The sequence below is a fragment of the Thermococcus sp. 4557 genome, assembly GCF_000221185.1.
Taxonomy (GTDB): Archaea; Methanobacteriota_B; Thermococci; order Thermococcales; family Thermococcaceae; genus Thermococcus.
The window spans coordinates 1776947-1830803 of record NC_015865.1; the positions used below are offsets into that span (position 1 = coordinate 1776947).

Below are 53857 nucleotides of genomic sequence, written 5' to 3' on the forward strand. Positions count from 1 at the left end.
AAAACGGGAACTGGCTGACGGTTTCTGCGAACGTTCCGATAGTTGATTACTTTGGAAACACTCCCCTGGACAAACAGGAGCTCAACACGAACTGGGCTTACATAGAGGTGGGCTCAATCGTCAACATGAGCAGCGCCGTCCTTCACTTCAATGGCCAGGATTACACCATGGACATGGACAACACATACCACTTCTACTATAACGTTTCAGGGCTTGACGATGGAACCTACACTTACAGCGTCACGGTTACCCTCCAGAATGGCAACTCGATAAACCTTCCACAGCGCACGGTCTACATAAGCACCTCTTCCCTTAACCAGCAGGTCATCGCGGACTCGGCCCAGTGGGCTGATGATAGCACTATCGCCCCCGGTGAAACGGGGTACGTGGATGGAACTTTCGTCTGGAAGGATGTGGTGGATAACGGTGTATCCCCGTTCACCGGCAGGACATACGACCTTACATCACTCCAGCTTAGGTACGACTCCGCCAATGGGCTGCTGTACCTCAAGATAGGGGTTACACCAATGGATAACCTGGGAACAACTCCGGCGTCCCTACTTAAGGTGTACTTCGACGTGGACAGCGACGGTTCGTGGGATTACACAGCCGTTGTTGATCTGGCTAAAGCAGGGGCTAGGGATGGGGTTGCGTCAATACTGGATCTGTACAACACAGATGGTGCCCAAATAACCACCCGGGATGCAGTGTTTGTTCCTTCCACGACCAGTTCCTCGGTATTCCTTCAGATGCCCGCCGACCTAATATCTCTATCCAGCGATGCGTCACTGAAGGTTAAAGTCGAACTCTACGAGCATGATGAGGTCTATGGTCCTCTGGATGTTCTTGGAACAAGCACTGGATCGGATTCTGCAGACGTGGATCTCCAGCAGGTTCCAGTATTCAGCAACATCGAGTATATGGCGGTTCTGGTGCTCCTTGGGGTGCTTCTCTTCAGGCGGAAGTGATTTTTCGCTTTTTGTTTTTTATTGAATTTTTTAGAATCCTCTCTGTTCAGTATTTAGTGACCCTATCAGGGTTGCGTAGAATTAATGGAGGAGAAATTTGACAAAAAAGAGGCGTCAGAGCCATCTCGGCTCCAGGCCGGCCCACATCCTCATCTTCTCGTGGGCGATGATGCGCGGTATGTTGCCCTTCTCCTTCGGTCCCGGGTTCTTCATGTAGAATGCGTTGACCTCGTAAACGGCACCGAAGGCCTTCTTCTCGATCGCTATCTTTCCGAGCCTCGCGAGGTCGACGAGGAGACCGGCGAGTGCCGGGCTGTCGTTTATCCTGCCGGTGATAACGAGCTCGTCGTGGGCGCCGTTGAAGCTGACGTACTCGATGTGCATGGCTATGAACTTCTTGTCGCCGAGGGGCTCGAGGAAGCCGGTGGGCTTGATGTAGTGCGGTGCGTCGTAGCCGAGGAGCTCCTTGACGACCGAGCTCTTGGTGAACTCCTTGCTCTTGTTCCTCTCCTTGTCGGTGAGGGCAAGGAAGTCGTTGTTTCCGCCGATGTTGAACTGGGCTATATCGAGGACGTAGCGGTTCCTCTGGGCGAGGTGGCTGAGAACGTCCGCGGTGAGCGGGGTGGCTCCGGTGGCTCCGTCGTCGCCGAAGATGACCATGTTGCTCTCCTTGGCGAGCTCGACGAAAGCCGGGTCGTTGGCTATGAGGGTCGGGATGGCGTTGACGAACGCGGCACCGCCAACCTCCTTGGCGTACTGGGCTATGGCATAGGCATAGACCTGCGTGGCGGTGAGCCTGTCCCTGTTGTCCTCCTCGATGGCCTTCTCAAGCTCCTCCCTGCTTCCGAAGGGCTGGAACGCTTCGGTGGTGCAGACGTTTATGAAGACCTCTGCGCCGAGCTCCTTCCACTCGTTCACGAGGTGCTCGACGGCCTCCTTGAGGGTCATCTCGTCTTCGAGGCCGGTGGCCTCGAGCGGAAGGTTCCTGAGGCTCCTCAGGTGGATTCCCTTCCTGACGGTGATACCCTTGAGGCTCTCCGGCGCCTCTGGATCGTAGGCCCTGACGACCTCGTAGAGGTCCTTTCCGACCTTGTTTGCATCGACGTCGTAGGAACCGACTATCTCAACATCCTTAATCTTGATTGGAAGCTCATCGGCAAGGGGAACGCCGTAGGGCTCCATCTTTCCGGCCTTTATCTTCTCAAGGCCGCTCGCGAAGATGCTGGCAACGTAGCCCTGTCCGAGTATGACAACCTTAACCATTTTTCTCCACCTCCTCAGTTGCTCTAAGATATTTTACAACAGTTAAATAGTTTTCGGCTGCAAAACTTTTCTGGAAATTAAATACGCCGTTATTGCCACCCGCAGGTTCGTCAGAACTGCCAGCAGAAGGAAGAGCGCTTTAACCGAAGCCCCGACCGGATACAGGAGGAAGAGCATCGTCAGGAAGATTCTCTCGTCCCTCTTGCCGGGGAGCTTTCTGAGAGTCGGAATCGAGCTGTAGGCGTCCTCACCGTAGGCAGCCTTGAACCTCTCGGTCGAGTAGCTCACCATCACCGAGCCGAGGAGTGCAAGGAGGGCGATTAGATACCAGAGGGGCTCGGTGAGAGTTGAGTAAGTAAGGAGGGCCAGAAATGCGCCATCAACGTAGCGGTCGAGGAGGGAGTCGATGTAGCCCCCGAACCTGCTCGTCCTCATCTGGGCCCTCGCCAGCTCGCCATCAACGCCGTCGAGGATTGAGCTAATCTGATACAGTATTCCGGCTAAGGGAAGGCTGAAGAGCGTCAAAAAGGCCGAGATCATTCCGAGGATAAATGTAACGACAGTCATTTGGTTCGGGGTGGCCTTCTCGGCGAGGAGGTAACTTATCTCGGTTGAAACCTTCCTGTTGAGATGCCTGCTGACGAACCCGTCGCCCGTTCCCTTCACAGAAGTCTTGATGAGCATTCTTCTGGCCATCTTAAGGTCAGAGGGCGTGTCAACGTCGGTCCAGGGAAGACCGTCGATGAAGGTAACCTCAAGCCTGGCCATCTTCACGACCTCGCTCACGGGGTAGTCCCCTTCTCTCTCCCTCTCCAGTGCCTCAGTTATCTCGAAGATGCTCTCATCGAGGACGAAGAAGCCCGTATCAACGGCGTCCCAGTCCTTAAGGTCTTTCCCGATTCGCTCAACCCTGCCGTTTCTGGCCTTTACCTTAGTCGCCTCGCCAACATCTGCCCATCTCGGTTTCCTGTCCGCTATAAGGCCGCTCCCCCTCAGGGCCTCCCGGATGAATTCCTCGCCGTAAACGTGGTCGCTCATCACCAAAACAAACCTTCCCGAGATGTGACCTTTCGCCAGGTGGAGTGAATGGCCGTTGCCCTTTTCCGGCTCGGGGTTGACTACCAGCTCGGCGTTGAGGCCGTGCTCCTCAATGAATTTGCGGTAAAACCCTGCATAGCGTTCGTTAGTGACTATTATGAACATCTCAACGCCGTTTTGCCTGAGAAGGGTGAGCGTTCGGTACAGAATCTCCCTTCCGGCCACCTTCAGGAGCCCCTTGGGTCTCTCCCCCATCCTCTTTCCGAGGCCTGCCGCCAGAATCACCGCCGTTTTTGGCACCATTGGCATCACCTTTTTAAAGCCCCCGCCGAGCCACTCTCCAGTGAAGGTTATCCGACCAATGATTTGAAGCTTTCGGGTGAGAGGGATGCGTGTTGCCGTGCTGTATTCGGGCGGGAAGGACTCGAACTACGCCCTCTACTGGGCGCTGGAGCAGGGGTTCGAGGTCAAATACCTCGTCTCGATGGTGAGCGAGAGGGAAGACAGTTACATGTACCACGTGCCGAACATCCACCTCACCGAGCTCCAGGCGAAGGCGGTGGGAATTCCCCTCGTGAAGGGCTTCACGAGCGGCGAGAAGGAGAAAGAGGTAGAGGACATGAAGGCCGTCCTCGAGGGGCTGAGGATAGACGGAGTGGTTGCCGGTGCCTTGGCCAGCGAGTACCAGAAGAAGCGCGTTGAGGGGGTGGCAAAAGAGCTCGGCATAGAGAGTTTCGCCCCGGCCTGGCACCGCAACCCAATAGAGTATATGCGGGAGCTTATTGGAATCTTCGACATCGTAATGGTGGGGGTTTCAGCCTACGGGTTAGACGAGAGATGGCTCGGAAGGAGGATTGACGAGAAGGCCATGGGGGAGCTGGTGAGGCTCCACGAAAGGTATAAAATCCACGTTGCAGGAGAAGGCGGTGAGTTCGAGACCTTCGTCAGGGATGCACCCTTCTTCAAGGCGCGCATAGTTTTCGATGAAGTCGAGAAGAAGTGGAACGAGTGGGACTATTCCGGAGTGCTGGAGGTCAAGAGGGCGCACCTTGAGAAAAAATAAAGTCAGGGCTTCACCCTGACCCAGAACCACGCCTTTGAGCAGCCGCCCGAGACGCCGCAGCTCGGGAACTCGGGGCTCCACTCCTTGGTTGGAATCGCGGAGTTCGGCTCCCAGTCAAAGTAGTCGTCATCGAGGAGGAGCGTTATCGCCACCTGTCCCATCGGGTCGTCGTCGTTGCCCCATTTTCCAGCGTCCTCTTCCCAGCCGTCGTATTCGAGGTAGAGGAACGGCACGTCCGCCCTTGTGTGCCCTATAATCAGCATCTGGGGCCTTGAGGTAAACCTGTTGCCAGGGAGAACCCCCGCCTTGGGATAGCGGTTAACCGGCTGAACCGGGACCATCGCGGTGGTTTGCTCGGCCGTTATGTCGGGCACATCGGCCGCTTCCTCCGGCTTGAAGGAGATGAACCCGCTCGCGTAGAGGTAGTACTCCTCGTCGCCGAGTTCGGTGTCCTTCGTGAACTGGACGGTGTCAAGGTAAGCCTGGAGCGTGTTGTAGCGGAGCGTCCTCGGGACCTCAACTTCCTGAACGAGGTAGGTCACCCTCATGTTGCCGTCGGCGGACCATACCTCAACGAGAACACCGTCGCGGTAGTTGCCGTTCGCGTCTATCGCGTAGCCGTTGTAGCCAACCGGATCGGGGTCTCCGCCGAGGTCCCTGACTATCGTTGAGCCCCACCACTCGGCCGCACCCTGGCCGGTGACGAGCTGGTTGATGAACATAACCCCGTTGTAGCCGTACTTCATGGCCGTTCCTATTTCTCCGGTGGCGAGGCCCAGGGCGGCGTCAACCAGAAAGCCGGCCCCGAGTGTGATGTATTCGCCGGGGTCGTCCAAGTCCCAGCCGGCCGTGTGGACGTAAACCTTCCTGTATTTTTTGACCTCGTCGAGGGGCATGGCAAATATCGGATAGCCGTTGACGAAGGGGTAGCTCACGCTTATCGCCCTCTCGTCGTGGTATAAAAGCCGGCTGTGGTCATTGGCCTCTACCCAGCGCTTTGCTGGATAGCCAACGGCGTAAATCGGCCCGTACTTCCAGTCAAGGTCGTTCTCGTGCTCCCAGTAAACCGGGAAGGCCCACGAGACGAGCTGAATCTCGCCCTCCGCGCTGTCCTTGTTGCCCTTTATGTAAACGTCCTCGACGACGATGACGAGGTAACGCTCGACGTCCTTGTCCATGCTGAGCCCGTTGGTGGCGTTCACCCAGATGTTGCTGTGGGCAGGGAAACGGGGCTTTAGTGAGGGGGCCTGAACCTGGCCCGCGAACCAGAGGCGGAAGTAGCGCCAGGGGACGAGGGAGAAGAAGTTCTCGATGGTGAACTCGACGACGTGCCGGTCGTTTTCGATGTATGTACTCACCTTTCCCTCGCGGTAGACGCTCCCGTACGCGTCCCTAAGCTTGAAGGAGTCCTCGTCTATGTATGCTATCCAGTCGGCCTCGCCGTTGTCACTGCTGTCAAAAAAGACCTTCATCGGCATCATGTCGCGGTACTTGCGGTCGTCGAGGTACAGCTTAATCATCAGGTCGTAGCCCCTCGCCTCCATGTATAACTTGCCCTCCGGCGTGAAGAAGCTGGCCGGCGAGTAGTAGTCAATCCATCCCTTCCCGGCCTCGATTACGAAGCTACCGGTGTAGGGGTAGGTGAGACTGGGGCTTTTATCGGTCATCGTGCTCCCGTAGATTCTGAGATAAACTCTCTCAGGGAATATCTCCGAGAAGCTCTCGATGGTGAAGCTCACCCGCCTTCCGTCGAGCTGAACGCTTCCATTCTGAAGTTCAACGGAGCCGTTCCCGGTCAGCTCGTAGAGGGTGAAGCCCGTGGAGTAAAGGTGAAGCTCCCATATTCTCCCGAACTCCTCGCCCTCATCGAAGCGCAGAACCGTCGGCTCGTAGAAATACTTTTTGCCGCTAAACATGTCTATGAAGACGGGGATGTGGACGTAGGCGTTGGCTAAACTCTCGTTCTCGAAGGTTATCGTGAACTTGACGTTCTTGCCCGGGTCTGTGGAGGCAGTAATGATCGAGACCTTCTCTATCTTCTCCCCGTTCGGCTCGAAGGCGTCGCTTCCAATCGGTCCGGCGTATGTGAAGTTTGCCGTGAGCCTGTAAACGGGTATTATGACGGGCTCAAGGGTGACGTTTATCAGGGTATCCGGCAGGGAGAAACCTGGCCCCGTTCCGTCCTCGTTGGTTTCCCCGGCTTCGCAGCCGAGATCCGGGTCGGCGTCGCCCTCACATACCACATTGCCGTCCTCATCGTATTGAAGATCCTCGTTTGATGGAGGGGTCTCGGTGGACGTTGATGTCCCGGTTGAGGTCCCGGTTTGAGTTTCGGTCTGCGTTACGGTCTCAGTGGTTGTGTGGCTTCCGGTCTCACTTCCAGTTTCCGTTGGAGAACTCCCCGCCGTGGATGTCGTTTCACCCGTGCCGCTTGTCGTTGGATTCTCGCTCGTTGTTGGGCTCGTGCCCGTGGATGAGGGGGTGTTGCCAATGCACCCGCTGAGGATGACTAACGTGCTCACCAGCAAGAAAATCAAAATTCGTGAGGCTTTTTTCATACAGGCACCTCCAAGCTAAACCCAGGGCAAGAAAAGAAATTGGAGCCCATGCAGGGTCTGTATTTTATTCAATTATGTCCTTCATTTTATTTAAGAGTTTCTTCAATGAAGAGTTATTCAGGGGACAAAATTTATTAAGCGCGAATTATTATCACATCTGGTGGTAGAATGATCGAGGTCGAGAACCTCACCAAGAGCTTCGGCTCTACGAGGGCGGTCAAAGGGATAACGTTCACCGTGGGTGATGGCGAGATATACGGCCTCCTCGGGCCGAACGGGAGCGGAAAGAGCACGACGATGAAGATTCTGGCGGGAATACTGAAACCCACCTCGGGGCGCGTTGTTGTTGGCGGAGTTGACGTCGTCGAGGATTCTCTGGGGGTCAGGAGGATAGTTGGCTACGTGCCTGAAACGCCGGTTCTCTACGAGAGCCTAACGCCGGTTGAGTTCTTCAACTTCGTGGGGAGCGTGAGGGGGATTCCAAAGGAAGAACTTCAGGAGAGGGTTGAGACCTTGGTCAGGGCGTTTGGGATAGGGAGTTACCTTGGCGAGATGATAGGTTCGCTCAGCTTTGGAACGAGGCAGAAGGTGTCGCTCATAGCGGCGATGCTCCACGACCCGAAGGTTCTCATACTGGACGAGGCGATGAACGGCCTCGACCCCAAGAGCGCCCGCATTCTCAGGGAACTCCTCCTCCAGTTCAAGGAAGAAGGCAGGAGCATAGTCTTCTCCACCCACGTTCTGGCGCTGGCAGAGACGATATGCGACCGCGTTGGTGTCATCTACAACGGAGAGATAATCGCGGAGGGAACCGTGGAGCAGCTCAAGGAGTTCGCCCATGAGGAGAGCCTTGAAGACGTCTTCCTCAAGCTCACCGAGAGCCAGGATGAGGTGGCTGGAATAGTCAGGGCGCTTAAAGATGCCCTTTAGGTGGGGGAGCATGTTCGAGATAGTCAGAATCCTCTACAAGGAGCTCCACTATCGGCGTTTGAAGAGCAACCCCCAGATAGCGGCTGATCCTGAGAAGTTCAGGAAGCAGCTCAGGAACGCGGGCGATATAAAGAGGGGGATGGCCCTTCAGTCGGTTGCCTTCCTGTTCTTTGGTGTCATGATGGCGGGGGCGATTGCAGGGGCCGAGGACGAAACCAGGGCGGCGGTGATATTCGCCACCTACGCCCTTCTCCCCTTCATAATGGCGCTCTACACTACAACGGTCAACGCCTCCTATGCGACCTCTATGGGAATCTTCGAGCCGCTCAAGCCCCTACCCATAAGAACTGGCTCAAAGTACCTCAGCGTTCTCCTCGCGATAGACAACGTTCCCGCTGTCATCGCGCTCCTACCTGCGGCCGTCCTGATGATGGTGAAGTACGGAACCCCCGGCCTGCTCGGCCTTCTTTGGGTTCTCACCGGAGCTTTCCTCGGCCACGTCCTCGGGCTGGTCGTCTTCACGTTCTTCGGCTCGGCGAGTGTTGGCGGCAGGTTCTCGAAGCTCAGGACGCTGGCAAGGACCCTGGGTGTTATCCTCTTCATCGGCATCTTCTACGCCCTCAACTACCTCCAGCAGTACGTCAACGAGCACTACGAGGACCTTCTGCCCTTCTTCTCGAAGTACTCCCTGGCCTATCCGTTCTCCGTCGCCTCGATAACGGATCCATTCCACTCCTCCATCATTCTCCTCGGCTATCTCGTCGTTCTCGTTCCTCTCTACCTGTTCATCCTTGAGAGGCTCTGGGGCAGACTCGAAGAGGGGGCGAAGGTTTCCCGCTCCAGAACCGTTCGCTTCAAGGCAGAAACCCACCATCCGATTGTGGCGATCGCTCTGAAGGACCTGAGGATAGTCTTCAGAAAGAGCGCCCTTCTCGTCGGCTTCATCTTTCCGCTCTTCATCATCCTGCCGAGTGCTGTGAACATCCTCGTTTCTGGCTCCATTAGGGAGTGGAGCGTGGTTTCGGTGCTGTTCATGATCGGATGGGTGGCCTCCGTGGGCGTCGACACAGTCCTTAAGATAGATGGTCGGGAGTTCGAGTTCCTCAGGAGTCTCCCCATAACTGTCGGCCAGTTCCTTCGGGCGAAGCTTCTCGTCATGAACGCCGTTCCGGTCACCGCCGGCGTCGGCCTCGTCCTGGCGGTTTCGTACCTCAACGCTAGAACCCTCGCCCTGCTTCCCGCCGCGGTTATCCTTCCGCTCCTGACGTCCTCAGTGGCGCTGGCCTTCTTCTACCACGGCGAAAGCGAGCTATCCGTGCCGGAGACGAACTTCGGCCACGTTCTGGTGCTCATGATAATCAACGGTGCCACTCTCGGAGCAATCGCTGGCCTCTGGTACTTCCTCGGCTATCCCTACGCTCTGGCTCTGGCTACCGTTGGTTTCGTAGCGGTTCAAGCCCTCATCAACAGGTGATGTGAAATATCGCGAGGACTTTCCTCTTTCCCCAGAGTCCGTTGAAGAGCTCCACGGCATCTCCTGTCGGCCTCTCGATGACCTCTTTGTTCGCCACCAGCTCCCTGCTTTCCGGCAGGAGGGAGAGCCTTCCCCAGGCGCCGGTGCCGACAAGCAGAACGTCGAAGTCCTCGCTCAGGTACTCCCTCAGCTCATCCGGGTCGAGCTTGTGGCTCGTGCCGTGCTTGTTCTTGCTGAGCCATTTCTTGCGCTCCCCGATTTTTCCGCTCGGGTAGATAACGATGTCATGGTCGTAAACTTTACCATCCACGACTATCCTCCCGAACTCGGGGAACTCGACCCTCATGGCATCACCTCAGGCTCAGGGCGTCCCTCAGAATCTTCGCGTGGTCGAACGCCAGCGGCAGCTTCAGCGCTTCCTCAACGGGCACAACGTGCACCTCCTCGGCGTCGTCCCCGGCCTTCAGTTTTCCAGTTCCAATCGCTAAAAATGCCGTCGTCACGGTGTGCCCCCTTGGGTCGCGGTTCGGGTCGGAGTAAACTCCAACGAGCCTGATGAGTCTAACGTCGAGACCGGTTTCCTCCTTTGCCTCGCGCAGGGCTGCCTCCTCGACGGTTTCGCCGTACTCGACGAAGCCCCCCGGTAGGGCGTAGTGGTCTTTGAACGGTTCGTGCTTCCGCTTTATGAGGACGATGCCTCCATTGTAAAGGATGACTACGTCGGCGGTGAGGCCTATGCACCTGTGCGCCTCGACCCTGAGCTCCGGGTGGGTTCTGGAGAGAAACTCTCTGAGCTCCTCCCGTACGGGGGTTATATCGTAGCCCCTCGGGGCCTTAACGAGCAGAACGTATCGGTCCATACCATCACCTCAGGGAAGTCTCTCATCATTTCTCAGTATGCTGACGTTTCATCATTGGTGGACAATTGGTGGACATAGTTATTCATGAAGATTTATATCGTTAATCCTCTCGACCGTGACTCTCCTCGCCAGCTCGTTCACTTCATCCATAGTGAAGTCGAAGCTTCTGCGCTGGAGGAAAAGGGCCGTGAAGGCGCTGGCCCTCTTGAGTGCTTGAATGAATGGGCAGTCGTGGTAGAACATGGCAAACGATGCCAGGAAAACGTCGCCCGCGCCGGTGGATTCCTCCACCGCAACCCTGGCCGGGGTGTAGGCGTATTTCCGTCCCCGGAGGTATGCCTGACCCACATCGGCACCCCGGGAGATTAGAAGCACTTCTATTCTGTCGGGGTCGATGTTTCTTACGAGCTGGGCCTCGGAGACGTCGGCGTGAAGAACCTTCAGCCCGTTGAAGATGCCGCCGTCTATCCCCGTCAGCTTAAGTCTTCCCGGATTGGGCGACCTGATGAACCCCTGGACGTCCGCGACAACGAAGTTGCTCCTCCTTTTGGCGAGTGCAACGGTTTCGGGTGGAATCTCGCCTGCAACTGGGTTGAGGATGATTATATCGTAGTTCCCGCGTGGCATGTCGGTTATTCTCTCCGCGACGGAGAGGAGGCTGAGTTCCCTCGTGTTCCCGTCGAGATAATGGAGCCGGTAGGAGGTGCTGCTCTCCGCGGGTATCGTGTGGAGTACTATGCCTTTTTCTTCAAGTTCCCTGAGCCAGCTTTCGGGAAAATCCTCACCAACGCTGGTCAGGATCTCGACCGTGCAGAATCTGGACAGGGCCATCGCGGAATAGTATGCCCCTCCCCCCATGCGGTGTTCAATTCCAGAACCCTTGACGATGATATCCCTCACGAGATGGCCGACGATGAGGCACCTCATTTTGCCCGCCCAATCTTTATTGTTAACCACGCTTTCCATAAAAACCTTTTGGAAATTTTCCGAAAAGTTTATAAGGGCAAAAACGAAAAGCTTAAAAGGATATGTCCTTTTGGGGTGGGGCTATGAAGCGCCTGGGTAAAGTTTCTCACTATGCAAAGCAGGGTTTCCTGGTTCTCAGGACTGACTGGGTGCCTTCGCTCAACGACCCGGTGGTTGACAAAAAGCTCACCGTGGTCGGTGTAGTGAAGGATGTCTTCGGGCCGGTTAAGAGGCCCTACGTGGCCGTCAAGCCGCGGGTCAAGAATCCCGAGAGCTACATCGGTGCGCTGCTGTACGTTGATTCCTCTAGGAAGAAATCCCGGCCAGGTAGAAAATCCAGGTCCGGGAAGAAGCGTTCCAAGGGCGGAAAGGCAAGACGCCCTGCCCCCAGAAAGAGGGGGTGAGAGCTTTTGGCTGATAAGAATGTATGTCCGGTTTGCGGCTCCGATAAGCTGTTTTATGACCCAAGGAGAGGCGAAATTGTCTGTTCTGTCTGCGGTTACGTTGTTCAGCAGAATGTCGTCGATGAGGGTCCTGAGTGGCGCGCCTTCGATCCCGACCAGAGGGCCAAGCGCGCCAGGACCGGTGCGCCCATGACGCTGATGATCCATGATAAGGGCCTCTCCACCGACATAGACTGGCGCGACAAGGACATACACGGCAACCAGATAACCGGAATGTACCGGACCAAGATGCGCCGCCTGAGGATGTGGCAGAGGAGAATGCGCATAAACGACGCGGCCGAGCGTAACCTCGCGTTCGCACTAAGCGAGCTGGACAGAATGGCCGCCCAGATGCGCCTCCCGAGGCGCGTCAAGGAGGTCGCTGCCTCGCTCTACAGAAAGGCCGTCATGAAGAAGCTCATCCGCGGGCGCTCGATTGAGGGGATGGTCTCCGCGGCGCTCTACGCGGCGTGCAGGATGGAGGGCATTCCCAGGACTCTCGATGAGATAGCGGCCGTTTCGAAGGTCACGAAGAAGGAGATTGGAAGGAGCTACCGCTTCCTTGCCCGCGGCCTCAACCTCAACCTCCGCCCGACCAGCCCGATTGAGTACGTTGACCGCTTCGGCGATGCTCTGAACGTGAGCGCCCGGACGAAGAAGAGGGCCAAGGAGATACTCCATGAGGCCATAAAGCGAGGCATAACCAGCGGCAAGGGCCCCACAGGACTTGCGGCGGCGGCGCTCTACGTGGCTTCCCTCCTAGAGGGTGAGAAGAAGACCCAGCGTGAGGTGGCGGAGGTAGCGCACGTAACCGAGGTCACCGTGAGGAACCGCTACAAGGAACTGGTGGAGAAGCTCAACATAAACGTCCCGATATGAGGGATGTCCGTGCTTATAGCGGTGACGAGCGACACCCATTACGGCGATAAGACCCGAAACCCTCCTTCCCTTCTTTTCCAGCACCTTGAGGAGAGAATGCCGGATTTGATACTCCACGCTGGCGACGTTACGTCCCATGAGCTTCTGGAGGAGCTTGAGGGGTTCGCGCCGGTAATAGCCGTTCGGGGGAACGCTGATTACCTCAACCTCCCCGAGGAAAGGGTCGTCGATGCAGGGGACATTGAAATCGGCCTTCTCCACGGACACCAGTTCTTCTCGCTCAACGCCCAGTTCCTGACGCTCAAAGCCCTCGACATGGGGGTCGATGTTCTCGTATTTGGCCACACGCACCGTTTCTACCACGATACTTACTCGATCCACGGGAAAAGGGTGGTTCTCCTCAACCCCGGCTCGCCAACGTTCCCCAGGATGGATTCGGCTGGCTTTGCACTCCTTGAGGTCGATGGAGAAAGCGTCCGGGTCGAGAGGGTGCGCTTCTGGTGAAGTGAACTTCCAGAAAAGCTAAGGAAGGAAAAGAAAGGCCATCAGCTCTTGATGGCGAGCTTGATGTCCTCGGCCTTGACGGTCTTCCTGCCGGCGTGGTGGGCAAGGTCGACCGCCTTCCTGGCGATCTCCATGGCCTTCTCCTCGAGGTGCTCGGCCAGGAGCTTGGCGGCGTCCTCGCTGACGCGGGCGGCGCCGGCCTTCCTTATCAGCCTGTCAACTGGGGCAATCGGCAACTCAGCCATTTTCCCAACCTCCTAAACGTTGTTTTGCAGGTATCTGCGTTTTATTCTAGGAAGGAAGGCCTATATAAACTTTTCGGAAACAGGGCCTTCTGGGGGCGATAATCGGCTGTTTTTGGGTGGGGTGTTTAGAAATTCGGCATCCTTCGCCTGCCACCTTATGAACGGCCCAATACAAACCCGAGGGCAAAGTTTTGAAAACGCCCATCTGTCCTTAAAAACTAATTCACTGACTGGACAGAGCTTTGATTTTCAAAAGCGGGGCGGAAGTTTGGGGCGTTGACGCAGTAAAAGTGTCCCCGATACTCATATAGGGGCAGGAGTGTCCCAATAATGAACCATAGCATTTTTATAGGTGGCCGTATAATCTCCGAGTTACTCAGGAGGTGAAAGCATGGTAGAGAAGTTTGACGAGATATACGACTACTACGTGGACAAGGCCTATGAGCCCAATAAAAAGAGGGATATCATAGCCGTGTTCCGCATAACCCCCGCGAAGGGCTACACCATCGAGGCGGCCGCCGGTGCAGTCGCCGCCGAGAGCTCAACTGGAACCTGGACGACGCTCTACGAGTGGTATGAGAAGGAGAGGTGGGCCGACCTTTCCGCCAAGGCCTACGACTTCCACGACATGGGCGACGGCAGCTGGATAGTCAAGATCGCTTATCCCTCTCACGCCTTTGAGGACGGAAATATGCCGGGCTTCCTCGCGAGCATAGCGGGCAACATCTTCGGAATGAAGCGCGTTGAGTGGCTCCGCTTGGAGGATATATACCTTCCGGAGAGGTTCCTCCGCAACTACCCCGGTCCGAACTTCGGTATCGAAGGCGTCAGAAAGAAGCTGGAAATATACGACAGGCCGCTCTACGGTGTCGTCCCGAAGCCGAAGGTCGGCTACTCTCCGGAGGAACTTTACAAGCTCGCCAACGACCTCTTCTTGGGTGGAGCTGATTACATCAAGGACGATGAGAACCTCACGAGCCCCTGGTACAACCGCTTCGAGGAGAGGGTGAAGATCGTCACAAAGGCTATGGAGAGGGCCGAGAACGAGACCGGCGAGAAGAAGACATGGTTCGCCAACATTACGGCCCCCATACTGGAGATGGAGGAAAGGCTTGAGATACTTGCAGACTACGGAGTTCCACATGCAATGATCGACGTCGTCGTTCTGGGATGGGGCGTTCTCGACTACATAAGAGAGCTGGCAGATGACTACGGCATCGCGCTGCACGCCCACAGGGCCATGCACACAGCCTTCGCCAGGAACCCGTACCATGGCATATCGATGTTCGTCCTGGCGAAGCTCTACCGCCTTATAGGCGTTGACCAGCTCCACATCGGAACCGCCGGTGCGGGCAAGATGGAAGGGGAGAAGTGGGAGGTCATCCAGTACAAGAGGATAATCACGGAAGACCACTACGTTCCGGACGAGAACGACGTCTTCCATCTTGAGCAGAAATTCTACCACATCAAGCCCGTCTTCCCGACGAGCTCCGGCGGCCTCCACCCCGGCAACATCCAGCCGGTCATAGACGCCCTCGGAAAGGACATCGTCCTCCAGCTCGGCGGTGGAACAATGGGTCATCCTGACGGACCGAAGGCCGGAGCGATGGCCGTCAGACAGGCCCTCGACGCCATCATGCAGGGCATCCCGCTCGACGAGTACGCCAAGAGCCACAGGGAACTCGCCAGGGCCCTCGAAAAGTGGGGCCACGTCACCCCGGTCTGACCGGTTTGACGGCTTTTCTTTCCCATTTTCGTCTCCCGTTCAACTTTTCGCCCGGAGGAGATTTAACGGGTGGATGTGTTCTTCTTCCGGTGGTGTTATGGTTCATCCTGGTGGATTCTTGGAGGTCATAACGGGACCGATGTTCGCGGGCAAAACCACCGAGCTTATAAAGAGGATAGAGCGGCAGACCTTCGCCAAGAGGAAGGCCGCCCTCTTCAAGCCCAGCATCGACAACAGGTACTCCGAGGATGACGTGGTCGCCCACAACGGTCTCAGGTACGAGGCCTTCGTCGTCCCCACGAACGAGGAGGGCGTTGAGCTCATTGAGAGGATTACCCTGGATGAGGGCTTCGAGGTAATCGGGGTGGACGAGGTTCAGTTCTTTCCGCAGGTGATAGTCGAGACTCTGAACCGCCTCGCCGACGAGGGAATCTACGTGATTGCGAGCGGCCTCAACCTCGACTTCAAGGGGGACCCCTTCCCTGTGACCAGGGATCTCCTCGTTAGGGCCGACAACATCGTCTACCTCACCGCGGTCTGCACGGTCTGCGGGAAGCCCGCGACCAGGAGTCAGCGTCTTATTGATGGGAAGCCGGCCCCGAGGGACTCCCCGATAATCCTCGTCGGGAGCAGCGAGAGCTATGAGGCACGCTGCAGGGAGCACCACTTTGTTCCGTAATCCCTCAATTTTTCCCCAGTTCACCGAAAAGCTTAAAGTAATCTTTTCTTACATCAGGTTAGGGAAAGGGGGTGAGAGGCCATGGAGTCAAATAAGAATATGGGGAGGCTGCTTGACATACTGGGAAACGAGACCCGCAGGAGGATACTCATCCTGCTCACCAAGAGGCCTTACTTTGTGAGCGAGCTGAGCCAGGAGCTCGGGGTCGGTCAGAAGGCCGTCCTTGAGCATCTTAGGATACTCGAGAGCGCCGGGCTCATAGAGGGAAGAACCGAGAAGATACCTCGCGGCAGGCCCAGAAAGTACTACACGATAAAGAGGGGCTTCAGAATGGAGGTACTGCTCACCCCGTACACCTTCGGCACTGAGATGTACGAACCGAAGGCCCCCAGGCGGACCAGGGAGTACAACCAGGCCAGGGCTCTCATAAAGTCCACGGAGCCCGCTGACGCCAAGATAGACGAGCTCCTGACGTTTCTGGCGGAGATACAGGAGAGGATAAATGAGATAATCCGGACAAAGCAGGAGCTGGAGGAAGTCCGCCTGCTGACGGAGACTTACATAGAGAATTTCTTCAGAAGGGTGGCCCAGGAAAACGAGAGGGAGTTCGAGAGGCTCCTGAAGGAGTTCGCCCCCAGACTGCCGAGAAAGATACTCGAGGACCTGGAAAGCTTTTAGGAACCGGACAGAAGGGTCCGAAGGGAATAAATCCTAGAAAAGGGGCATCAGAGCATCTTGCCCTCTTCCTTCATCCTCACGAGCTTGGTTATGTAGCCGGCTATCCTGTTCCTGATGGTCTTGCTGGTGACGTTGGTGAGCTCCTCGACCTTCTTCTTGTTGTGCTCGAAGTCCTTGGTGAACTCGTTCGGGTAGCGGTCAAACAGCTCGCGGGCGGTTCTCTTGATGAAAGTCTGCTTGATGTTTCCCATCATCAATCCCCCCATTATCTTGACTCTGACAACCGTAACCCAAATCATGAAAGCCCTTTTAAAGGTTTTCCCACGTGGTGGGAAGAAAAGGAATCATCTTTTCCTCCTCAGCCTCTCGGCGATGTTCGCGTTTGTCCTCTTTGGATAGACGATACCGAGGGAGTTAATCCTAATCACCGCGAATCCCGCGTGAACCCTAATGACGCCCCGCAGGAGGTTCCTCCATGAGCGCCCCATCCACCATCACCTCAATCCAATATAGTATGAACGTGGATTCACCTATAAGTGTTTCGGGACGTTTATAAGGCCCCACGAAAACCCCCGATCATGATGAGGGAAATCATCCGCTGCAAGGGGCACGAGAACGTAAGGGCAACCCACAAATCGACGCTTGAGTTCACGAAGGAAAACTACCTCACCCCGAGGGGGGACTGCATACTGTGCATCGAAGCGGACAGAGGAATAAACGACCTGAGCGAGGAGTTTAAAGCAGCTCTGCGGGCTGGAAAAAAGCTTCTCATTAGGATACGTGTGGGGGATTTGGTTGATGAAGTCCTGGCAGAGGGTAGCGGTGAACTTATTCTCGACCACGACTACTCCATGGTTATCCGAAAGAGCGACTACATCGATGCCAGAACCCTCGCCATAAAGGCAAATAAGGCCGCGAGGGACATAGACCGGCGCATCGTGGAGCTTCTGAAGAGCCCCGAAAGGACAGCAGAGATTGAGCTGATAATTCTGGATTAGTCCTCTTTCCTCCTCCAGTCCCCTATCGCCAGACCAACGTGCCTGTCCGCTCCCCCGTAGTAGAGGTAGTATCTGCCCCCATGCTCTACCATAGCCTCGGCGAAGACCACGTTATCAACCCATCCATGCAGCTCCCACTCGAAGGTCGGCCTGAGGATGGGCTTCTCGGTTCTCCAGATGAGCTTTCTTGGCTCTTCCCAGTCGAAGAGTGCGACGTGCGTGTAGTAGACGAGCTTTCCGTCCTCGTGGAAGGCCTCGCTGTGTATCAGGAGTATCCCGTCCTCCGTGAGGATTGGCGGAGGTCCGGGTTCAACGAGATAGCCCCTCGGCCTCAGAACGGGCTCCCTCTCGTACTCCCAGTGGATGAGGTCCTTTGAATAGGCGAGCCAGACGTTGGAGTCGCCGAAGTACATGATGTAGTAGCCCTCGAAGGGTCCGGACTTCATCTTCTCCGTCAGTATGGCTCCGCTCTTTGTCCAGTTGAACCTTCCGTTCTTGGGGAAAGGGAACTCCTCGAAAACCACTCCGTGCTTCTTCCAGTTCAGAAGATTCTTCGAGGTGGCGATGCAGAGCCGTGCCGTCTTTCCATCGTAGCCGGTGTAGGTCATGTAGTAGGTCTTTCCAATCCTCACGACGCGAGGGTCCTCAACGCCGAGCTTCTCCCACTCGTATTCGGGCTCCATAACGGGCTCCGGGTGTCTGATGAAGTTGATCCCATCCTCACTCAGCGCCAGCCCGATTCTTCCGGTTATCTTCTCCCCCTTAGCCTCCGCACGGTACAGCATGACCACCTTTCCCCGCCTCTTGACCACCGCGGGGTTATAGGTGTTCTTTGAGTCGAATCCCTCATCTGAGGGAGAAAGCATGGGTTTTGAGAGTTTTTCAAACCTGAACTCATAGGGATTCAACGCTAACGCCCCCATCAGCAACTACGAGGTACCTCCTTCCTCCAAACGAAACCCCTCTCAGAACGATGCTCGTTCCCTCCGCCGGCCGGACGGTAAGCTCATCCCCCGCCTCCATCCCCAGCGCGGCGGTAACGAAGGCGAAAACGCTCGCCGCGCTCCAGGCCTGCGGGGAGTTGGCCCTCGGAACGGGAACGAGCTCGTTTAGGCCGCTGTACAGCTCCGGAAGCTCCCTCTCCGGCAGAAGCTTCGCGGCATCGAAGACGGCATCCATGAGTGCCTTCGCCATGTCCGTTCTTCCAATCCTCGCCAGGCCGAGGGCTATCAGCGCGTTGTCGTGCGGCCACACGCTTCCGCGGTGGTAGCTGAACGGGTTGTAGGCTTTCTCCTTAGCGCTCAGGGTTCTTATGCCGTACCGGGAGAGCATATCCGGCCGGAAAAGCCTCCCCGCGAGTTCCTCCTCGTGCTCGGCTATACCCGTCAGGAGCAGGTGTCCCATGTTGGAGGAGACGACTCTAAGCGGCCTTCCCTCTCCATCAAGCGCGAGGGCGTAGTACGAGCCGAGCCAGAAGTCGCGGTTGAACCTTTTCTTCAGCTTTTCCGCCTCTGCGAGAAGGGTCTTTTCATCGAGGTCGGTCAGGTCAAGCTCCCCCGCAAGTTTAAGCGCCCAGTAGGCGTAGCCCTGCACCTCAACGAGCGCTATCGGCGGCTTTGGAAGTTTCCCTTCCTCGTCAATTATCGCATCCCTTGAATCCTTCCATCCCTTGTTGCCGAGTATCCCCGGAACGTAGGTTATGTACCCATCATCGAGCTTTCCGAGTATCCACTCGACAGCATCGGTCAGGTTCGGTCTCAGTTCCTCGATTAATTTTCTGTCCCCCGTCCAGCGCAGGTACTCACCCGCCAGCGCCACGTAGAGTGGAGTGGCATCCACCGTGCCGTAGTAGGGCGCGAAGGGAACCTTCCCCGACTGTGCGAGCTCCCCGAGACGGAACTCATGGGGTATCTTCCCCGGCTCCTCCTCGTTCTTCGGGTTAGTTCTCTTTCCCTGGAGCCGCCCGAAGAGTCTCAGCGTGCCGGCGGCGTATTCGGGGTAATACGGCAGGAGAAAGAGTGAGGTTATTATCGCGTCCCTTCCGAAGGGACAGGCGAAGTACGGAATTCCTGCAAGGGGAACCGGCCCGAAGCGCGTGAATAGCGTCAGGGCGTTTATGTTCTCAACCGCCCTCTCGAATACTCCGTCTATGAAGAGTGAGCCGGTGAAGGCGACGTTTTTTATCGTTCTCTTTTTCTCTGCGAGTATCTCCGAGATCCTGCCCTCGATTTTGGGGATGAAGCGGACGTAGAGGACTGCCTTCCCGAGGGGAGGTATCTCAAGTTCCGCCCTTAGGAGGTTCCCCTCCCTTCCCATGTTGGTCTCGATGAAGAGGCTCCTCCTTCCGGAGGGGCTCTCTTTGATGTACCTTCCGCCGACTGGGGCTATCGCCTTTCCGCTCTTCAGCCCCATAAAGCCCCTGACCTGGAATATGTCCTCAATGGGAGCCTCGTAGGAGTACCTGACCTTGACACCGAGCGGTTCTTCCGACGTGTTGTAGAAGGAGAGCTTTTCCTCGTAAATCCCGTCCAGCGTTCTCAGCCTCACCAGGATTCCCCATTCGCCCAGGGAGAAGTGTGAAACCGCCCGGGTGAAGGTTGACGATGCCCCGATGAAGCCCGGTTCCGGAGAAACCTCAAGCTGGGCCTTTCTGACGAATCTGGTGTCGAGAAAATAAAAGCCGTCGTAATGGGAGGGCATGTTCCCCCTCTCATCGCTCAGGACAAAGGCCCCGTTGCCGGCTAGGATGGTTTTCATCGTTATCCCTCAAGGAAGGACTTTACATCCCCCGGATCACCAAGGTTAATCGCCTTTACTCCCCAGAGCCTCGCGGTAAAGCGGAGCTCCTCGGTGTAGTCACCGGGAACCAGCGAGAGGTGGTTGGCCCCCATGGCCGAGATGAAGGTTTCTTTGTCGAGCGGGTTCCTTATGGCCGTATGCGGCCACTGCTTGCCCCATTTGAGCTTCGACTCCATCTCCTCCGTTATCTCAAGGCCCTCCGCGAGGAAGTAGAGGAGGTAGTACTCTCCCCCGCGACGTATGAGCCTCGCCACGGTAAACTCCGCCGGAGGGGTTCTGTAAGTTAGCGCCCCGCCGCTCGCCCCCTGGCACTGTCCCTGGATTATAGTAGCTTTGAGGTTCTCCTCCGGGTTCTCGCTCAGCCTCGCGTAGTAGAGCGATGAAGCACCGCAGTTGGCTATCATGACGACCTCATCGTCCACGTACTTTATGTCCCCGAAGAGCGGCGGCTTTCCGCTCAGATAGAAGAGGAGCGCCGAGCTTATCGTGCCCTTGACGTCGCCCTCACACGTGGCCGGGATTACCTCCTTCTCGCCCTCGGCATCGAGGTTGAACGGGAACAGCGCCGGAATCAGGCAGGCCGTAACGCCGTAGATCTCGCTCAGCTCCGGCTGGCACTTTATCGAGACTGCCGAAACACCTTTCTGCTCGCTCCAGCTCTCCTTTGCGGCTAGGTAGAGTGCTATCTGTCTCCTCAATGCCTCGGGTGTCAGCATGAGGTCATCAAACTTGACTTCCGTTTTCTCGGTCAGCCAGTCGTAGAACTCCTCCACGCGAATCCTCAGCTTCTCGTCCGAGAGCATCTTCTCCGCCTTCCTTACCAGAACGTACTGGTCGAGGGTTATGAAGTCGCCGACGATCCTCTTAAGCCTCGGCAGGTCGTCCATGAGGTGCTCCATCCCGAGGGTGTAGGGTGCACCCCAGAGGAGAATGGACTTCCTGGAGAGCTTTGAGACGACCTCGACGGCTCTAACCCAGGCCTTTACCTTTTCAACGTCCCCCTTGAGGCGGACGTGGTTCAGCGCGTACTCGTTCACCGCGCTCTCCCAGAGCGAGGCCCCGACAGATGTGACGCACGTGGTTCCTGCCCATGCCGGATCGTCGTCGGCGTAAAGGAGTATAGGCCTCTTGGTTTCCCTGACCAGTGCCGTAACGAGGTTGCTCTCCGTCCAGTGCCAGAGGCCGGCTATTATTCCCGAGACGGAGCTTCCGGCTATGATTTCTCCCGCCTTAAAGCTCTCATCCATCGAATCTACCCCGAAGTTCTTACCGGCTTTGAGGGCCTCGTATTTTCCAAGCCTCTCGTTCACGTCGAGAACCTCAAAGCCGGCCTTCCTCAGCTCCACGATGAGGGCCGAGTGCTTCTCCATCAAAGCCCTCTCGCGCTCGATCGAGAGGGCCGTTGGTCGAGGGTCGGTGAAAGTAATGAGGGCTATCACGGGCATCACCTTGAAGGGAATCGGCAAAAACTCATATATAATGGTTGTGTTATAAACCACTTGAAATGGTTGTATTTTGGTGGTAGATATGATCGTTTCGATCGGTGAAGTACTCATAGATTTCATAGCCCTCCAGGAGGGGAAGCTTAAGGACGTGAAGTCCTTCGAGAAGCATCCCGGCGGTGCTCCCGCAAACGTTGCGGTTGGTCTTTCAAGGCTCGGCGTTGAGAGTGCCCTCGTCAGCAAGGTCGGCGACGACCCCTTTGGGGACTTCCTGCTCGAAAGGCTTCGTGATGAGGGTGTAAAGACCTACGTATCCCGGGATGCTGAAAAACATACTGGCGTTGTCTTCGTTCAGCTCATCGGTGCCAAGCCGGAGTTCATTCTCTACGATGGCGTTGCTTACTTCAACCTGAAGCCTGAGGACGTGGAGACGGCCCTTCTTGAGAACGCTGAGACAATTCACTTTGGCACCGTGCTCTTCGCCAGGGAGCCCTCTCGCTCGACGCTCTTTGGAATTTTAGAGGAACTTAAGGGAAAGGTTCCACTGAGCTACGATGTCAACATAAGGCCCGACCTCTGGCGCGGAAGGGAGGGAGAGATGCTACGGGATATTGAGAGGGCCCTCGGGCTGGCGGATATAGTTAAGCTCGGCGATGGGGAGCTGGCGTACCTCCGGGACAACGGAATAAACCCTGAAGACTTTGACTTCAAACTTCTCGCGGTGACCTTAGGTGAGAAGGGCAGCGAGCTGATGAGTGGAGACGCTAAGGTTCACGTCCCTGCTTATAGAGTCGAACCGGTTGACACCACCGGAGCAGGGGATGCCTTCACAGCTGCCCTCTTAGCCGGCCTTCACTACTCGAACCTGCTCGGTGAGGGGACCATCGATGAGGAGCACCTCAGAAAACTCGGACGCTTCGCAAACCTCGTAGCGGCGCTCTCAACAACCCTCAGGGGGGCCTGGAGCGTTCCAAAAATGGAGGAAATAGCGATAATGAGGGAGTTCAGGGAGCTCTACCAGCGCTCTAGGAGGTAGTCCTTCTCCTCAAGGAATACCTTCGCCCTCTCCTCTATCAGTTTTTCGGCCTCAAGGGTGCTCATGTCCATCGTTCTCTTGACAAAATCAGCAGTCTTTGCGAAGTACAGCGGCACGAGGGGTTCCGCCTCGGTTAGAATTCCGTTTTTGTACGCCACCGCCCCGTCGTAGAGGACGTGGCTCCAGAGTCTGTCGTCGAACTCGAAGGTCTTGAGTGAATCCACCACTCCCTTGAGCGTCTCTTCGTCCAGTGCCCTCCTCAGCACCGGCTCGTGCTGGGCAAAGAGCTCCTTTGCCCTTATCTCCAGGAGCTCTAAGGTCACCTTTACGGACTCGGGTTCACCTTTCTCAAGCTCCCCGAAGACCGGAACGGGCTCTATCGTTCTCACGTCCTTCCAGACGTTCTCGTACTTCTCCATCAGCATGAACAGCGTTCCGACGACCTGGTTGAACATGGGGCCGAGCGATGCCGCCGGATCCTTGGGGTCGTGTATCTTCATTCCAAGGGCCGTCTGGGTGATTTTGAAGCCCCTCGCTATGGCCGTCGTCGTCAGGAATATGTCCACGCCGAAGCGAGCAACGTGCGTCTTCCAGACCTCCTCATCTTCGAGGTATACTTCCATGAGCTTTCTGCTCACTCCAAAGTCTCCACCTATCGGCTGCCTGACGTTCTTCCCGTAGAGCGAGGCCGTCATTGGGTAGGCTATGTTGTTGGTTATGGTTCCGTCCCACTTGTGCCTTATGTAGAGCGGTGCCACGAAGTCGTAGCCCTCCGCGATGGGCTTGGCGAAGCGGTATATCCACTCGGGGGTTATGCTCCTTAAATCGCTGTCAACGAAGACGAGTGTATTTGCATCTCTTTCGAGGGCGAACTCCATGAGCTCCTTCATGGCGCTTCCCTTCCCCGGGATGGGCCATCTGTAAACGAAGCTGTGAACCTCGACACCATCCGGAACCTCTGTTCTCAGCACAGCATCCCTCGTCCCATCGGTGCTTCCTCCGTCAGCGTTGACGACGATTCCCCCTCCGAAGTACTTCTTCAGCCCCTCGGCGGCCTGCTTAACGACAAAAGAGATTGTTTCCGCGTTGTTGTAACTGGGAATTCCAACGATAACCCTCATCCTTTCACCCCCATAAATTTACAACCATTTAAAGTGGTTTATTTTGAAAAAGGTTATATACTTTTTGCTCCCACAATCTTCGGGGATTCCTATGGAGCTGAAGGTAGGTGTAATAGGCTGCGGAAACATATTCAACCTCGCCCACAAAAACGCCCTCAAGGTTATGGAGGGCACGAGGGTCGTCGCATGCATGGACATTGACGGAGAACGGGCCCGCGAGGGCGCGAGGGAGTTTCGGGCGAAGGCGTTCACGAGTCTCGACGAGTTTTTAGATACAGACGTGGACATTGTGGAGATACTGACTCCGACGTACACCCACGCAGAACTGGCAGTTGCGGCTCTCAAGGCGGGAAAGCACGTGATAGTGGAGAAGCCGATAGCCCTCACCGTTGAAGAGGGCGAAAGGATGATAAAAACCGCCGAAAAGAGAGACCTGCACCTCTTCGTTGGCCACGTGAGGCGGTTTGACAAGAGATGGATGCAGATGAAGGAGGTCATAAAGAAGCGCAACATCCTCCCCATGCACATCAGAAAGGCCGAAGTCCAGAACCTCCCCTTCCCCCGGGATTACTGGTACTGGGACGAGAACAGGAGCGGCGGTGTCGCCGTTGACCTCGGAGTCCACGTCACGGACTTCCTGCGCTGGTTCTTCGAGAGCGAACCGGTGAGCGTCTACGCCGTTGGGAAGGCCATAAAGGAGGAGGCGAGGGCAAACGGCACCTTTGACCACTTCCTAATGATGATCTCCTTTGAGGGTGGGAAGACGGGCATAGCCGAGGTCAGCTGGGCGTACCCGTACCCCTCGCGCTACGGTGTCTTCTACCACCACGTTGACATCATAGGAAAAAACGGCAGGATACGCTACACCCCGCTGGATACCCCTGTGGTCGGCGTCGCCAAGGCCAACTTCGAGATGCCCCGCTTCTCACCGCTCCTCTCGACCTTCCCGGATGCCTTCGAGAGGGAGCTGAGGCACTTCTTCAACTGCATCAAGGGGAAGGAAGAGCCTGTAGTCACTGCGGAGGATGCATTGATAGCACTGAAGATCGCTGAGAAGGCCAAAGAGAGCGCCCGCAAGGGGGAGGTGGTTGAGATATGAGGAAGCTCAACTTCGGAATAATAAGCTACGCCCACCCCCACGCCCTTCGCTTTGCCTCAACCATCGCGGGGGGCAAGCAGACGAAGCTCGTGGCCATATCCGGCGACGGCTCCAACTCTGACGTAGCGAGGGGCGAGGCCAAGAAGTACGGGGCGAGGTTCTACAGAAACTACAAGGCACTCCTGAGGGATGAGAACGTCGAGGCGGTTTACATCGCAATCGAGACATACAGACACAAGGAAATAGCCATCAGAGCCGCCGAGGAGGGGAAGCACATACTCCTTGAGAAACCCATAGCCCTGAACCTCAGGGATGCGGACGAGGTTATAAGGGCCGCTAAAAAGGCCGGCGTAAAGCTCATGCTCCCGTTCAACCCACGCTTCACAGAACCCCTGAAAAAAGCCAAAGACATGCTTGATAAAGGGGAAATAGGCCCACTGGAATACGTTCAGGCCATCTCGGAGAACGTTAAGCCCCCGATATTCCTCCAGGGTCTTGATATGGGCTGGTTCCTGGACGCGAGTAAGTCCGGCGGCGGGGGCTTCATGGACACGGCACCCCACGGTGTTGACTCCCTCCTCTGGCTCACGGGGGACCTTCCCAAGAAGGTCTACGCGGACATAGGCGCCAAGATATACGGTTTCCCTGTGGATGATATAGGCACCGCCGTCCTTGAGTTCAGAAAGGGCGTTCTTGCTGTTCTCACTGCCGGCTGGGGCAATCCGAGGGGCTACTCCTACGGCATTGAGATAAAGTACTACCTCGTCGGCAGGGAGGGCTTCCTCGACGTGAGAACTGCCTACCCGGACTTTACGGTCTACCAGGACAGGGCGGAGAAGATATACTGGGACAGGCCGGACGTCAGGGGGATTGTGAGCTCCTTCGCCAGGGCCGTCTTGAAGGACGAGGAGGTTCCAATAACCGGGGAAGATGCTAAGAAGAACCTGGCGATAATCCTAGCGGCCTACGAGTCGTCCAGAAAGGGAAAAACCGTGAAGCCCAGGGTTTAATTCCAAACTTTTACTTTTTTGTAATGCAACCACTTTCAGTGGTTCTAAACACAAATCTTATATATGTTGTTCACATAAGTCCGTTGAAGTACCTTACTTTAGGGATAGGGTGATGCCCCATGATTAGGAGGTTGTTTGGTGTTCTGTTGGCGGCGGTTGTGTTGTTCGCCGTAGTGTCCAGTGGCTGTATCTCCCCCGGAGGGGAGGAGAAGGTAACCGTGACGTTTCTGTCAACCCAGCTGAACCCGCCCGAGGAGAGGGCCTTCGTCCAGGAGGACCTTCTGAAGGGGTTTACATCGGACACAAACATCGAGGTTAATTTCGTCCCGATTTCCTACACGGACATGGTTACGAGGCTCGAGGGTGAGATGCAGACTGGAAAGGTCACCATCGACGTCATAGGTGACCTCCACGGCGGTATGGACTATATGTCCTCGAAGGGCTGGCTCGAGGACCTCAGCACGATGCCCAAGCTCGAGGGAAGGACCTTCATCAGCACCTTTGAGCAGTACTCCTACATCCGCGGCCAGAAGGCCTACGTGCCATGGATGAGCGCTACCTACGTTATGGTCGTTAACAAGGAGGCCTTCCAGTACCTGCCGGAAGGGCTTACCGAAGAGGACGTCATGAAGGGCACCGACAAGTGGACCTACGATGCCCTCCTCCAGTGGGCCAAGAACCTCAAGGAGGCCAAGGGACAGCCAGAGCTCGGCTTCCCGGCCGGACCGAAGGGACTCTTCGTCAGGTTCCTCCATGGCTACATCTATCCGAGCTACACCGGCTACCAGGCGAAGGAGTTCGACAGTCCCGAGGCCGTTGAGATGTGGGACTACCTCAAGGAACTCTGGCCCTACGTGCACCCGTCGAGCACCACCTGGGACGCCATGGCTGACCCGCTCTTGAAGGGTGAGGTTCTCATAGCCTGGGATCACACAGCGAGGATTAAGAACGCCATCGAGACCAAGCCGGACCAGTTCGTCGTTGTGCCGGTTCCGAGGGGACCGAAGGGCAGGGGATTCATAGTCGTCCTCGCCGGCCTCGCCATACCGAAGGGAGCACCGCACAAGGACGAGGCCTGGAAGCTCATAGACTACCTCACCAAGCCGGACACCCAGGTCAAGGTTCTGGAGAAGGTCGGTTTCTTCCCGACAGTTGAGGAAGCCAGCGGAAAGCTGCCCGAGGGACCGCTCAAGATACTCGCGGAGGGGGTCCAGGCCCAGGCGAGCACCGAAGATGCCCTCGTCGTCATGATACCGAACCTTGGAGACAAGGGAGGACAGTTCAAGGAGTACTACAAGCAGGCCTTCGAGAGGATAGTTCTCAACAACGAAGACCCGGCGACGGTAACCAAGGAGATCAAGCCCGACCTCATAAAGCTCTTCGAGGACGTTGGAGTGCCGGTGCCGTGAAGGAGGAGTTCCCATGAAACGGCGCTCTCTCGTTCCCTATCTTTTAATTTTACCGGCTTTCGCGTATCTGCTGTTTTTCGTTGGCTATCCCCTTGTTCAGGCCCTCTATCTGGCCTTCACCCAGAACGGTGCCCTCTCCCTTGAGGTATGGCGGAGAACCTTTAGCGATTACTACTTTTGGAGCGCGTTTAAATACACAATCCTTCTGGCGGGTATCATAGTCCCGACCCAGGTTGCCCTTGCCGTTGTTCTGGCCCTTCTAATGAACCGCGTTTTCAAGGGCAAGGACGCCGCCCTCTATGCCCTCATAATTCCCCTCACCATAAGCGACGTGGCGGCTGGTTTGATATGGTACTCCATGCTCTCCCCCTACGGTTTCATAAACAAGCTTCTCATGAACCTGGGGCTGATAAGCCAGCCGATATACGTATTCGGCTACGAATACCGCATGAGGGAGTTCTTCGCGATAGTTATAGCAGAGCTTTGGCGCTCCACGGCGATAGTCTTTGTGATAATCCTGGCCGGCCTTCAGATGATAAGCAAGGAGTACATCGAGGCTGCCGAGGTCTTCGGGGCGAGCTACTGGACGAGGCTCAGGCGCATCGTTCTGCCGCTCCTGAAGCCCAGCATCCAGAGCGCCCTCATAATAAGAACGCTCTTCGCGATGCAGATCTTCGGTATCGTCTGGATACTGGCCGGCAGGGACATCCCGGTTCTTGCCGGTGAGGGCTACTACCAGCTCACGGAGATAAAGGACGCTGGTGTTGCATCGGTCTACGCCCTCGTGATAGCGGGTCTCTCCATACTGCTCGGCGCGCTGTACATCAAGTTCCTCCGCGCTGAGTACCTGGAGGTGGGAGAATGAACGACGAGACCAAGTACGCCCTCAAAAAGGTGGGGTTCTACACCGCCGTTTTCACGGCCGCGGTCTGGATAGTGATTCCGATCATCATCTCCTTCCTCTACGCCTTCACCAGCAAGGCCGACTACTACGACCCGACCAAGATAATCCCGACGAGCTTCACGAGCGAGTACGTCCACACGATACTCTTCACCCTCGGCGCGTGGGACGGAATAAAGAACAGCGTCATAGTGGCAGTGCTCACCATCATCATAAGCTTCATCCTCGGCGTCCCGGCCGGGTACTCTATAGCCAAGTACATGTTCCCGGGCAAGGACCACATAAAGCTCTCCATAGTTGCCCTCAGGATGTTCCCGATTCCGGTCATGGCTATACCGCTCCTGGTTCTCTACATAGACCTCCATCTGGCGGATACTCTCCTTGGAGTGGCGCTGGCCCACACGGCAATGGCGCTCCCCTTCGTCGTCCTTATAACGTCGAGCATCTTCGCCGGGGTATCCAAGGAGTATGAGGAGGCCGCGATGGTGTTTGGCCTTACCAGGTTCGGCTCCTTCAGGAAGATAACCCTTCCCCTGGCCCTTCCGGGGCTGGCCGCTGCCGCTATGTTCACCTTCGTCATGAGCTGGAACGAGGTCTTCGTTGCCTCGATTCTCACCCTGAACAACAGAACCCTGCCGGCGCAGATACTCTCGATAATGGCCGGCTCCAGCGGCGGTGCCGCGCCGGACTACTACAAGTTCGCCGCGGCCTTCATAATGACCCTCCCGGCGATGCTGTTCATATTCTTCGCAAGGAAATATCTGGTCACAATGTGGGGTATAACGCTCAAGTGAGGTGTTACCATGGTAGAGGTTAAGCTTGATAGGATAACCAAAAGGTTTGGGGACTTTGAGGCGGTTAAAGAGCTCACGCTGGAGATAAAGGACGGTGAGTTCCTCGTGCTCCTCGGCCCGAGCGGCTGCGGAAAGACGACGACGCTGAGGATGATTTCTGGCCTTGAGACGCCCAGCGAAGGCAAGATATACTTCGGCGATAGAGACGTTACATACCTGCCCCCCAAGGACAGGAACATCTCGATGGTATTTCAGAGCTACGCCGTCTGGCCGCACATGAAGGTCTTCGACAACATAGCCTTCCCGCTCAGAGTGAAGAAGTATCCCGAGGACGAGATAAAGAGGCGCGTCAAGTGGGCGGCCGAACTCCTCCAGATAGAGGGTCTCCTCGACCGCTATCCAGGACAGCTCAGCGGCGGCCAGAGGCAGCGTGTGGCCGTCGCCAGGGCGATAGTGGTTGAGCCAGACGTTCTGCTCATGGACGAGCCGCTCAGCAACCTGGACGCCAAACTCAGGGTGGCGATGCGCGCCGAGATCAAGAAGCTCCAGACGAAGCTGAACGTCACGACCATCTACGTCACCCACGATCAAGTCGAGGCAATGACGATGGGCGACAGGATAGCGGTTATGAACAAGGGCCGGCTCCTCCAGGTGGGTCCCCCGACGGAGGTTTACCTCAAGCCCAACTCCCTCTTCGTGGCGACCTTCATAGGCGCTCCCGAGATGAACACCATTGACGCGACGGTTGTGGAGAACGATGGCCTCTTCCTTGAGGGGGACGGCTTCAAGATACGCCTTCCGGACGACTTCAGGGAAGTCCTCGAGGGGTACATAGGAAAGGAGGTTCTCCTTGGCGTAAGGCCCGAGCACATGACCGTGAAGGGCGTTTCGACCCTTGAGCACGTGACGAGGACTGCTGAGATAGAGGGAATCGTTGATTTCATAGAGGCCCTCGGTACGGACACGATAGTCCACGCCAAGGTTGGGGGAAACATCATCAAGATAAAGCTTCCCGGCCACATACCCCTGCCGGTTGGAGAAAAGATTAAAATAGAGATTGACCTTGACAACATCCATATCTTCGACAGAGACACGGAGAAAGCGATAATCTGAGGTCTGCCTATGGAAGAAAAGGAGATAAAAGCCCGGCTGAAAGAGTTCGGTCTCAATGAATATGAGGTCAGGGCGTATCTTACACTCATAAAGAACGGAGCGCTGACGGCAGGGGAGCTCGCGACGCTCTCGAAGGTGCCCCAGCCCAGGATATACGACGTGATAAGGACGCTCATGGCCAAGGGATTCGTCACGACGAGCCAGGGCAGGCCCAAACAGGTAATCCCCCTCAGCCCGGACAGCGTCATGGACGCTTTGAAGAGGCGCTACAATGAGCGGATTGACGAGATCAAGAGCGCTTTGGAGAAGCTCTACACTCCGAGAGGGGAGATTGGAAGCGTAACTGTCGTCAAGAGCAGGATAACGTTCGAGGAGCACGTGAAGAAGGCCATCGAGAAGGCCAGGTTTCATCTGAGCATTGCCGTTCCCAGAGAATTCCTTAGAAAAATCGGGGGACAACTCGCCGCCAAAAAGGAAGATGGCGTAAGGATAAACCTCTTCGTTTACGGCAATGGTGAGATTCCAGCGATCGCCAGCGAAATAAGGGCTAGGGAAGTTCCTGATCCGATACTCATCATCCAGGACAGAGAAGAAGGAGTTTACCTGCCCTATGAGGCGCTGACGTCGAGCAGTTCTCTACTCGGCTACGGACTCATCATAAGGGACAACAACCTCCTCTTCATGCTCAACCGCTACTTCTACCACGCCCTCTGGCCGACCGGGAGAGTAGTTTATCGCGAGGAGCGCAGGCTCAAGCTTCCGAGGGAGTACATCCACATAAGGGAGCTGGTGGAGGACATAAAGACCTTCAATCTGGAGGGGGCAAAGGTTGAGGTTATAGGGAAGTTCGTTCGCTCCAGGAAACCGGTACACCTCGTGGGCAGGGTGGTGGAGTTTTTTGAGGATGACAACAAGGTCATTTCTAACATTACCGTCAAGACCGAGGACGGAGCCAGGTACGTCGTCGGCGGCTGGAACGCGTCACTTGAGGACATCGAGGCCGAGCGGATAGTCCTTTTCGAGTGAGTTCTCTCAGGGGTGAGAAAATGGACGCCAGAACTACCGCACTGGAGATTATGCGATATGCGATTAAAAGCGCCGACCCTTACCTCGCGGTGAAAAGGAACCTTAGGATTGAGGGGAACAAACTGGTCATTTCTGGTGAGAGGTTCCCGGTTGGTGGGAAAATCTATCTCCTGGCCTTCGGCAAGGCAGCGTGCTCCATGGCGAGAGCAGTCGTTGATACCCTCGGGGAGCGTATTGAGGAAGGAGTTATCATCACGAAGTACGGCTACGCAGAGGACTGCCCGAGAACGGAAAGGCTGAAGGTCATCGAGGCCGGACACCCCGTTCCAGACGAGAACTCCCTCTTGGGCGGAAAGCTCGGACTCGAACTGGCCGAGAAGGTTGGGGAGAATGACATCCTCCTCGTCCTTATCTCCGGTGGTGGGAGTGCGCTCTTCCTTCTCCCTGAGGAGGGAATAACACTGGAGGACAAGATCGGGACGAACGAGCTCCTCCTGAAGAGCGGGGCAAAGATATACGAGATAAACACTGTGAGAAAGCACATCTCGGCAGTCAAGGGCGGCAAGCTGGCGAAGCGCGTGAGGGGTAGGGTGATAAGCCTGATCCTCTCGGACGTCGTCGGCGACCCGCTTGAGGCGATAGCATCGGGCCCGACCGTGAAGGACCCGACCACCTTCCAAGACGCCTACCGGATTTTAAAGCTCTACGGGGTCTGGGAGAAGCTTCCGAAGAGCGTTAAGAGACACATCGAGCTGGGACTGGGGGGGAAGGCGGAGGAAACCCTCAAGGAAGACCTCCCGAACGTCCACAACTTCATAGTTGGAAGCAACACCCTCTCCTGCGAATCTGCCCTGGCGAAGGCGAAGGAGCTCGGCTACAACGCCCTGCTTCTCACAACGACCCTAGAAGGCGAGGCCAGGGAGATAGCCCTGGCGATAGGCTCGATAGTCCAGGAGATAGCAAAATACGACCGCCCGGTTCCAAAGCCGGCCGTCCTAATAGCCGGCGGCGAGTGGACTGTGACCATTGAGGGAAAGGCCGGCCTCGGCGGGCCGAATCAGGAGTTTGCCCTGAGTATCGCCAGAAAGATATATGGATTAAACGCCGTGGTTCTGGCGGTTGATACAGATGGAACGGACGGGCCAACCGATGCTGCCGGCGGGATAGTCGACGGGAAAACGCTTGGACTTCTCAGGGAAGCCGGGGTGGACGTCGAGGAAGTCCTCAGAAGGCACGACGCCTATAACGCGCTGGAAAAGGCCGGCGCACTCCTCAGGACTGGACCAACTGGAACCAACGTGAACTCGCTGGTGGTGGCGGTCATCCCGAAGGGACGCCAGTAGATTCACAGCTCTATGAACTCCCAGCCTTCCCTGTGGGTCTCTATCCCCTCCGCCTTCACGCGTAGGGCCCTTATCTCCTTCTTCAGTCCCCACAGGAACCCTTCAAAGGCCTCATCATCGGTCAGAACCTCGTAGCTTTCCGGGTACTCATCGCGGAGGAGTTCCTGGAATTCCCTTCCCGATGCACGGAGGTTGAGCACTTCGAAGAAGTAGCAGTCCGCGAAGCCCCTCGTGTCCTCCACTATGGCGGAAACGTCCGTTATCTCTGGAATTATCGGGCTGACGAAGACGTACGTTTTCAAGCCCGCCTCGTGGAGTTCCTTAAGGGCGTTAACCCTCGCCTCGTGAACTGGTGTCAGCGGTTCAAACAGCCTCTTTTCTCTCCCCCTAAAGCCGTTTATCGTGAGGCCGACCTCTATCGTCCGGAACTCCTTGAAAATGTCGATGTCCCTGGTTACCAGGGGGGACTTGGTGAGCACCGAAAGTTCGTTCCGCTTGTCCATGTACCTCAACACCCTTCTCGTAAGCTTTAGCTCGGCCTCTATCGGCTGATACGGGTCGCTCACCGTTGACATGACGACGCTCCCAGAAACGTGCTTTCTCGCCAGGTCGGGTGCGTTGGTCTTGACCTCGACCCAGCTCCCCCATCTCCCGTAGTCCTTCCACCTCGTCAGAAACTTGGCGTAGCAGTACTCGCATGCGAAGGCACAGCCGACGTACTGGTTGACCGCCCACTCCACGCCCGGAATCTTCGATTTGGTGTAGATGCTCTTGGCGCGCCTCTCTATAACCCGAACCTTCATAAGGACTTTTTGTCCATTCTCCTTAAAAGGTGAGCGGCATGAGGTTGAGGGTTCGCCGTCGGCCGGTTAAGTATGCAAGGCTCGAGGTAAGGCCGGACGGAACGGTTGTTATCACCGCCCCTGATGGCTTCGATGTCGATAACCTGATCGAGAGGCACCGCGGCTGGCTCGAGGGCAAGCTGGCCGAGATAGGTGAGCTCAGGGAGATTGCGGAGTCAGGTTTTCCCATCAACGGTGAGTTCTATCAGGTCATCCACGGGAGAAAGCCCAAGGTTCACGAGCGGTTCAAGACCGTCGTCCTCTCCCCCAACCCCAACGATGTGGTCGACTGCCTGAAGAAGATCCTCCGAAGGGAGCTCCTGCCCCTCGTTGATTCCTACGCCCGCAGGATGGGGGTGGAACCGGGAAAGGTCTACATCAGACATCAGAAGAGCCGATGGGGGAGCTGTTCCCCCAAGGGGAACCTGAACTTCAACGTTCGCCTCATAGCCCTCCCCCGGGAGCTTAGGGAGTACGTTGTAATCCATGAGCTCGCCCATCTGAAGCACATGAACCATTCAAAGGCCTTCTGGGAGCTCGTGGGGGAGTTCTACCCGGACTACAAAAACGCCAGAAAGGAGCTTAAGAAGTGGTGGAGCATCATAGAGCTCAATCCCTACTGGCGCTTTCTGAGCGGGGAGGATTACCAAGGATGAGCCGTCTGGTTAGGTCTTTCAGGGTGACCAAGACGGGTATGTACAGCACGAACGCCGCAAGCCGGCTGAGACCGTCGAGCGCTGTGCCGTCGAGGGCGAGAGCTTCTGGGTTCCAGTAGGACACCGGCGACTGTCCCCACGGCGGAAGCGACTTCAGAAGGTCGAAACCCTTCACCATGCCGGATACGGCAAGCAGCGTCCACTGCAGAAGGCTCACGTCAAGGGCCGCCAGCAGGGCAAAGTACTGGATATTGACAACTTTGCTCAGGCCCAGCATCGCCACTACACCGCCGGTGAGGGCTTCTTTCTCGTTAATGTCGCCGTTCCAGGCTTTTCTGTATAGATGAATGAGCCCGTATACGAGGGGCAGGGTGAGGAGTATGCCGGTCATGACGCCTACCTCGGGTGGAAGCGACGAAGGCGGCTCCACCGGGATGAGTATGCGGCGGATGGCTCCCCCAAGCAGAGGAATACCGAAGAAACCGTAGTTCATGGCGAACCTCGCGGCGTGGAAGCCGAGTACCGCCTTTAGGTATCCCCCGGGACTCTCGAGCAGGAACGGCGCCGAGATGGCGAGCCCAATTATGGCCGCGGTCGTCATGAACCTCGGGATATCCTTTCTCCTCCTCGGCGTTAGCAGGACCGCCAGGAGGATAATGGGTGCGTACTGCTTTGTAAGGGTCGACAGTGCTGCATAAACCCCCGCTCGCTCTATTCTCCTTTTCTCCAGCTCAACGTACGACTCCAGCATAAGGCCAACGGCCAGGGCATCGAAGTGCCCCCTGAACGGGCCGATGTAAAGCAGGAGAGGGTTGAACAGGAGCAGAACCGCCCTTTTTGCGTCCCCGCTCATCCGGTAAACCGCATGGGAGAGCACCAGGCTCCCCAGGAGTGCCGGGACTTTAAGGGCGAGCCTCGCTGCGAGGGGGGACAAGTCGAGTGTATAGAAAGGGGCCACGAGGAGGAAGGGGATCGGCGGATACGAGTACCACATCTCGCACATACTTATCTCGCACCAGCTGTACGGGCTGGTTCCGAACCTGGCGAAGGTAAACGCTGAGACCGCTAGAACGTGGCCGTCCATGTAATGGTAACCCAAGAAAGAAAGTGCCATCTGGAGTATTATTCCCCCGACCGCCGCGAGTTTTAGTCCCCTATCCATCGAAGATCGGGTAATATAGCTCGCAAAAGATATTAAGTTTTTGGGAAAACCCTGACTGGTGTGGCGCAGTGGACTTAAGGGATGTCCTCAAACTCCTCGCACTGATGGCCGATGAGATTATCGTTGGCGTTTTCATCTTCCTGATACTCCCGGAGATAGGTGTGGAGATTCCCCTCTGGGCTGGATTGCTCGTGATAGCTGCCCTCCTGGCCAAGGATTTCCTCATAGCTCCATTCGTTCTTGGAGGTGGGGCGAACAAAAAGCCCGAGGTGGGTCCCGAGAGGCTGATAGGGAGAACCGCCCTCGTTGTCGAAGACCTTTCTCCAGAAGGAGTCGTTAAGCTCGATGGCGAGCTCTGGAAGGCGGAGTGTTTAAACGGAACCGCTGGAATGGGTGAGAAGGTTAAAATAGTCTCAGTCATGGGCACTAAGGTGCTCGTGGAACGCCGAGGGTAGCAAGAACCGCCGCGAGCTCTTCGGGCTTGTTGGTCGTGAATGAGACCGTCCATCCCTTCTTCTGTCGTATCGTGACGCAAGCCCTTCCGGGCAGGGTGAAGTGAATCGTCCCGTAGCAAGAGGTCCAGCCTTCCCGAACCTCAAAGCTCGCAATGTTTTCGATGGGAACAGTCTTCCTGACTATGAGTCCGATGATGCCTCGTATCCTCAGCTCGCGCTCGTCTATCTCGATTTTAATTGCCATCACGTCCAGGAGCAGAACCGTAACTCCAATTGTGGTCGCGAGCATTATCTCAACGCCTTCGCCCGCCTGATACGTCGCGTAGAGGCCCGCGAACATCGCGAGGATTGGAATCAGCATGATGACCTGGAATATCCTGCTCGTCAGGGTCTCCTCGTAGAGCGCCATGCTCTCACCGAAGAAACTTCTCGGTTAGAGCTTTAAAGGTTGGCTTCCAAACCTATGGGGTGGTGCGATGGTAAGGATAATGCCGGTTGACCGGTTGAGCGACGATGACGTTAGGGAAATCCTGACGAAGTACAAAAAGATCGCCCTCGTGGGCGCTTCACCGAAGCCCGAGCGCGACGCGAACGATGTTATGCGCTACCTCCTCGAGCACGGCTACGAGGTTTACCCCGTGAACCCCCACTACGATGAAGTCCTTGGAAGAAAGTGCTATCCGAGCGTTCTCGATATCCCCGACGAGGTAGATATAGTCGACCTCTTCGTGAGGCCCGAGTTCACGATGGACTACGTCGAGCAGGCGATGGAGAAGGGGGCAAAGGTCGTCTGGTTCCAGTTCAAAACGTACAACAGGGAGGCGTTCAAAAAGGCCAAGGAGGCCGGCCTAACCGCGGTTGCCCACCGCTGCATAAAGCAGGAGCACGCGAGGCTCCTTTAGCCCCGATACCTCAGCACGTGGATGTCCCTGACGAGTTTGTGCCTCTCCTCGTAGTCGGTGTACCTTCCAACGACCTCGAAGCCGAGCTTGGTCAACCACTTCCTCTCCTTTCTATATATTCCCCCGCCGCTCAGCCTGTAGGCGGGGAAGACGAAGACCACCTTTCCGTTCCTCTTGAGGACATCGCCGAAGCTCTCGAAGACGGGGTAATAGAGCCGGTCCAGCTCGTTGGCGAGCTTTATCGCCTCGCCCCTGCTGGGATTCCTTTTGAGGGGCTTTCCGAGATAGGGTTCCGTAACCACCGCGTCGAACCTCTGGCGGAAGCACCGCCTCAGCTTCCTCGCGTCGCAGACCTCGAGGTGGGCGGAGCCCCTCGGGCGGAACTCCTTCCTGAGCCATGCGAGGTTCTTCTTGGCGTCCCGTATTCTCTCCGGGTCTCGGTCGCTTCCGTGGGCACTCAGCCCCTGGAGGACGAACTCCTGAACTATCGTCCCTATTCCGCAGAAGGGGTCGAGGAAAGAGCCCTTCCTCACCTCCGTCAGGTTCACCATTATCCTCGCGAGCCTGGGCGGGATGGAAAGGATGGGCCTCTGAACGGGCCTCTCCACGTCGAGCTTCTTCAGCTCAAACGGGTCTGTAACCTTCACGGTCTCGCCGACCCAGAAGCTCCCGTCCTCACGGAAGAGGAAGACGAAGTCCTTAACTTCTGGAAAGCCCTTGAGGATGAGCTCCGCTGGCATGGCATAAACTCTGGCGGGTTTGAAGAACTTTGAGGAGCCTTCCGCCTTGAACTCCCTTTTTATCGCGCTTCCCAGCTTCCTCCAGAGCCTCCAGTCGCTCTCACCGTAGAGGCTGACCGTGAAGAGCCTCGCGTATTCGAGGTCGCCTATGGCATCCTCTCCTTCGCCGACTATCCGGACCAGTTTGAGTGAGCCCCCCAGCCAGTGGAAGTACCTCTCCACCGCGGTGGATGACTCGAATACCAGCCAGTCCCGCGCGGACTCGATAACTCTAACTTTAAGGTTGAACCTTCTGGTGAATGCATAAAATTCTGCCTCACTGAGGCGTGGATTTTTGCCAAATATCGCCGCGTACATGGTCGCATCCTTCGAGGGAGCCCTTAAAAACGTTCCGAGGGTTAGGTTAATAAGATGTGATGTGCAATAAAGAATAAGGGTGATGTGTAAAATCCACAACTGTACGGGGGATATGTGGCATGATTGTCAAGGAAATCCTCGCCTCGGTTGAGGCGATTCCAGACCCCTATATAAAATCGGTAACGTACGCTAAAATAGGTGAGAGGCTTGCCAAGGCCAGGGACGGCAGTTATAAAGCCGCGTTTCTAAAGGCTCTTGAGACGGCGAAGGAGATAGAGGATCCCGTGAAGATGTTCCGGGCGCTCCTGTCGGTCGGTTATTCTCTCGGTAGGGCGGGTCTCAAGTCTTCCAAGAGGATATACCAGGGTGTTCTTGAGGACTCCCGCGTTCTCCCCACACCCCAGAGGGACGTTATAATGAGAACCGCCGCGGCGTACATGCTTGCCTTGGGGGAGGTGGCCGAGGCAATCCTCTACGCGCTGGAGGTGAACGACCGCACCCTCAGGAACGAGATTCTTCTCGAGATTATCCGGGCCAACACGAAGATGATTGGGCGGGAGCAGCTAAAGGCCGCCTCTCGCATCAGGAAGAGCAAACTTGCCCTTGAGTACATCGACGGTGAGCCCTACCGCTCCAAGGCCCTTCTTGAGCTGATCAAGGCATACCTAGCCCTCGGGAGCTACGAAAACGGAATCTCGCTGATACTGGAGATAGGGGTGAAGGAGTGGGCGAGGCACGCCTTCAAGGAGGTGGCCTTCTACCTGAAGGATCGGGAGGTGCTCGGTCACTACATAGATTCCCTTGAGGCCGTCGCCAACGGACTGATTGAGAAGTTTGGGGAGGAGTTCACCGAGGAGCTTGCCCTCGCATTCGCCTTAAGCGGCGAGGGAGTTTCCGCCGCCGAGCTTATACGGCGCCTGGAGAACAGCGATGAGGTGTTTGTTAAACTCGCTCTGGACCTCCTGGAAAGGGATCACAACGTTCTCCCGGCTTTCATATCGCCCCTTGAGGACGATGAGGCGGAACTCGTCGGGAAGGCCGTGATGAACCGCATCCTGGAAAGGCCCGAGCTCGGGGGATGGGAGGTAGTCGGGGCCATAGGCAAGAGCACGTCCAGCGAGGAGGTATGGGCCAAGATCGCCCGCTACTACGTCATTGCGGGCGAGCTGGAGGGTGCTATGAAGGTTGGAAGCCTGCTGAGGGACGAGAGGCTTCGCTCGATAGTCATGGCCGACATCGCCCACCATCTGGTCAAGAATGGGGATATTGAGCGTGCCATCGATGCCGCCCTCGAGGTTCGCGACCCCAAATTCTCTTCGATCCTTGTCTCCGAAATCCTGATAAAAGCTCTCGAACAGGAGCTTCCGGGGAGGGTTAAGCAGTGGAACGGCTCAAAGCACTGAGGAAGTCGAGGAGCAATCGGGTGGAGTTTATAGCGGACATGATCTCCCTTCTCCTGGCCGACAAGGAGCTGTACTCCGACGAGGTTCTTTTCAGGGATGCGGTTGAGGAGATATACTCCACCCTGCGCTCGGAGGTCACCGAGAAAGGCAGAAGAGACCTCGTCGATGCCTACGAGCTGGCGGTTCTCCTCAAGGCGGTAGTGTCCGGCAGGGTTAAGGGTGCCGAGGAGCTGCTGGTGGAGATCAGAAAGAACCTGCCCGGGTGATGGCATGCTCTTTGAGATTGAGGTTTCCACGGAGGAGAGGCTCCAGATAGTTGATATAACCCCCGAGGTCCAGAGGCTGGTCTATCGCTCAGGGGTTAAACATGGCATCGCCGTCGTTTTTGTCAGACACACAACCACCGGTCTCCTTATAAACGAGGCTGAAAGCGGGCTTCTTCGGGACATTAAAGCTCGGATGAAAGAGCTGGTTCCTGAGGGTGCCGGCTACGCCCACGACCGCATAGACAGCAACGCCCACGCACACCTGCGGGCGACCCTCTTCCTGAACCCCGAGGTCGTCGTTCCCATAGACGGGGCCGAGCTCCAGCTCGGGACCTGGCAGCGGATACTCTTCATCGAGCTGGACGGCCCGAGGCGCAGGAAGGTTCAGGTCATGGTGTGTCCATGTCCGGAGTTCCCTGGGGAGTAACACGCATTCAAACGTACTGGGCGTAGTACGCCAGTCTCTTGATTAGCTCGTTGAACCCCTCGTAGGTGACCAGAGAGAGGGGTATCGCATCCTGCTCAAGGCGCTTCTTTATTATCCGCCTTATTTCCTCCACCCTCTCCGGTGGGACGAGGTCTATCTTGTTGATGACAACGATTATCGGCTTCTCGTAGCGGAACTTGAGCATGTGGTGGAGCTTCTCCATGCCCCTGTGCAGGCCGACGGTGGCATCGACCATGTGAATGACTATATCCGCGGAGACTATCTCGTCAATTATCTCCCGGAACCTCTCCTCGCTCAGGACCTTGCCCCTCAGCTCCCTCTGGGGGTCGAAGAGGCCGGCGGTGTCTATGAGCACGAACTCATCGGCTCCTCCGAGGGGGTTCTTCATGCTCTTCGGTATCTTGAGCTTTCCGAAGCGTTTTCTGATTACACCCTTGGTCGTTCCTGGGAGGTTCTCCACCTCCGAGATTTTGCCCCCGATTAGAGCATTCATGAGCGTTGACTTGCCGGCGTTCTCGGCACCGATAATCGCAACCTTTATCATACCTTCACCCCCAAATAGGATAAGACCACGCCTCTATAAAGGTGATGAACATGCCCAAGCGGGTTAAACTCGGTCATCATTACTATTACATCGTTACGGTTGATGAGCTTCATTCCGGTGGTTTCAGGGGTAAGAACGTTGTCATCGAGGGCACCATCGAGGACAAGCCCCTTGTGGAGTTCCTTCCCATGGAGTTACCTGGTTACCGCACGACCTTTAAAGTTTCCGGCCTCAGGGTGGAGTTTTCGGGAAGTCCGTGCCTCGGAAAGGGCGAATGGGTGAAGGTCTACGGCCGCTTCCTCGGCGACTGCATAATGGCGAGTGCCATCGAAACCGAAAGGGCGGTTTTCACAACGGAGGAATGAAAATGTCTCTTCTCGACCTTTTTATCGAGGCTGGAAACCTGAAAAAACTTCCCAGAACGGGCTGGCTCCTCCGGGGCGTTTCAAACCCCGAGAGCATAGCGGACCACAGCTACCGCGTTGCCCTGATAACTCTCTTTCTGGCCGACGAGCTGAGGGCGAAGGGCGTTGAGATAGACGTTGAGCGGGCCCTCAAGATAGCGGTTCTCCACGACCTCGCCGAGGCGAGGGTCACCGACATACCCCTGACGGCGCAGTACTACCTTGACAAGGGCAAGGCCGAGAAGAAGGCCGCGATGGAGCTTTTCATAAAGACCCCAAACCCGAGGGAGTACTTCAGGCTCTGGCGCGAGTACGAGGAGGGTCTCAGCTTGGAGGGCAGGCTGGTTAAGTTCGCGGACAAGCTGGAGATGCTGGTTCAGGCCCTCGAGTACGAGAGGGCCGGCTTCAGAGACCTCGACGAGTTCTGGGGCGCGCTGGATTCCCTCCGGGAGAGCGAGTTCTACGGGCACTTCCGGGAGCTCGTGGAGGAGCTTGCGGGGATAAGGGGAAAGGTTAAATAGTTGTAAGGCGATTAGTCTAATCATGATGCAACAATTCATCGATAGGAGGAGCGAACTTGAAGCCCTGGAAAGGGCTTTTGAGGGTGATAAAGCTGAGCTGATAGTGATTTACGGCAGGAGGAGAGTTGGGAAGACTGCCCTCATCTTGAAAGCGGTGGAGGGATTTCATCACCTCTACTTCCTGGCCGATGAGAGGAGTGAAAACGAAAATCTCTCCGAGTTCAGGAAAAAGGTTGCGGGGTTTCTGGGTGATGACCTCATCGCCCGCTCGAATCTTGGCTGGCTTGAGCTGTTTCAGCTCCTTGCGGAGCGGGGAGATGGTGTGGTCGTTATAGACGAGCTTCCCTACCTCGTTGAGGCGAACCCGGCGTTCCCTTCCCTTCTCCAGAAAGCATGGGATCTTCATCTCCAGAACTCGAAAATCAAGCTCGTCCTCGTCGGTTCGTCCATTGGGATGATGGAAAGGCTCCTTGGGCACAAAAGTCCGCTTTATGGTCGCAGAACCATGCAGCTCGACGTGACACCCCTGAAATACTGGCACGTTCCGGAGTTTCTTCCCGCTTATTCTCCGGAGACCTGGATGATGGTTTACGGCGTTGCCGACGGGATACCCCTGTATCTGAATCAGTTCGATGGGAACTCCTCCTTCTGGGAAAACGTTGAGAGGCTCTTCCTTCGGAAGGAAAGCCCGCTCTACACTGAGGCTGAATTCCTGCTGAGACAGGAATTCCGGGAACCCGCGCGCTACTTCTCGATACTCAAAGCCATAGCCTTTGGAAAGACCAAGTTCGGCGACATCGTGAACTTCACGGGCTTCGACAGGGGTACTGTCTCGCGCTACCTCGACAACCTCGCGAGGATTCGTGTGATCAGAAAGGTTTACTCGGCCTTTGAGCCGGAAACGAGGAGAAACAGGCGCTACGAGTTTGCCGACAACTACTTCCGTTTCTGGTTCCGCTTCGTTTATTCAAACAGGGAAAGAATCGAGCGGGAGCTTTACGGTGATGTTTTGGGGAGCGTCAGGCGGGATTTTGACCACTACATGGGTCCAGTCTTTGAAAAGGCTGCCTTGGATTTCCTGTGGAGAAAGTTCGCATTTGAGAGGGGAGGTAGATGGTGGCGAAAGGGCGAGGAGATCGACTTCGTCGGCCTGAAGGGTGAAACCGCGTACTTCTTCGAGGTCAAGTGGGGCACTTTAAGCCATCGAGAGGCCCTTGGGGTTCTTAAAAGGCTTGAGGAAAAGGCCAAGAACGTCAAAACGGGGGTGGAGAAAAGGCGCTTTGGCATCGTTGCCAGGAGCGTTGAGGGCAGGGAGGAATTTGAGGAGGAAGGCTTCATCATCTTTGAGCTTGGCGATCTCTTTATCGGAGCCCAGCGATGAGGGTCTTTCAATCCCTCAATCGACAAGGCCACAGTCTTTCTTCACCCGGGAAAACAAAACCGTTAACGTTAATTCTTTTGTTTGCTCAAAATGTTTAAATACACTATTGTGCCCATTCCCCTGGGGGTTACAATGAAGTGGCGAGGCATCCCTCTGATTACACTCCTCATGCTCTCCGTTATCGCGGCGGGCTGCATAAACGGCTCTGAGAACTCAGGGCTTAAAGAGACAACCCTCGTGGTCTTCCACGCGGGTTCGCTGAGCGTACCCTTCCAGCAGCTTGAGAAGGAGTTCTCGGATTACGCTGAGAAGAACCTCGGTTACAGGGTGACCTTCCATGACGAGGCGGATGGGAGCGTTAAGACAGTGAGGAAGGTGACAGACCTCGGGAAGAAGGCGGACATGGTTGCCGTCGCGGACTACACCCTCATTCCCCAGCTCATGATTCCCGATTACGCGGACTTCTACGTGCTCTTCGCGACGAACGAAATAGTCATCGCCTTCACGGAGAAGAGCAAGTACGCCGACGAGATAAACTCGGACAACTGGTATGAAATCCTCGCGAGGCCGGGCGTCACCTTCGGCTTCTCAGACCCGAACCAGGACCCCTGCGGCTACCGCTCGGTCATGGTCATGAAGCTGGCCGATTACTACTACGACAAACCGGTATTCGAGACCTTAGTCGAGAAGAACACGAACATATACTTCAACGGGAGCATGGTGGTCGCCCCCAAGGATATCCAGATAAAGAACGATAAGGTCGTCATAAGGCCGAAGGAAACCGATTTGACCGGCCTCGTCGAGAGCGGAAGCCTCGACTACTTCTTCATCTACAAGAGCGTGGCAGAACAGCACAACCTGCGCTACATCACCCTCCCGAACGAGATAAACCTCAAGGACTTCAGCAAGGCCGACTACTACGGCCAGGTGAGCATCTACATCGGCTCCACCGGCAAGGTCATCAAGGCCAAGCCCATCGTTTATGGGGTCACCGTTCCGAAGGACGCGCCCAACAGGGAGCTGGCGATGGAGTTCCTCAGATACCTCCTGGGCGAGAACGGCAGGCGGGTCTTCCAGGAGAACCACCAGGACTTCATCTGGCCGCCGGTTGCCTTCGGCAACGTTCCGGATGAGATCAAGGACGAGGTCAAGGTTGAGGGGTGAGGTTTTTATTTCCTCTTTCCAACTCTATGGGGATCGCCATGGGGACGAGGCACGACTACACACTCTACTTTTTCGCCGCGATCGGGAGCTTCCTGGTGGTTTACATAGCCCTGCCCCTGCTTGTTATACTGGCTAAGCAGGCCTCCGACTTGGGCATGCTCGTTAAGACCCTTCACGACGCCTACGTTATCGAGGCCCTCAGGAACTCCCTCCTTACAGCGACGGCGACAGCTCTCATAGCTCTCCTCTTCGGCGTCCCCCTCGGCTACGTTCTCGCGAGGAACGAGTTTCCGGGGAAAAGCCTCGTCCAGGCTCTGGTTGATGTCCCAATCGTCATTCCGCACTCCGTAGTTGGAATAATGCTCCTCGTCACCTTTTCGAGCGCGATCCTCGACAGCTACACGGGTATAATCGCGGCGATGCTCTTTGTCTCCGCCCCGTTCACGATAAACGCCGCGAGGGACGGCTTCCTTGCGGTCGACGAGAAGCTCGAGCACGTCGCCAGGACCCTCGGCGCCTCAAGGCTGAGGGCCTTCTTCTCGGTTTCGCTCCCGATGGCGTTTCCGGCCATAGCGAGCGGGGCCATAATGACGTGGGCTCGCGCTATAAGCGAGGTGGGTGCGATACTCATCGTTGCGTACTACCCGAAGACGGCCCAGGTTCTCGTCATGGAGTACTTCAACAACTACGGTCTGAGGGCATCGAGACCGATTTCCGTTATCCTCATCGTGATGAGCCTCACCGTTTTCGTTATCCTGCGCTGGCTCGTGGGGAGGAAGGCCAATGCTTGAGGTAAAGTCCGTTTCCAAGGACTGGAAGGAGTTCCGGCTGAGGGAGATAAGCTTTGACGTGAGTGAGGGGGAGCACTTCATAATCCTCGGCCCGAGCGGGGCCGGGAAGACGGTGCTCCTTGAGATAATAGCGGGCATAATCGAACCCGACGCCGGGAGTGTCCTTCTCAACGGTGAGGACATAACCCACTGGCCGCCGGAGAGGCGCGGCCTCGCCTACATCCCCCAGAACTACGCCCTCTTCCCCCACATGAGCGTCTTCGACAACATAGCCTTCGGGCTTAAGCTCCGTAGGGTTCCGAGGGCAGAAATCGAGAGAAAAGTTAAGGAAATAGCCGGGGTTCTGGGCATAGCCCACCTTCTCCACAGAAAGCCGAAAACGCTGAGCGGCGGGGAGAGCCAGCGCGTGGCCATAGCCAGGGCCCTCGTTGTGGAGCCCGAGCTTCTGCTCATGGACGAGCCCTTCGCGAACCTCGACGTTCAGACGAGGGGGAAGCTCATCAACGAGATGAAGCGCTGGAAGCGGGAGCTCGGCTTCACCGCGCTGCACGTTACCCACTCCTTCGAGGAGGCGGTGGGCCTGGGCGACAGGGTGGGCGTTATGCTCGATGGGAGGCTCATCCAGACCGGCTCCGTTCGGGACGTCTTTTCGAGACCATCTAGTGAAGAAGTCGCGCGGTTCCTCGGCTTCGAGAATATCATAGAGGGCACCGCGGAGGGAAGGATCCTGAGGAGCAACGGCGTCGAGATAGAGCTTCCGGCGGAGGCGAGGGGAAGGGTTCGCGTTGGCCTGAGGCCCGAGGACATAATCCTCTCGCTGGAGCCCATTAGAACGTCCGCGAGGAACGAGTTCAAAGCCCTGGTCGAGTCGGTTGAAGAACTCGGCCCCCTCGTCAGGGTTCATCTGAGAATCGGCGGCCTGTATCTGAGGGCGTTCATAACCCGCTCCTCGATGCTGGAGATGGGAATAACGAAGGGACGGGAGGTCTACGTCAGCTTCAAGGCGAGCGCCCTTCACGTCTTCTGAGACCCGTTTTTGGCATCGTGTAAAGCCTACTCTCCCAAAGTCTGGCCTCCTCCGGGCAGTCAAGCCTCTCCACAAAAGGCTTGATGTCGACGACCGGCGTGCCGTCAAAGGCATCGATCTCGTCTATGTAGAGCCTCCCTTTTTCTATGCGGTGTATCCTGACGGTGTAGAGCGCTATGGGGTTGGGTCTGACGGGCGAACGGGTGGCAAAGACTCCCCTGAGCGGGTTCTCCAGGTTCCCGCGCGGGTGCACTTTGAGAACCCCTCTTCCCTTCTGCCTGTCGCTCTCGTGAAACCAGAGGATCAGCTTTATCCAGTCATCTTCGTTGAGGCCTTCTACCGCTTCCCAGAACTCGGGGAGGATCTCGATGAAGGTCTCTTCGTTTTTCTGGACATATCCGACCGGGACGAGTTTGAAGGGTTCGAAGTTCATTGTCAACACCCGAAAAGAAAAGGGGAATCAGGTCCCGTGCTCCCAGCTCTCCAGGTATTTCCTCTGCTCCTCGGTGAGCTCCTCGATTTTTATCCCCATCGAGGCGAGCTTTATCCTTGCCACCATCTCGTCTATCTCCCTCGGGAGCACGTAGACCTTTGGCTCAAGCCTCTCGTGGTTGTTCAGTATGTATTCGGCCGCCTTCGCCTGAAGGGCGAAGCTCATGTCCATTATCTCCGCAGGGTGGCCGTCGGCGGCCGCCAAGTTGACCAGCCTGCCCTCGGCGAGCAGGTAGAGCCTCCTTCCGTCCGCCATCCTGTACTCGGTTATGTTCGGCCTCGGCTCGCTTATCTCGACGGCCAGCTCCTCGAGGTCCGGTTTGCTTATCTCGACGTCGAAGTGGCCGGCGTTGGCCATTATGACGCCGTCCTTCATGACCTCGAAGTGCTCCCGCCGTATGCAGTTGATGTCGCCCGTCGAGGTGATGAAGATGTCGCCCACCTTCGCCGCTTCCATCATGTTCATGACCAGGAACCCGTCCATCCTCGCCTCCAACGCCCTAATCGGGTCGACCTCCACGACTATGACAGTCGCGCCGAGACCGCGGGCGCGCATGGCTATGCCCCTGCCGCACCAGCCGTAGCCGACAACGACGACGTTCTTACCCGCTATCAGCAGGTTGGTGGTTCTCAGAATTCCGTCCCACGTTGACTGGCCGGTGCCGTAGCGGTTGTCGAAGAGGTATTTGGTGTAGCTGTCGTTCACCGCTATTATCGGGAACCTCAGAACGCCGTCTTTCTCCATGGCACGGAGCCTTATGACGCCCGTTGTAGTCTCTTCGCTCGCTCCCCAGAGTCCGTCTATCAGCTCGGTTCTCTCCTTCAGCACCGTCGAGACCATGTCCGCGCCGTCGTCTATGATTATGTTCGGTTCTATGTCAAGCGCCTTGTGCATGAACTCGTAGTACTGCTCCCTGTCCTCCCCGCGGATCGCGTAGACCTTTACCCCTGCCTTAGCTAAAGCCGCGACAACGTCGTCCTGTGTCGAGAGCGGGTTGCTTGCCGCCGCCGAGACCTCCGCACCGGCCGCCTTAAGGGTGAGAAGCAGAAAAGCCGTCTTCATCTCAAGGTGCAGCGTCGTCGCGATTCTGACACCTTTGAAGGGTTTCTTCTCCTCAAAGTCCTTCCTTATCGTCTGGAGAACCGGCATAAAGCGCGAAACCCAGTCTATCTTTTTCTCGCCGCTGGGGGCCAGGGCGATGTCCTTAACGCAGTAATCCCTCGTGCAGTCCATCATCATCACCGCAGGGTTTTTAATCTGGAGGGTTAAAAAGGATTGGTGTCGCTATGATAATCGACCTCTCCCTCCCCATCTCGGAGAACACCCCGGTTTATCCGGACGACCCGCCCGTGAGCCTGAAGCTCTGGGCCGTCATCGACAGGGACGGCTACTACATGAACGTTCTCAAGATGGGCGAGCACACCGGGACTCACGTCGATGCGCCGGCGCACTTCGTGCCCAGGGGGAAGACCATCGACGAGATGCCGCTTGAGAAGTTCATCGGAGAGGGCATCGTTCTGGACGTCAGGGATGGGGATGGGCCTGTAGGACTCGACGAGATTCCCGACGGCGGCTACTTTGGAAAGATGGTGCTTTTCCTGACGGGCGGCAGGGAGCTCTCCCCGGAGGTGGCGCTGTTTCTGGTGGCGGAGGGTGCAAGGGCCGTCGGGACTGATGCCATGAGCATCGGCGACGACGCCGTTCACAAGATACTCCTGAGCGCTGAGGTGCCTGTGTTTGAGAACCTGGCCAATCTGGAACTCCTCATCGGGATGGAATTCACCTTTGCAGCGTTCCCCCTGAGAATAGAGGGCGGCTCGGGAAGCCCCGTCAGGGCGGTGGCGATAGTTCAGCGGGAATTGGAATGATTTTCTGACGGTGCTTTGGTCTCCCGTCCATTTTCGACGGTTTCCCCCGTAAGGGAGGCTTTTCTACGCTCCTTCTGCTCCCTGATGTACGGGTGCCTCATGATGTGGCCGCAGTTGAGGCACTTGATGACAACGTGGCCGTTCCTGAGCCTCACTCTGGCGTTAACGCCCGGGACGAGGAAGGAGTGGCATTTTTTGCAGTAGCGGCGTTTCCACTTCCTGGGCATCCTTATTCTGGCCTTCTGCTGGACTGCGAGGGCTATCTCAACGTAGCGGTTGGCCAGCTCCGGCTCGTAGGGGAATACCCTCCCCGCGAGGGTGAAGAGGGTCTCAATCCTCTCGCGGGCGATTCTGCGCTTTTCTCTCTGCTCCCTCTGGCGGATGAATTTTTTCTTGCTCATAGTATCACCGTATCAGTATCAGCTTTCCAGGAAACGGCTCGTAAATGTAGCCGGTGGCTATAAACTTTTCAATCAGATTGAGGGCGTCCCGTTCGTTAAAGCCGTTCTTCAGCATCTCACTCAGGAACTCCTCCCTGGTGACTTCTCCGAGGGGGCTTGTGGAGGCCAGGTCGTGGAAGATCTGGAGGGCCTTCTGGGCGCGGACATCGTAGGGGATGTAGCGCTCATATTCTTTCTCCAGCTTCATTATGACCTCGGGCCGCTTTCTAACGAGCTCGCCAAAAACCACGTTCCACTCGTTCAGTATCGTATCATCGATCTCCCTGACGTCTTTAACCGCCCTATCCGTTACCTTTCCGTAGAACCGGGTGATGGCCCCAAAGAGCCTGCTGTCGAGATAGAACCTCATCCCCAGGTGAAGCACGCCGCTGGGGGTCGTCAGCTTCTCAAACGTTTCGCTGTACTCTTTCCTGCCCCATCTCCTCCATTTCAGGTGCTCGTCCCGCAGTCTGCTCAGCTCCCCGTGGCCCATTGATAGATAGCGCTCCCTGTTGATGAAAATGGTCACGAGCAGGTTGGGAATAAGCTGGCGGAATTCCCTGTTCTCCTCGAAGTATGGCTTCTCCTCCCAGGGCATCATTACAAAGGGCGTTTCAGAAATCTTTGCCAGGGGATCGGTTGGATTTGCCTCGATATCCTGGGGCAGCAGGCCGATCGCCCTTTTGTTTACTATATGCCCTTCGCTCCATTTCGGCACTCCCGTCAGTCCTTTCCTCGAGGAGGGGATGTAGTATTTCATGTCCGTCCCGTTGGGGTTGTGGACACGGAAATCGATGTCCAGTACCGGGTCGATTATCTCAAGGGTAGTCTCTTTCCTCAGGCGGACCTCCCACGGCAGGCTCGACTGGAAGTATTTCAATGCCTTCCAGAGGGCCAGGAGCCCCATGTTTTCCCCGTACTTGTAAACGGTGTACTCGAAGCCCTCGCCCCATTGGAGGGCCTCGCTTCCCCAGATGATATACGGGACGCCGTAGAGTGAATAGATGAGGGCCTTCATCATATCCTTGCGGACGTAGATGGTCCTTTCGAACAGGTCAACCACCTCGCGCCTGCTCAGCGCGAACTCCCTGTAGTCCTTCCAGTACTCGGAATAGTCCCTTCCCTCGATTGAGGCGGCGTGGATCATCCTCAGGTTTCCCCACCGGTACGCGTCCGCGGTTCCATTCACTACAACATAGCTCCCGGGCCTGACGTCTCCACTAACTACAGTGTTTTCAGTTGCTCGTATGACGAGGTATGTCCTGAACTCGTCGTCTCTCAGTCCCCTCAGCTCTGAAGGGGAGAGGGGGGACAGGAGGTAGTACGCGGCGTCCCTCGGGGCGTTGGGGGGCTTTCTACCCAGCAGAAAACCGGCTATCTCGACGTCCTCACCGTTTTTAAGCCGCTGAACTTCCATCTGAAACTCCCGGAGCCTTCTGCCTGGGCTCAGCGGCTCTCTTGTCCTCTCCAGCCTAAGCAGTTCCAGTATCTCCCTCTCCATCGAACGGTTCTATTGACCGTAAAGTTTATAAACCCTCCGCGGCAGGTATGTATCGGTACGGCGGTCATAGCGGCGGGGTCACACCCGGTCTCGTTTCGACCCCGGAAGTTAAGCCCGCCAGCGATCCCGGGTGTACTGCCCTCCGAGAGGGGGCGGGAAACCGGGGACGCCGCCGGCCACTATCCTTCTGACAAACTTCTCGCAAGTCTTAAATCCTTTGAGCACATATTTCTTTTCGATGAGTTCGATGGTTTCCGAAGACGAACTCCGGAGGAGATGGGAGAGAACGGTTGAGAGGCTTTTTCGGGAGAGGATCATCCGAAGCGAGGTCGTTAGGAAGTCTTTTCTTAAGTATCCCCGGTACCTATTCGTTGAAAAGCGCTATCGGGACTACGCCCACGTCGATGAGCCCCTTCCGATTCCCGCGGGGCAGACGATAAGTGCCCCCCACATGGTGGCCATAATGCTTGAGCTGGCCAAGCTGGAGCCGGGGATGAAGGTCCTCGAGATTGGGACGGGCAGCGGATGGAACGCGGCTCTGATAGCGGAGCTCGTGAAGGGCGATGTTTACACGGTTGAACGGATTCCTGAGCTTGTCGAGTTTGCGAGAAGAAACCTCGAGCGGGCTGGGGTGGAAAACGTCCATGTTTTCCTCGGCGACGGCACGAAGGGCTTTCCTCCCAAAGCCCCCTACGAGGGGATAATCGTCACCGCGGGGGCGCCGAAAATCCCCGAGCCCCTGATCGAACAGCTGAAGCCGGGCGGGAGGCTCATAATTCCCGTTGGAGGATATCACCTGTGGCAGGACCTCTACATCGTGACGAAGGACGAAAATGGGTGGATAAGAAAAAAACGCTGGGGTGGGGTTGCCTTCGTGCCGCTCATAGGGGAGCACGGCTGGGATGGGTAGGCTTTTAAGTTTCTCCTCGCTCTTTTCTCGGGTGGTGCTATGGTCAAGCTCATAGCCTTCGATCTTGAGGGAACCCTGGTCAAATCCATTTCCAGCTGGGTTGAACTCCACAAGCGCTTTGGAACCTGGGAGAAGGGAAAGGAATACGCCGAGCTTTTCTTTGAGGGAAAAATAGACTACGTGAAGTGGGCCGAGCTCGACGCCTCTCTGTGGAAGGGCCACACCAGGGAAGAGATCATGGAATGGGCGAACTCGGTTGAGTACATGGATGGGGCCAGGGAGCTCATCGAGTTTCTTCGGGAGAACGACTTCAGGATAGCGATACTCAGCAGCGGTCTCATGTGCCTGGCTGGAAGGATTGCGAGGGAACTTGGGGTTGACTACGTCTTCGCCAACGAGCTGATATTCGACGAGAACGGCGTCGTCACGGGAAAGGTCAACCCCCTCGTTGACTTCAAGAGCAAGGGGACGATACTCAGGGAGCTGAAGGCGGAGATTGAACCCGAGCTGACGGTGGCGGTTGGAGACGGCTTCAACGACCTGAGCATGTTTAAAGAGGCCGACGTCAGCATAGCGATAAACCCGCACGAGGGTGTCGAGGGCGACCACAACGTTGAGAGCCTCCACGAGGTCATGGAGATAATAGCGGGACTGGTGGGGGAAGGGGCTGAACGGGGTCGGTGAAGGGCGTGTTCATCACGCCCGCCCGTGGGGGCGGTCTCAGCAAAGCAAAAGCTCCTCATTCCCCTGTCGGCCCGGCCGGAATCCCCGCCTCACTCCTCCGCGGGGTGGGCGGACGCCGGGCCGGCGGTGGCTTCTCCGCGCGGGAGCTTAAAAGTCTAACCCCGATTCACAGCCCTGCAACCTTGAGCTGTATCCACCAGAAGATATCGCCCCAGAAGTAGCTTATCAGGAAGCCCAGGAAGAGCGCCGGGGCAAAGGGCATTGACTTTTTCCTTAGGAATGAGTTTTCAAGCCTTCCCTCCTCCACGAGGCGTTTAAGCTCTTCTATCTGCTCTTTCCTGAGACCCTCCGCGGAGGATGATGCAATAACCCTCCCGTAGTCGGGCCGGAGAAGGGATGGGTCCGCGGAGGTGACGGCGTTCTTGATGCGTGTGAAGAGGTCGTCTCTGTCCCTGCCAATTTTTCCGTCCCTCTCGAATACTGTTTCCCCAAGTATATCCCACTCTTCAAGCGCTTCGACGGGCACTTCTTCCATCAGGACGCTCCTTCTCATAAACTTCACAAGGGAGAAAAACACCTTGAACAGGTACAGCACGGCGAGGAGCTTTAGGAAAGCCCTTGCCATCGGCAGCGGGTCGATGTACAGGAGATACATCAGAACGGTTATTCCAATGACATCCCCGACTTTTCTGAACTTGCCCAGGACGTATATCACCGCCACTGTGAGGATCCACGACCAGATTCCGGCTATGACCACTCCCGTCGTTTCGTAGATCATCAGCCGGAGGCCCAGGGCGGCCATTATCCAGAGGGCAACCTCAGCGGTCAGCCGTGCCCTGTCCGTGAATATCTTTCTTAGCTCCTCGAACTGCTTTCTGGCGATGATCACGCCGAAGGAGTAGATGAATATGAACGGGAAGATCGCTATGATGCTGTTAAGCAGCACGGTCAGTGGATAGAGCGGGTAGCCTATGGCATAGGGAGGCACCATTGACGCGGTCGAGGGCGGGTAAGGGAGCAGTGCGGAGAATCCGGCCAGTATCACGGCGTCGCCGCTGGCCCAGGCGCCGATGTAATAGAGCAGCAGGCCCAGAATAAGGCCCAGAATAAGCCCCAGAATCCCGGAAACGGCGAGGATAGTGTTGTGCTGGGTGTGGAGTCCCTGGTAGAGGTAGTAAAGTATGCCGACCTCGACGGCGGGGATTGGTATCCTGTCGAGGAGCCCCTCGCTTTCCTCACTCTCCCATCCGAGAAGCTTTCCGATGAGTGCAAGGGTTGGAAAAATGTGTATATCATCTATGAATCCCGTTTTCATATCGGTATACGAAGTAACGACTCCCATAACCAGTCCCAGAAGAAGGGGAACGTATTCCATGATTTCACCTCAGAGGTCTTCAAGTATCTCCTGTCTCACCTGGGTCACGTAGTTGGAGATGGCCTCGTTCATGTTCTTGACACCGTTGAGCACCACTCTGGCAGCGATGAGCACGAGCACTAGCACTGCCGCCAGCATGAAAAGGTACTCAATGGCCCCCTGGGCGCTTCTTCTCATCTCTCACACCTGACTTTAATTCGGTGCTAAAGGATTTAAAAGTTTCCATCAGCCTTTTAAGCGGGGAGTGGAATCTGGGTCGTGATGAGGATGAGAGTGTACAGGTTGAGGGTTCGCGAGGAATACTTGGACTACATAAAGTCCGGCGAGAAGAGGATAGAGGTCAGGGTTGCCTACCCTCAGTTCAGGGGAATGAAGCCCGGCGACAAGATAATCTTCAACGATCAGGTTCCCGCAGTGGTTACGGGCGTGAAGGAGTACGAGACGTTCCGCCAGGTTCTGAGGGAAGAGCCAATAAAGAAAATCTTCCCTGATGAGCCGAGCTTTGAGAGGGCCGTGAAGAGGTTCCACGGCATGTACCCGAAGTGGAAGGAGAACCGCTACGGCGTCATCGCCATAAGGTTCAAGCTCGTGGGTGAGAAAAGCGGGCGGTGATCCCGGTGCGCCACCTGGAGTTCGACGGACGCTACGCCGATGCGATACTGGGCGGAAGGAAGAGGGCAACGGTAAGGCTCGGCAGGAGGCCGAATCTGGAGCCCGGAGATGAAGTCCTTCTGCACTCGGGAGGCTACGCGATAGGGAAGGCGGTTATCGAGAGGGTCGAGAGCAAAACGGTTGGTGAGCTCACCGACGAGGACGCTTTTCTGGACGGATTTTCGAGCAGGGAGGAGCTGATAAGGGCCCTCAAAAGCCACTACAAGTACGTTAACGACGACTCCACCGCCCACGTTATAGTCTTCCGTCTCGTGGAGCGCTTTGAGAAGCCGGTCATGAGCTCGGACTACGCCTACGAGGGTAACCTACCCCTCGAGATAGCCGAGAAGGCCCTTAAACATCTTGACCTCTCCGACGAGGACAGAAAGCTCCTTGAACTCTTCCTCCAGGCGGGAAGTCTGAGAAAGGCCGCCCACAGGCTCGGCGGCATGAACAAGAGGTACCTGATTAGGGACGCCCTCAGGAGGGCCTATAGTGAGCTGAAAA

General features: G+C 56.4%; 61 protein-coding genes and 1 rRNA gene (2 of these 62 cut by a window edge). 38 read left to right on the top strand and 24 right to left on the bottom strand.

From position 1 onward, the window contains the following. Window positions 1–968, top strand: partial view of a C1 family peptidase gene (locus GQS_RS09450; RefSeq protein WP_014013460.1) — the 3' end only. It extends 1528 nt beyond the left edge of the window; the window shows 968 of its 2496 coding nt (coding positions 1529–2496); its start codon lies off the left edge, out of view; the stop codon is at window positions 966–968. Window positions 969–1082: 114 nt separating this feature from the next. Here GQS_RS09450 and GQS_RS09455 read toward each other — a convergent pair whose 3' ends face one another. Together GQS_RS09455 and GQS_RS09460 are read right to left on the bottom strand one after the other, a co-directional pair. Continuing rightward, complete coding sequence (locus tag GQS_RS09455; RefSeq protein ID WP_014013461.1) at window positions 1083–2231, bottom strand: inositol-3-phosphate synthase; 1149 nt, start codon at window positions 2229–2231, stop codon at window positions 1083–1085. Between the two features lie 42 nt (window positions 2232–2273). Then, the gene (locus tag GQS_RS09460) at window positions 2274–3572 is read right to left on the bottom strand and encodes a bifunctional L-myo-inositol-1-phosphate cytidylyltransferase/CDP-L-myo-inositol myo-inositolphosphotransferase (protein WP_014013462.1); all 1299 of its coding nucleotides are present in this window, start codon (window positions 3570–3572) and stop codon (window positions 2274–2276) included. Between the two features lie 85 nt (window positions 3573–3657). Between GQS_RS09460 and GQS_RS09465 the strand changes: the two genes are divergently transcribed. Next, the gene (locus GQS_RS09465; protein WP_014013463.1) at window positions 3658–4332 is read left to right on the top strand and encodes a TIGR00289 family protein; all 675 of its coding nucleotides are present in this window, start codon (window positions 3658–3660) and stop codon (window positions 4330–4332) included. A 2-nt stretch (window positions 4333–4334) separates the two neighbouring features. Here the strand turns inward: GQS_RS09465 and GQS_RS09470 are convergent, their stop codons facing one another. Beyond that, entirely contained in the window at window positions 4335–6890 is a 2556-nt protein-coding gene (locus tag GQS_RS09470; RefSeq protein ID WP_048056575.1) for a hypothetical protein, read from the bottom strand. Window positions 6891–7058: 168 nt separating this feature from the next. On the opposite strand from GQS_RS09470, the gene GQS_RS09475 reads away from it, so the two are divergent. Then, the gene (locus GQS_RS09475) at window positions 7059–7820 is read left to right on the top strand and encodes an ABC transporter ATP-binding protein (RefSeq protein ID WP_014013465.1); all 762 of its coding nucleotides are present in this window, start codon (window positions 7059–7061) and stop codon (window positions 7818–7820) included. A gap of 10 nt (window positions 7821–7830) precedes the next feature. Then, on the top strand, window positions 7831–9294 hold the full coding sequence (locus GQS_RS09480; RefSeq protein ID WP_014013466.1) for a membrane protein: 1464 nt from the start codon (window positions 7831–7833) through the stop codon (window positions 9292–9294). Here the strand turns inward: GQS_RS09480 and GQS_RS09485 are convergent. The 3 genes from GQS_RS09485 to GQS_RS09495 all read right to left on the bottom strand — a co-directional run bounded on the left by GQS_RS09485 (window position 9284) and on the right by GQS_RS09495 (window position 11081). Then, complete coding sequence (locus GQS_RS09485) at window positions 9284–9640, bottom strand: Mth938-like domain-containing protein (RefSeq protein WP_014013467.1); 357 nt, start codon at window positions 9638–9640, stop codon at window positions 9284–9286. The genes GQS_RS09480 and GQS_RS09485 overlap by 11 nt on opposite strands. Window positions 9641–9644: 4 nt before the next feature. Next, window positions 9645–10154 (bottom strand): NUDIX hydrolase, encoded by a 510-nt coding sequence (locus GQS_RS09490; protein WP_014013468.1) that lies wholly within the window; start codon window positions 10152–10154, stop codon window positions 9645–9647. Between the two features lie 78 nt (window positions 10155–10232). Beyond that, window positions 10233–11081, bottom strand: a complete 849-nt coding sequence (locus GQS_RS09495) for a carbohydrate kinase (protein ID WP_014013469.1) — start codon at window positions 11079–11081, stop codon at window positions 10233–10235. A 122-nt stretch (window positions 11082–11203) separates the two neighbouring features. Between GQS_RS09495 and GQS_RS09500 the strand changes: the two genes are divergently transcribed. Genes GQS_RS09500 through GQS_RS09510 form a run of 3 tightly spaced genes read left to right on the top strand, consistent with a single transcriptional unit; the run spans window position 11204 to window position 12946 of the window. Next, on the top strand, window positions 11204–11524 hold the full coding sequence (locus GQS_RS09500) for a Gar1/Naf1 family protein (protein WP_014013470.1): 321 nt from the start codon (window positions 11204–11206) through the stop codon (window positions 11522–11524). A 6-nt stretch (window positions 11525–11530) separates the two neighbouring features. Then, on the top strand, window positions 11531–12442 hold the full coding sequence (locus tag GQS_RS09505) for a transcription initiation factor IIB (RefSeq protein WP_014013471.1): 912 nt from the start codon (window positions 11531–11533) through the stop codon (window positions 12440–12442). A gap of 9 nt (window positions 12443–12451) precedes the next feature. Next, the gene (locus GQS_RS09510; protein ID WP_014013472.1) at window positions 12452–12946 is read left to right on the top strand and encodes a metallophosphoesterase; all 495 of its coding nucleotides are present in this window, start codon (window positions 12452–12454) and stop codon (window positions 12944–12946) included. 41 nt (window positions 12947–12987) lie between these two features. On the opposite strand, the gene hpkB is transcribed toward GQS_RS09510, so the two are convergent. Then, window positions 12988–13191 carry an archaeal histone HpkB gene (gene hpkB / locus GQS_RS09515; RefSeq protein WP_014013473.1) on the bottom strand — a complete coding sequence of 68 codons (204 nt, stop codon included), beginning with the start codon at window positions 13189–13191 and terminating at the stop codon, window positions 12988–12990. Between the two features lie 391 nt (window positions 13192–13582). On the opposite strand from hpkB, the gene rbcL reads away from it, so the two are divergent. The 3 genes from rbcL (at window position 13583) to GQS_RS09530 (ending at window position 16274) form a co-directional block, all read left to right on the top strand. After that, a complete protein-coding gene (gene rbcL / locus GQS_RS09520) occupies window positions 13583–14917 on the top strand; it encodes a type III ribulose-bisphosphate carboxylase (RefSeq protein WP_014013474.1) in 1335 nt (444 codons plus the stop codon). Window positions 14918–15014: 97 nt separating this feature from the next. Beyond that, the gene (locus GQS_RS09525) at window positions 15015–15596 is read left to right on the top strand and encodes a thymidine kinase (RefSeq protein ID WP_014013475.1); all 582 of its coding nucleotides are present in this window, start codon (window positions 15015–15017) and stop codon (window positions 15594–15596) included. A gap of 81 nt (window positions 15597–15677) precedes the next feature. Continuing rightward, window positions 15678–16274: an ArsR family transcriptional regulator gene (locus GQS_RS09530; RefSeq protein WP_014013476.1), complete on the top strand. Its 597-nt coding sequence runs from the start codon at window positions 15678–15680 to the stop codon at window positions 16272–16274. A gap of 47 nt (window positions 16275–16321) precedes the next feature. Here GQS_RS09530 and GQS_RS09535 read toward each other — a convergent pair whose 3' ends face one another. After that, complete coding sequence (locus tag GQS_RS09535) at window positions 16322–16525, bottom strand: 30S ribosomal protein S17e (protein ID WP_014013477.1); 204 nt, start codon at window positions 16523–16525, stop codon at window positions 16322–16324. 93 nt (window positions 16526–16618) lie between these two features. Then, a complete protein-coding gene (locus GQS_RS10960) occupies window positions 16619–16762 on the bottom strand; it encodes a hypothetical protein (RefSeq protein WP_014013478.1) in 144 nt (47 codons plus the stop codon). A 90-nt stretch (window positions 16763–16852) separates the two neighbouring features. On the opposite strand from GQS_RS10960, the gene GQS_RS09540 reads away from it, so the two are divergent. Then, on the top strand, window positions 16853–17272 hold the full coding sequence (locus GQS_RS09540; RefSeq protein ID WP_048056576.1) for a DUF371 domain-containing protein: 420 nt from the start codon (window positions 16853–16855) through the stop codon (window positions 17270–17272). Here GQS_RS09540 and GQS_RS09545 read toward each other — a convergent pair. The 3 genes from GQS_RS09545 to GQS_RS09555 are packed head-to-tail and all read right to left on the bottom strand — an operon-like array spanning window position 17269 to window position 21510. After that, entirely contained in the window at window positions 17269–18180 is a 912-nt protein-coding gene (locus GQS_RS09545; RefSeq protein WP_014013480.1) for a glycoside hydrolase family 130 protein, read from the bottom strand. The two genes, GQS_RS09540 and GQS_RS09545, sit on opposite strands and share 4 nt — an antisense overlap. Beyond that, on the bottom strand, window positions 18167–20029 hold the full coding sequence (locus GQS_RS09550) for a glycogen debranching N-terminal domain-containing protein (protein ID WP_014013481.1): 1863 nt from the start codon (window positions 20027–20029) through the stop codon (window positions 18167–18169). The genes GQS_RS09545 and GQS_RS09550 overlap by 14 nt, the downstream gene beginning before the upstream one ends. 2 nt (window positions 20030–20031) lie before the next feature. Continuing rightward, on the bottom strand, window positions 20032–21510 hold the full coding sequence (locus tag GQS_RS09555; RefSeq protein WP_014013482.1) for an L-fucose/L-arabinose isomerase family protein: 1479 nt from the start codon (window positions 21508–21510) through the stop codon (window positions 20032–20034). An 88-nt stretch (window positions 21511–21598) separates the two neighbouring features. On the opposite strand from GQS_RS09555, the gene GQS_RS09560 reads away from it, so the two are divergent. Beyond that, window positions 21599–22549, top strand: coding sequence for a carbohydrate kinase (locus GQS_RS09560; RefSeq protein WP_014013483.1), 951 nt, complete (start codon window positions 21599–21601; stop codon window positions 22547–22549). Here the strand turns inward: GQS_RS09560 and GQS_RS09565 are convergent. Further along, window positions 22528–23670, bottom strand: coding sequence for a glycosyltransferase (locus tag GQS_RS09565; RefSeq protein ID WP_014013484.1), 1143 nt, complete (start codon window positions 23668–23670; stop codon window positions 22528–22530). The two genes, GQS_RS09560 and GQS_RS09565, sit on opposite strands and share 22 nt — an antisense overlap. Before the next feature lie 91 nt (window positions 23671–23761). Between GQS_RS09565 and GQS_RS09570 the strand changes: the two genes are divergently transcribed. The 8 genes from GQS_RS09570 to GQS_RS09605 all read left to right on the top strand — a co-directional run bounded on the left by GQS_RS09570 (window position 23762) and on the right by GQS_RS09605 (window position 32365). Continuing rightward, window positions 23762–24769, top strand: coding sequence for a Gfo/Idh/MocA family protein (locus tag GQS_RS09570; RefSeq protein ID WP_014013485.1), 1008 nt, complete (start codon window positions 23762–23764; stop codon window positions 24767–24769). Next, entirely contained in the window at window positions 24766–25779 is a 1014-nt protein-coding gene (locus tag GQS_RS09575; protein ID WP_014013486.1) for a Gfo/Idh/MocA family protein, read from the top strand. Before GQS_RS09570 ends, GQS_RS09575 begins: the two co-directional genes overlap by 4 nt. A gap of 122 nt (window positions 25780–25901) precedes the next feature. Next, complete coding sequence (locus tag GQS_RS09580; protein WP_369782831.1) at window positions 25902–27188, top strand: ABC transporter substrate-binding protein; 1287 nt, start codon at window positions 25902–25904, stop codon at window positions 27186–27188. 13 nt (window positions 27189–27201) lie between these two features. Continuing rightward, window positions 27202–28053, top strand: a complete 852-nt coding sequence (locus tag GQS_RS09585; protein ID WP_014013488.1) for a carbohydrate ABC transporter permease — start codon at window positions 27202–27204, stop codon at window positions 28051–28053. Continuing rightward, window positions 28050–28883 carry a carbohydrate ABC transporter permease gene (locus GQS_RS09590; protein WP_014013489.1) on the top strand — a complete coding sequence of 278 codons (834 nt, stop codon included), beginning with the start codon at window positions 28050–28052 and terminating at the stop codon, window positions 28881–28883. The genes GQS_RS09585 and GQS_RS09590 overlap by 4 nt, the downstream gene beginning before the upstream one ends. Window positions 28884–28892: 9 nt before the next feature. Then, on the top strand, window positions 28893–29996 hold the full coding sequence (locus GQS_RS09595) for an ABC transporter ATP-binding protein (protein WP_014013490.1): 1104 nt from the start codon (window positions 28893–28895) through the stop codon (window positions 29994–29996). A 9-nt stretch (window positions 29997–30005) separates the two neighbouring features. After that, entirely contained in the window at window positions 30006–31022 is a 1017-nt protein-coding gene (locus GQS_RS09600; protein WP_014013491.1) for a TrmB family transcriptional regulator, read from the top strand. Between the two features lie 20 nt (window positions 31023–31042). Then, entirely contained in the window at window positions 31043–32365 is a 1323-nt protein-coding gene (locus GQS_RS09605) for a glycerate kinase (RefSeq protein ID WP_014013492.1), read from the top strand. A 2-nt stretch (window positions 32366–32367) separates the two neighbouring features. Here the strand turns inward: GQS_RS09605 and GQS_RS09610 are convergent, their stop codons facing one another. Then, the gene (locus GQS_RS09610) at window positions 32368–33168 is read right to left on the bottom strand and encodes a radical SAM protein (protein WP_014013493.1); all 801 of its coding nucleotides are present in this window, start codon (window positions 33166–33168) and stop codon (window positions 32368–32370) included. Between the two features lie 38 nt (window positions 33169–33206). On the opposite strand from GQS_RS09610, the gene GQS_RS09615 reads away from it, so the two are divergent. Continuing rightward, window positions 33207–33863, top strand: coding sequence for a M48 family metallopeptidase (locus GQS_RS09615; RefSeq protein WP_014013494.1), 657 nt, complete (start codon window positions 33207–33209; stop codon window positions 33861–33863). On the opposite strand, the gene GQS_RS09620 is transcribed toward GQS_RS09615, so the two are convergent. Beyond that, on the bottom strand, window positions 33817–35025 hold the full coding sequence (locus GQS_RS09620; protein ID WP_083818288.1) for a glycosyltransferase 87 family protein: 1209 nt from the start codon (window positions 35023–35025) through the stop codon (window positions 33817–33819). The two genes, GQS_RS09615 and GQS_RS09620, sit on opposite strands and share 47 nt — an antisense overlap. A gap of 68 nt (window positions 35026–35093) precedes the next feature. On the opposite strand from GQS_RS09620, the gene GQS_RS09625 reads away from it, so the two are divergent. After that, a complete protein-coding gene (locus tag GQS_RS09625; protein WP_014013496.1) occupies window positions 35094–35480 on the top strand; it encodes an NfeD family protein in 387 nt (128 codons plus the stop codon). On the opposite strand, the gene GQS_RS09630 is transcribed toward GQS_RS09625, so the two are convergent. Further along, window positions 35452–35889, bottom strand: a complete 438-nt coding sequence (locus tag GQS_RS09630) for a hypothetical protein (protein WP_014013497.1) — start codon at window positions 35887–35889, stop codon at window positions 35452–35454. The genes GQS_RS09625 and GQS_RS09630 overlap by 29 nt on opposite strands. 67 nt (window positions 35890–35956) lie before the next feature. On the opposite strand from GQS_RS09630, the gene GQS_RS09635 reads away from it, so the two are divergent. Next, complete coding sequence (locus GQS_RS09635) at window positions 35957–36382, top strand: CoA-binding protein (RefSeq protein WP_014013498.1); 426 nt, start codon at window positions 35957–35959, stop codon at window positions 36380–36382. Here the strand turns inward: GQS_RS09635 and GQS_RS09640 are convergent. Then, complete coding sequence (locus GQS_RS09640; RefSeq protein WP_014013499.1) at window positions 36379–37479, bottom strand: TRM11 family methyltransferase; 1101 nt, start codon at window positions 37477–37479, stop codon at window positions 36379–36381. The genes GQS_RS09635 and GQS_RS09640 overlap by 4 nt on opposite strands. 119 nt (window positions 37480–37598) lie before the next feature. Between GQS_RS09640 and GQS_RS09645 the strand changes: the two genes are divergently transcribed. From GQS_RS09645 to GQS_RS09655, 3 genes are read left to right on the top strand one after another with little or no spacing between them, the layout of a single operon-like run. Further along, window positions 37599–38882: a hypothetical protein gene (locus tag GQS_RS09645; protein ID WP_014013500.1), complete on the top strand. Its 1284-nt coding sequence runs from the start codon at window positions 37599–37601 to the stop codon at window positions 38880–38882. Window positions 38883–38902: 20 nt separating this feature from the next. Beyond that, window positions 38903–39148 carry a hypothetical protein gene (locus tag GQS_RS09650; RefSeq protein ID WP_238515763.1) on the top strand — a complete coding sequence of 82 codons (246 nt, stop codon included), beginning with the start codon at window positions 38903–38905 and terminating at the stop codon, window positions 39146–39148. Window positions 39149–39152: 4 nt separating this feature from the next. Next, window positions 39153–39575: a secondary thiamine-phosphate synthase enzyme YjbQ gene (locus GQS_RS09655; RefSeq protein ID WP_014013502.1), complete on the top strand. Its 423-nt coding sequence runs from the start codon at window positions 39153–39155 to the stop codon at window positions 39573–39575. Window positions 39576–39582: 7 nt separating this feature from the next. Here GQS_RS09655 and GQS_RS09660 read toward each other — a convergent pair whose 3' ends face one another. Next, a complete protein-coding gene (locus GQS_RS09660) occupies window positions 39583–40140 on the bottom strand; it encodes an Era-like GTP-binding protein (protein WP_014013503.1) in 558 nt (185 codons plus the stop codon). A 50-nt stretch (window positions 40141–40190) separates the two neighbouring features. Here GQS_RS09660 and GQS_RS09665 point away from each other — a divergent pair, with 50 nt between their 5' ends. The 6 genes from GQS_RS09665 (at window position 40191) to wtpC (ending at window position 45428) form a co-directional block, all read left to right on the top strand. Then, window positions 40191–40505: a hypothetical protein gene (locus GQS_RS09665; protein ID WP_014013504.1), complete on the top strand. Its 315-nt coding sequence runs from the start codon at window positions 40191–40193 to the stop codon at window positions 40503–40505. Window positions 40506–40507: 2 nt separating this feature from the next. Next, window positions 40508–41065, top strand: coding sequence for an HD family hydrolase (locus GQS_RS09670; protein WP_014013505.1), 558 nt, complete (start codon window positions 40508–40510; stop codon window positions 41063–41065). A gap of 22 nt (window positions 41066–41087) precedes the next feature. Continuing rightward, window positions 41088–42446, top strand: coding sequence for an ATP-binding protein (locus GQS_RS09675; protein WP_014013506.1), 1359 nt, complete (start codon window positions 41088–41090; stop codon window positions 42444–42446). 132 nt (window positions 42447–42578) lie between these two features. After that, a complete protein-coding gene (gene wtpA / locus GQS_RS09680) occupies window positions 42579–43610 on the top strand; it encodes a tungstate ABC transporter substrate-binding protein WtpA (protein ID WP_014013507.1) in 1032 nt (343 codons plus the stop codon). A 38-nt stretch (window positions 43611–43648) separates the two neighbouring features. Next, the gene (wtpB, locus tag GQS_RS09685; protein WP_014013508.1) at window positions 43649–44401 is read left to right on the top strand and encodes a tungstate ABC transporter permease WtpB; all 753 of its coding nucleotides are present in this window, start codon (window positions 43649–43651) and stop codon (window positions 44399–44401) included. Further along, on the top strand, window positions 44394–45428 hold the full coding sequence (wtpC, locus tag GQS_RS09690; protein ID WP_014013509.1) for a tungstate ABC transporter ATP-binding protein WtpC: 1035 nt from the start codon (window positions 44394–44396) through the stop codon (window positions 45426–45428). The genes wtpB and wtpC overlap by 8 nt, the downstream gene beginning before the upstream one ends. Here the strand turns inward: wtpC and tsaA are convergent. Continuing rightward, window positions 45400–45861 carry a tRNA (N6-threonylcarbamoyladenosine(37)-N6)-methyltransferase TrmO gene (gene tsaA / locus GQS_RS09695; RefSeq protein WP_014013510.1) on the bottom strand — a complete coding sequence of 154 codons (462 nt, stop codon included), beginning with the start codon at window positions 45859–45861 and terminating at the stop codon, window positions 45400–45402. The genes wtpC and tsaA overlap by 29 nt on opposite strands. Window positions 45862–45888: 27 nt before the next feature. Continuing rightward, complete coding sequence (locus GQS_RS09700; RefSeq protein WP_014013511.1) at window positions 45889–47154, bottom strand: adenosylhomocysteinase; 1266 nt, start codon at window positions 47152–47154, stop codon at window positions 45889–45891. A 53-nt stretch (window positions 47155–47207) separates the two neighbouring features. Here GQS_RS09700 and GQS_RS09705 point away from each other — a divergent pair, with 53 nt between their 5' ends. Continuing rightward, window positions 47208–47789, top strand: coding sequence for a cyclase family protein (locus tag GQS_RS09705; protein WP_014013512.1), 582 nt, complete (start codon window positions 47208–47210; stop codon window positions 47787–47789). Here the strand turns inward: GQS_RS09705 and GQS_RS09710 are convergent. Further along, window positions 47771–48190, bottom strand: coding sequence for a ribonuclease P protein component 4 (locus tag GQS_RS09710; protein WP_014013513.1), 420 nt, complete (start codon window positions 48188–48190; stop codon window positions 47771–47773). The two genes, GQS_RS09705 and GQS_RS09710, sit on opposite strands and share 19 nt — an antisense overlap. A 4-nt stretch (window positions 48191–48194) precedes the next feature. Beyond that, entirely contained in the window at window positions 48195–49730 is a 1536-nt protein-coding gene (locus GQS_RS09715; protein WP_014013514.1) for a hypothetical protein, read from the bottom strand. Window positions 49731–49786: 56 nt separating this feature from the next. On the opposite strand from GQS_RS09715, the gene rrf reads away from it, so the two are divergent. The 3 genes from rrf to GQS_RS09730 all read left to right on the top strand — a co-directional run bounded on the left by rrf (window position 49787) and on the right by GQS_RS09730 (window position 51324). Continuing rightward, window positions 49787–49908 (top strand): 5S ribosomal RNA (gene rrf / locus GQS_RS09720). Window positions 49909–49977: 69 nt separating this feature from the next. Then, on the top strand, window positions 49978–50640 hold the full coding sequence (locus tag GQS_RS09725; RefSeq protein ID WP_014013515.1) for a protein-L-isoaspartate(D-aspartate) O-methyltransferase: 663 nt from the start codon (window positions 49978–49980) through the stop codon (window positions 50638–50640). 39 nt (window positions 50641–50679) lie between these two features. Next, the gene (locus tag GQS_RS09730; protein ID WP_014013516.1) at window positions 50680–51324 is read left to right on the top strand and encodes an HAD-IB family phosphatase; all 645 of its coding nucleotides are present in this window, start codon (window positions 50680–50682) and stop codon (window positions 51322–51324) included. Between the two features lie 166 nt (window positions 51325–51490). Here GQS_RS09730 and GQS_RS09735 read toward each other — a convergent pair whose 3' ends face one another. Continuing rightward, the gene (locus GQS_RS09735; RefSeq protein ID WP_014013517.1) at window positions 51491–52699 is read right to left on the bottom strand and encodes an A24 family peptidase C-terminal domain-containing protein; all 1209 of its coding nucleotides are present in this window, start codon (window positions 52697–52699) and stop codon (window positions 51491–51493) included. 9 nt (window positions 52700–52708) lie between these two features. Then, window positions 52709–52876, bottom strand: a complete 168-nt coding sequence (locus GQS_RS10865) for a class III signal peptide-containing protein (protein WP_014013518.1) — start codon at window positions 52874–52876, stop codon at window positions 52709–52711. Window positions 52877–52966: 90 nt separating this feature from the next. Here GQS_RS10865 and GQS_RS09740 point away from each other — a divergent pair, with 90 nt between their 5' ends. Both GQS_RS09740 and GQS_RS09745 read left to right on the top strand, forming a co-directional pair. Then, window positions 52967–53311: an ASCH domain-containing protein gene (locus GQS_RS09740; RefSeq protein WP_014013519.1), complete on the top strand. Its 345-nt coding sequence runs from the start codon at window positions 52967–52969 to the stop codon at window positions 53309–53311. Between the two features lie 5 nt (window positions 53312–53316). Then, window positions 53317–53857: the 5' portion of an ASCH domain-containing protein gene (locus GQS_RS09745; protein WP_014013520.1), read on the top strand. Its footprint extends 29 nt past the window's final position; only the first 541 of its 570 coding nucleotides appear in the window; the start codon lies at window positions 53317–53319; its stop codon lies beyond the right edge, outside the window.

Coding starts and splice junctions, on each gene's coding strand:
- GQS_RS09455 (WP_014013461.1), bottom strand. CDS start 2,231: ATGGTTAAGGTTGTCATACTCGGACAGGGCTACGTTGCCAGCATCTTC.
- GQS_RS09460 (WP_014013462.1), bottom strand. CDS start 3,572: ATGGTGCCAAAAACGGCGGTGATTCTGGCGGCAGGCCTCGGAAAGAGG.
- GQS_RS09465 (WP_014013463.1), top strand. CDS start 3,658: ATGCGTGTTGCCGTGCTGTATTCGGGCGGGAAGGACTCGAACTACGCC.
- GQS_RS09470 (WP_048056575.1), bottom strand. CDS start 6,890: ATGAAAAAAGCCTCACGAATTTTGATTTTCTTGCTGGTGAGCACGTTA.
- GQS_RS09475 (WP_014013465.1), top strand. CDS start 7,059: ATGATCGAGGTCGAGAACCTCACCAAGAGCTTCGGCTCTACGAGGGCG.
- GQS_RS09480 (WP_014013466.1), top strand. CDS start 7,831: ATGTTCGAGATAGTCAGAATCCTCTACAAGGAGCTCCACTATCGGCGT.
- GQS_RS09485 (WP_014013467.1), bottom strand. CDS start 9,640: ATGAGGGTCGAGTTCCCCGAGTTCGGGAGGATAGTCGTGGATGGTAAA.
- GQS_RS09490 (WP_014013468.1), bottom strand. CDS start 10,154: ATGGACCGATACGTTCTGCTCGTTAAGGCCCCGAGGGGCTACGATATA.
- GQS_RS09495 (WP_014013469.1), bottom strand. CDS start 11,081: ATGAGGTGCCTCATCGTCGGCCATCTCGTGAGGGATATCATCGTCAAG.
- GQS_RS09500 (WP_014013470.1), top strand. CDS start 11,204: ATGAAGCGCCTGGGTAAAGTTTCTCACTATGCAAAGCAGGGTTTCCTG.
- hpkB (WP_014013473.1), bottom strand. CDS start 13,191: ATGGCTGAGTTGCCGATTGCCCCAGTTGACAGGCTGATAAGGAAGGCC.
- rbcL (WP_014013474.1), top strand. CDS start 13,583: ATGGTAGAGAAGTTTGACGAGATATACGACTACTACGTGGACAAGGCC.
- GQS_RS09525 (WP_014013475.1), top strand. CDS start 15,015: ATGGTTCATCCTGGTGGATTCTTGGAGGTCATAACGGGACCGATGTTC.
- GQS_RS09530 (WP_014013476.1), top strand. CDS start 15,678: ATGGAGTCAAATAAGAATATGGGGAGGCTGCTTGACATACTGGGAAAC.
- GQS_RS09535 (WP_014013477.1), bottom strand. CDS start 16,525: ATGGGAAACATCAAGCAGACTTTCATCAAGAGAACCGCCCGCGAGCTG.
- GQS_RS10960 (WP_014013478.1), bottom strand. CDS start 16,762: ATGGGGCGCTCATGGAGGAACCTCCTGCGGGGCGTCATTAGGGTTCAC.
- GQS_RS09540 (WP_048056576.1), top strand. CDS start 16,853: ATGATGAGGGAAATCATCCGCTGCAAGGGGCACGAGAACGTAAGGGCA.
- GQS_RS09550 (WP_014013481.1), bottom strand. CDS start 20,029: ATGAAAACCATCCTAGCCGGCAACGGGGCCTTTGTCCTGAGCGATGAG.
- GQS_RS09560 (WP_014013483.1), top strand. CDS start 21,599: ATGATCGTTTCGATCGGTGAAGTACTCATAGATTTCATAGCCCTCCAG.
- GQS_RS09565 (WP_014013484.1), bottom strand. CDS start 23,670: ATGAGGGTTATCGTTGGAATTCCCAGTTACAACAACGCGGAAACAATC.
- GQS_RS09570 (WP_014013485.1), top strand. CDS start 23,762: ATGGAGCTGAAGGTAGGTGTAATAGGCTGCGGAAACATATTCAACCTC.
- GQS_RS09575 (WP_014013486.1), top strand. CDS start 24,766: ATGAGGAAGCTCAACTTCGGAATAATAAGCTACGCCCACCCCCACGCC.
- GQS_RS09585 (WP_014013488.1), top strand. CDS start 27,202: ATGAAACGGCGCTCTCTCGTTCCCTATCTTTTAATTTTACCGGCTTTC.
- GQS_RS09590 (WP_014013489.1), top strand. CDS start 28,050: ATGAACGACGAGACCAAGTACGCCCTCAAAAAGGTGGGGTTCTACACC.
- GQS_RS09595 (WP_014013490.1), top strand. CDS start 28,893: ATGGTAGAGGTTAAGCTTGATAGGATAACCAAAAGGTTTGGGGACTTT.
- GQS_RS09600 (WP_014013491.1), top strand. CDS start 30,006: ATGGAAGAAAAGGAGATAAAAGCCCGGCTGAAAGAGTTCGGTCTCAAT.
- GQS_RS09605 (WP_014013492.1), top strand. CDS start 31,043: ATGGACGCCAGAACTACCGCACTGGAGATTATGCGATATGCGATTAAA.
- GQS_RS09610 (WP_014013493.1), bottom strand. CDS start 33,168: ATGAAGGTTCGGGTTATAGAGAGGCGCGCCAAGAGCATCTACACCAAA.
- GQS_RS09615 (WP_014013494.1), top strand. CDS start 33,207: ATGAGGTTGAGGGTTCGCCGTCGGCCGGTTAAGTATGCAAGGCTCGAG.
- GQS_RS09620 (WP_083818288.1), bottom strand. CDS start 35,025: ATGGATAGGGGACTAAAACTCGCGGCGGTCGGGGGAATAATACTCCAG.
- GQS_RS09630 (WP_014013497.1), bottom strand. CDS start 35,889: ATGGCGCTCTACGAGGAGACCCTGACGAGCAGGATATTCCAGGTCATC.
- GQS_RS09635 (WP_014013498.1), top strand. CDS start 35,957: ATGGTAAGGATAATGCCGGTTGACCGGTTGAGCGACGATGACGTTAGG.
- GQS_RS09640 (WP_014013499.1), bottom strand. CDS start 37,479: ATGTACGCGGCGATATTTGGCAAAAATCCACGCCTCAGTGAGGCAGAA.
- GQS_RS09645 (WP_014013500.1), top strand. CDS start 37,599: ATGATTGTCAAGGAAATCCTCGCCTCGGTTGAGGCGATTCCAGACCCC.
- GQS_RS09655 (WP_014013502.1), top strand. CDS start 39,153: ATGCTCTTTGAGATTGAGGTTTCCACGGAGGAGAGGCTCCAGATAGTT.
- GQS_RS09660 (WP_014013503.1), bottom strand. CDS start 40,140: ATGATAAAGGTTGCGATTATCGGTGCCGAGAACGCCGGCAAGTCAACG.
- GQS_RS09665 (WP_014013504.1), top strand. CDS start 40,191: ATGCCCAAGCGGGTTAAACTCGGTCATCATTACTATTACATCGTTACG.
- GQS_RS09670 (WP_014013505.1), top strand. CDS start 40,508: ATGTCTCTTCTCGACCTTTTTATCGAGGCTGGAAACCTGAAAAAACTT.
- GQS_RS09675 (WP_014013506.1), top strand. CDS start 41,088: ATGATGCAACAATTCATCGATAGGAGGAGCGAACTTGAAGCCCTGGAA.
- wtpA (WP_014013507.1), top strand. CDS start 42,579: ATGAAGTGGCGAGGCATCCCTCTGATTACACTCCTCATGCTCTCCGTT.
- wtpB (WP_014013508.1), top strand. CDS start 43,649: ATGGGGACGAGGCACGACTACACACTCTACTTTTTCGCCGCGATCGGG.
- wtpC (WP_014013509.1), top strand. CDS start 44,394: ATGCTTGAGGTAAAGTCCGTTTCCAAGGACTGGAAGGAGTTCCGGCTG.
- tsaA (WP_014013510.1), bottom strand. CDS start 45,861: ATGAACTTCGAACCCTTCAAACTCGTCCCGGTCGGATATGTCCAGAAA.
- GQS_RS09700 (WP_014013511.1), bottom strand. CDS start 47,154: ATGGACTGCACGAGGGATTACTGCGTTAAGGACATCGCCCTGGCCCCC.
- GQS_RS09705 (WP_014013512.1), top strand. CDS start 47,208: ATGATAATCGACCTCTCCCTCCCCATCTCGGAGAACACCCCGGTTTAT.
- GQS_RS09710 (WP_014013513.1), bottom strand. CDS start 48,190: ATGAGCAAGAAAAAATTCATCCGCCAGAGGGAGCAGAGAGAAAAGCGC.
- GQS_RS09715 (WP_014013514.1), bottom strand. CDS start 49,730: ATGGAGAGGGAGATACTGGAACTGCTTAGGCTGGAGAGGACAAGAGAG.
- GQS_RS09725 (WP_014013515.1), top strand. CDS start 49,978: ATGGTTTCCGAAGACGAACTCCGGAGGAGATGGGAGAGAACGGTTGAG.
- GQS_RS09730 (WP_014013516.1), top strand. CDS start 50,680: ATGGTCAAGCTCATAGCCTTCGATCTTGAGGGAACCCTGGTCAAATCC.
- GQS_RS09735 (WP_014013517.1), bottom strand. CDS start 52,699: ATGGAATACGTTCCCCTTCTTCTGGGACTGGTTATGGGAGTCGTTACT.
- GQS_RS10865 (WP_014013518.1), bottom strand. CDS start 52,876: ATGAGAAGAAGCGCCCAGGGGGCCATTGAGTACCTTTTCATGCTGGCG.
- GQS_RS09740 (WP_014013519.1), top strand. CDS start 52,967: ATGAGAGTGTACAGGTTGAGGGTTCGCGAGGAATACTTGGACTACATA.